The 45,922-nt window shown below is 63.6% G+C and carries 47 protein-coding genes, 1 tRNA gene and 3 pseudogenes (1 of these 51 running past the window's edge); 28 read left to right on the top strand and 23 right to left on the bottom strand.

The window, feature by feature from the left end; all coding sequences use genetic code 11:
- Positions 1–162 precede the first annotated feature (162 nt).
- Positions 163–1,470, bottom strand: a complete 1,308-nt coding sequence (locus ABIB73_RS21100) for a T6SS phospholipase effector Tle1-like catalytic domain-containing protein (RefSeq protein ID WP_354226932.1) — start codon at positions 1,468–1,470, stop codon at positions 163–165.
- Positions 1,471–1,731: 261 nt separating this feature from the next.
- The gene (locus ABIB73_RS21095) at positions 1,732–2,013 is read right to left on the bottom strand and encodes a hypothetical protein (protein WP_354226930.1); all 282 of its coding nucleotides are present in this window, start codon (positions 2,011–2,013) and stop codon (positions 1,732–1,734) included.
- Between the two features lie 127 nt (positions 2,014–2,140).
- Between ABIB73_RS21095 and ABIB73_RS21090 the strand changes: the two genes are divergently transcribed.
- The 4 genes from ABIB73_RS21090 to ABIB73_RS21075 all read left to right on the top strand — a co-directional run bounded on the left by ABIB73_RS21090 (position 2,141) and on the right by ABIB73_RS21075 (position 3,900).
- Positions 2,141–2,422 carry a hypothetical protein gene (locus ABIB73_RS21090; protein WP_354226928.1) on the top strand — a complete coding sequence of 94 codons (282 nt, stop codon included), beginning with the start codon at positions 2,141–2,143 and terminating at the stop codon, positions 2,420–2,422.
- Positions 2,415–2,711 (top strand): hypothetical protein, encoded by a 297-nt coding sequence (locus ABIB73_RS21085; RefSeq protein ID WP_354226926.1) that lies wholly within the window; start codon positions 2,415–2,417, stop codon positions 2,709–2,711. The genes ABIB73_RS21090 and ABIB73_RS21085 overlap by 8 nt, the downstream gene beginning before the upstream one ends.
- 116 nt (positions 2,712–2,827) lie before the next feature.
- Positions 2,828–3,106 carry a DUF1488 family protein gene (locus tag ABIB73_RS21080; RefSeq protein WP_354226924.1) on the top strand — a complete coding sequence of 93 codons (279 nt, stop codon included), beginning with the start codon at positions 2,828–2,830 and terminating at the stop codon, positions 3,104–3,106.
- Between the two features lie 236 nt (positions 3,107–3,342).
- Positions 3,343–3,900, top strand: a complete 558-nt coding sequence (locus ABIB73_RS21075) for a hypothetical protein (RefSeq protein WP_354226923.1) — start codon at positions 3,343–3,345, stop codon at positions 3,898–3,900.
- 506 nt (positions 3,901–4,406) lie between these two features.
- Here the strand turns inward: ABIB73_RS21075 and ftsZ are convergent.
- Positions 4,407–5,567: pseudogene (gene ftsZ, locus ABIB73_RS21070) on the bottom strand (cell division protein FtsZ); the annotation flags it as partial.
- Between the two features lie 50 nt (positions 5,568–5,617).
- Positions 5,618–6,115 carry a hypothetical protein gene (locus tag ABIB73_RS21065; protein ID WP_354226919.1) on the bottom strand — a complete coding sequence of 166 codons (498 nt, stop codon included), beginning with the start codon at positions 6,113–6,115 and terminating at the stop codon, positions 5,618–5,620.
- A 109-nt stretch (positions 6,116–6,224) separates the two neighbouring features.
- On the opposite strand from ABIB73_RS21065, the pseudogene ABIB73_RS21060 reads away from it, so the two are divergent.
- Positions 6,225–6,380, top strand: a pseudogene (locus tag ABIB73_RS21060) (DUF1488 family protein); the annotation flags it as partial.
- Positions 6,381–6,424: 44 nt separating this feature from the next.
- Here ABIB73_RS21060 and ABIB73_RS21055 read toward each other — a convergent pair.
- Both ABIB73_RS21055 and ABIB73_RS21050 read right to left on the bottom strand, forming a co-directional pair.
- A complete protein-coding gene (locus tag ABIB73_RS21055; protein WP_354226917.1) occupies positions 6,425–7,009 on the bottom strand; it encodes an ImmA/IrrE family metallo-endopeptidase in 585 nt (194 codons plus the stop codon).
- Position 7,010: 1 nt separating this feature from the next.
- On the bottom strand, positions 7,011–7,349 hold the full coding sequence (locus tag ABIB73_RS21050) for a helix-turn-helix domain-containing protein (RefSeq protein WP_354226915.1): 339 nt from the start codon (positions 7,347–7,349) through the stop codon (positions 7,011–7,013).
- Positions 7,350–7,478: 129 nt separating this feature from the next.
- Here ABIB73_RS21050 and ABIB73_RS21045 point away from each other — a divergent pair, with 129 nt between their 5' ends.
- Both ABIB73_RS21045 and ABIB73_RS21040 read left to right on the top strand, forming a co-directional pair.
- Positions 7,479–7,772, top strand: coding sequence for a hypothetical protein (locus ABIB73_RS21045; protein ID WP_354226913.1), 294 nt, complete (start codon positions 7,479–7,481; stop codon positions 7,770–7,772).
- A gap of 442 nt (positions 7,773–8,214) precedes the next feature.
- Complete coding sequence (locus ABIB73_RS21040; RefSeq protein ID WP_354226912.1) at positions 8,215–9,531, top strand: BilD N-terminal domain-containing protein; 1,317 nt, start codon at positions 8,215–8,217, stop codon at positions 9,529–9,531.
- Positions 9,532–9,648: 117 nt separating this feature from the next.
- Here ABIB73_RS21040 and rpmB read toward each other — a convergent pair whose 3' ends face one another.
- Positions 9,649–9,957: a 50S ribosomal protein L28 gene (gene rpmB, locus ABIB73_RS21035; protein ID WP_354226910.1), complete on the bottom strand. Its 309-nt coding sequence runs from the start codon at positions 9,955–9,957 to the stop codon at positions 9,649–9,651.
- Positions 9,958–10,475: 518 nt separating this feature from the next.
- Between rpmB and ABIB73_RS21030 the strand changes: the two genes are divergently transcribed.
- From ABIB73_RS21030 to ABIB73_RS21010, 5 genes and pseudogenes are all read left to right on the top strand, one after another.
- Complete coding sequence (locus ABIB73_RS21030; RefSeq protein WP_354226943.1) at positions 10,476–11,285, top strand: DUF3108 domain-containing protein; 810 nt, start codon at positions 10,476–10,478, stop codon at positions 11,283–11,285.
- A 662-nt stretch (positions 11,286–11,947) separates the two neighbouring features.
- Positions 11,948–15,364, top strand: a complete 3,417-nt coding sequence (locus tag ABIB73_RS21025; RefSeq protein WP_354226909.1) for a helicase-related protein — start codon at positions 11,948–11,950, stop codon at positions 15,362–15,364.
- Between the two features lie 9 nt (positions 15,365–15,373).
- A pseudogene (locus tag ABIB73_RS21020) lies at positions 15,374–15,643 on the top strand (RNA-binding S4 domain-containing protein); the annotation flags it as partial.
- Positions 15,644–15,775: 132 nt separating this feature from the next.
- On the top strand, positions 15,776–16,114 hold the full coding sequence (gene fdxA, locus ABIB73_RS21015) for a ferredoxin FdxA (RefSeq protein ID WP_354226907.1): 339 nt from the start codon (positions 15,776–15,778) through the stop codon (positions 16,112–16,114).
- Between the two features lie 346 nt (positions 16,115–16,460).
- Positions 16,461–17,270, top strand: a complete 810-nt coding sequence (locus ABIB73_RS21010) for a CarD family transcriptional regulator (RefSeq protein WP_354226906.1) — start codon at positions 16,461–16,463, stop codon at positions 17,268–17,270.
- A gap of 78 nt (positions 17,271–17,348) precedes the next feature.
- Here the strand turns inward: ABIB73_RS21010 and ABIB73_RS21005 are convergent, their stop codons facing one another.
- Genes ABIB73_RS21005 through cyoA form a run of 7 tightly spaced genes read right to left on the bottom strand, consistent with a single transcriptional unit; the run spans position 17,349 to position 24,238 of the window.
- Complete coding sequence (locus ABIB73_RS21005; protein WP_354226904.1) at positions 17,349–17,882, bottom strand: response regulator transcription factor; 534 nt, start codon at positions 17,880–17,882, stop codon at positions 17,349–17,351.
- Complete coding sequence (locus ABIB73_RS21000; RefSeq protein ID WP_354226903.1) at positions 17,872–19,257, bottom strand: ATP-binding protein; 1,386 nt, start codon at positions 19,255–19,257, stop codon at positions 17,872–17,874. The genes ABIB73_RS21005 and ABIB73_RS21000 overlap by 11 nt, the downstream gene beginning before the upstream one ends.
- Positions 19,229–20,071, bottom strand: a complete 843-nt coding sequence (locus ABIB73_RS20995; protein ID WP_354226901.1) for an SURF1 family protein — start codon at positions 20,069–20,071, stop codon at positions 19,229–19,231. The genes ABIB73_RS21000 and ABIB73_RS20995 overlap by 29 nt, the downstream gene beginning before the upstream one ends.
- On the bottom strand, positions 20,068–20,442 hold the full coding sequence (gene cyoD / locus ABIB73_RS20990) for a cytochrome o ubiquinol oxidase subunit IV (RefSeq protein WP_354226899.1): 375 nt from the start codon (positions 20,440–20,442) through the stop codon (positions 20,068–20,070). Before cyoD ends, ABIB73_RS20995 begins: the two co-directional genes overlap by 4 nt.
- Positions 20,439–21,068 (bottom strand): cytochrome o ubiquinol oxidase subunit III, encoded by a 630-nt coding sequence (gene cyoC / locus ABIB73_RS20985; RefSeq protein WP_354226897.1) that lies wholly within the window; start codon positions 21,066–21,068, stop codon positions 20,439–20,441. The genes cyoD and cyoC overlap by 4 nt, the downstream gene beginning before the upstream one ends.
- Positions 21,069–23,066, bottom strand: a complete 1,998-nt coding sequence (gene cyoB / locus ABIB73_RS20980) for a cytochrome o ubiquinol oxidase subunit I (protein WP_354226895.1) — start codon at positions 23,064–23,066, stop codon at positions 21,069–21,071.
- 11 nt (positions 23,067–23,077) lie between these two features.
- The gene (cyoA, locus tag ABIB73_RS20975; RefSeq protein ID WP_354226894.1) at positions 23,078–24,238 is read right to left on the bottom strand and encodes a ubiquinol oxidase subunit II; all 1,161 of its coding nucleotides are present in this window, start codon (positions 24,236–24,238) and stop codon (positions 23,078–23,080) included.
- Between the two features lie 180 nt (positions 24,239–24,418).
- Here cyoA and ABIB73_RS20970 point away from each other — a divergent pair, with 180 nt between their 5' ends.
- Positions 24,419–25,747 carry an MFS transporter gene (locus ABIB73_RS20970; RefSeq protein WP_354226892.1) on the top strand — a complete coding sequence of 443 codons (1,329 nt, stop codon included), beginning with the start codon at positions 24,419–24,421 and terminating at the stop codon, positions 25,745–25,747.
- 181 nt (positions 25,748–25,928) lie between these two features.
- On the opposite strand, the gene ABIB73_RS20965 is transcribed toward ABIB73_RS20970, so the two are convergent.
- Together ABIB73_RS20965 and ABIB73_RS20960 are read right to left on the bottom strand one after the other, a co-directional pair.
- Positions 25,929–27,320, bottom strand: coding sequence for a M48 family metalloprotease (locus ABIB73_RS20965; protein WP_354226890.1), 1,392 nt, complete (start codon positions 27,318–27,320; stop codon positions 25,929–25,931).
- A 132-nt stretch (positions 27,321–27,452) separates the two neighbouring features.
- On the bottom strand, positions 27,453–28,256 hold the full coding sequence (locus ABIB73_RS20960) for a thermonuclease family protein (protein WP_354226888.1): 804 nt from the start codon (positions 28,254–28,256) through the stop codon (positions 27,453–27,455).
- Positions 28,257–28,599: 343 nt separating this feature from the next.
- Here ABIB73_RS20960 and ABIB73_RS20955 point away from each other — a divergent pair, with 343 nt between their 5' ends.
- The 4 genes from ABIB73_RS20955 (at position 28,600) to ABIB73_RS37625 (ending at position 31,823) form a co-directional block, all read left to right on the top strand.
- A complete protein-coding gene (locus tag ABIB73_RS20955; RefSeq protein WP_354226886.1) occupies positions 28,600–29,805 on the top strand; it encodes an ABC transporter substrate-binding protein in 1,206 nt (401 codons plus the stop codon).
- A gap of 197 nt (positions 29,806–30,002) precedes the next feature.
- The gene (locus tag ABIB73_RS20950; protein WP_354226884.1) at positions 30,003–30,794 is read left to right on the top strand and encodes an enoyl-CoA hydratase; all 792 of its coding nucleotides are present in this window, start codon (positions 30,003–30,005) and stop codon (positions 30,792–30,794) included.
- Between the two features lie 2 nt (positions 30,795–30,796).
- Complete coding sequence (locus tag ABIB73_RS20945) at positions 30,797–31,552, top strand: VOC family protein (RefSeq protein WP_354226882.1); 756 nt, start codon at positions 30,797–30,799, stop codon at positions 31,550–31,552.
- A 10-nt stretch (positions 31,553–31,562) separates the two neighbouring features.
- The gene (locus ABIB73_RS37625) at positions 31,563–31,823 is read left to right on the top strand and encodes an acetate--CoA ligase family protein (protein WP_502918447.1); all 261 of its coding nucleotides are present in this window, start codon (positions 31,563–31,565) and stop codon (positions 31,821–31,823) included.
- Between the two features lie 189 nt (positions 31,824–32,012).
- On the opposite strand, the gene ABIB73_RS20935 is transcribed toward ABIB73_RS37625, so the two are convergent.
- From ABIB73_RS20935 to ABIB73_RS20925, 3 genes are read right to left on the bottom strand one after another with little or no spacing between them, the layout of a single operon-like run.
- On the bottom strand, positions 32,013–32,831 hold the full coding sequence (locus tag ABIB73_RS20935) for an enoyl-CoA hydratase/isomerase family protein (protein WP_354226878.1): 819 nt from the start codon (positions 32,829–32,831) through the stop codon (positions 32,013–32,015).
- Between the two features lie 16 nt (positions 32,832–32,847).
- A complete protein-coding gene (locus tag ABIB73_RS20930; protein ID WP_354226876.1) occupies positions 32,848–34,008 on the bottom strand; it encodes an acyl-CoA dehydrogenase family protein in 1,161 nt (386 codons plus the stop codon).
- 16 nt (positions 34,009–34,024) lie between these two features.
- Positions 34,025–35,089 carry an acyl-CoA dehydrogenase family protein gene (locus ABIB73_RS20925; protein WP_354226875.1) on the bottom strand — a complete coding sequence of 355 codons (1,065 nt, stop codon included), beginning with the start codon at positions 35,087–35,089 and terminating at the stop codon, positions 34,025–34,027.
- Between the two features lie 258 nt (positions 35,090–35,347).
- On the opposite strand from ABIB73_RS20925, the gene ABIB73_RS20920 reads away from it, so the two are divergent.
- Entirely contained in the window at positions 35,348–36,133 is a 786-nt protein-coding gene (locus ABIB73_RS20920) for an SDR family NAD(P)-dependent oxidoreductase (protein ID WP_354226873.1), read from the top strand.
- Between the two features lie 182 nt (positions 36,134–36,315).
- Here ABIB73_RS20920 and ABIB73_RS20915 read toward each other — a convergent pair whose 3' ends face one another.
- A complete protein-coding gene (locus tag ABIB73_RS20915; RefSeq protein ID WP_354226872.1) occupies positions 36,316–36,588 on the bottom strand; it encodes a GlsB/YeaQ/YmgE family stress response membrane protein in 273 nt (90 codons plus the stop codon).
- A 28-nt stretch (positions 36,589–36,616) separates the two neighbouring features.
- Positions 36,617–37,222: a YidB family protein gene (locus tag ABIB73_RS20910; protein ID WP_354226870.1), complete on the bottom strand. Its 606-nt coding sequence runs from the start codon at positions 37,220–37,222 to the stop codon at positions 36,617–36,619.
- A 145-nt stretch (positions 37,223–37,367) separates the two neighbouring features.
- Here ABIB73_RS20910 and ABIB73_RS20905 point away from each other — a divergent pair, with 145 nt between their 5' ends.
- Together ABIB73_RS20905 and ABIB73_RS20900 are read left to right on the top strand one after the other, a co-directional pair.
- Positions 37,368–38,375, top strand: coding sequence for a 2-dehydropantoate 2-reductase (locus tag ABIB73_RS20905; RefSeq protein ID WP_354226869.1), 1,008 nt, complete (start codon positions 37,368–37,370; stop codon positions 38,373–38,375).
- Positions 38,376–38,404: 29 nt separating this feature from the next.
- Positions 38,405–38,614: a hypothetical protein gene (locus tag ABIB73_RS20900; protein WP_354226867.1), complete on the top strand. Its 210-nt coding sequence runs from the start codon at positions 38,405–38,407 to the stop codon at positions 38,612–38,614.
- A gap of 191 nt (positions 38,615–38,805) precedes the next feature.
- Here ABIB73_RS20900 and ABIB73_RS20895 read toward each other — a convergent pair whose 3' ends face one another.
- Positions 38,806–39,426 carry a hypothetical protein gene (locus ABIB73_RS20895; protein WP_354226866.1) on the bottom strand — a complete coding sequence of 207 codons (621 nt, stop codon included), beginning with the start codon at positions 39,424–39,426 and terminating at the stop codon, positions 38,806–38,808.
- Between the two features lie 208 nt (positions 39,427–39,634).
- Here ABIB73_RS20895 and ABIB73_RS20890 point away from each other — a divergent pair, with 208 nt between their 5' ends.
- The 8 genes from ABIB73_RS20890 (at position 39,635) to ABIB73_RS20855 (ending at position 45,826) form a co-directional block, all read left to right on the top strand.
- The gene (locus ABIB73_RS20890) at positions 39,635–40,663 is read left to right on the top strand and encodes an alpha/beta hydrolase (RefSeq protein WP_354226864.1); all 1,029 of its coding nucleotides are present in this window, start codon (positions 39,635–39,637) and stop codon (positions 40,661–40,663) included.
- 112 nt (positions 40,664–40,775) lie between these two features.
- On the top strand, positions 40,776–42,293 hold the full coding sequence (locus ABIB73_RS20885) for an AMP-binding protein (RefSeq protein WP_354226862.1): 1,518 nt from the start codon (positions 40,776–40,778) through the stop codon (positions 42,291–42,293).
- A gap of 24 nt (positions 42,294–42,317) precedes the next feature.
- Positions 42,318–42,956, top strand: a complete 639-nt coding sequence (locus tag ABIB73_RS20880) for an RraA family protein (protein ID WP_354226860.1) — start codon at positions 42,318–42,320, stop codon at positions 42,954–42,956.
- A gap of 125 nt (positions 42,957–43,081) precedes the next feature.
- Positions 43,082–43,411, top strand: a complete 330-nt coding sequence (locus tag ABIB73_RS20875) for a hypothetical protein (protein ID WP_354226858.1) — start codon at positions 43,082–43,084, stop codon at positions 43,409–43,411.
- Between the two features lie 122 nt (positions 43,412–43,533).
- Positions 43,534–44,013 carry a hypothetical protein gene (locus ABIB73_RS20870; protein ID WP_354226857.1) on the top strand — a complete coding sequence of 160 codons (480 nt, stop codon included), beginning with the start codon at positions 43,534–43,536 and terminating at the stop codon, positions 44,011–44,013.
- A 21-nt stretch (positions 44,014–44,034) separates the two neighbouring features.
- Positions 44,035–44,406, top strand: coding sequence for a cupin domain-containing protein (locus tag ABIB73_RS20865; protein ID WP_354226855.1), 372 nt, complete (start codon positions 44,035–44,037; stop codon positions 44,404–44,406).
- 77 nt (positions 44,407–44,483) lie between these two features.
- Positions 44,484–44,560, top strand: a tRNA-Arg gene (locus tag ABIB73_RS20860).
- A gap of 126 nt (positions 44,561–44,686) precedes the next feature.
- Positions 44,687–45,826 carry an amidohydrolase/deacetylase family metallohydrolase gene (locus ABIB73_RS20855; protein WP_354226853.1) on the top strand — a complete coding sequence of 380 codons (1,140 nt, stop codon included), beginning with the start codon at positions 44,687–44,689 and terminating at the stop codon, positions 45,824–45,826.
- Between the two features lie 48 nt (positions 45,827–45,874).
- Here the strand turns inward: ABIB73_RS20855 and ABIB73_RS20850 are convergent, their stop codons facing one another.
- Positions 45,875–45,922 carry the final stretch of an ABC transporter substrate-binding protein gene (locus ABIB73_RS20850; RefSeq protein WP_354226851.1) on the bottom strand. Its footprint extends 1,563 nt past the window's final position, so 48 of the gene's 1,611 nt are visible here — the last part of the coding sequence; its start codon lies beyond the right edge, outside the window — the gene reads right to left on this strand; it ends in the stop codon at positions 45,875–45,877.

Raw genomic sequence — 45,922 nt, 5'->3', positions numbered from 1 at the left:
GTGGACGTTCATCTGGTCTCTCCCTGGAACACTGAAGCTTCGCAACCTCAGCTTCCTCGGTTCAGACCAGATGGACAACCTCCTGAGAGACCACAACTAGGCCGGGACGACGCTGGTGATGTGGCGCAAGTTTGCCTCATCCGTCACCGTAGGGCTGTCCCCTTACCCCGTCACAATCTCCCCCACCTCCACCCCCGGCGCCACCGGCATCGGCACCGTGACAAAATCCTTCGGCAAATTCACCGGCCGGTAGGCCGGCTCAACCGCCATCCGCTTCAGCACGCTCTCGTGCACATGGGCGCCGTCGGGGATCGGGCGCGGTTCGCAATCGGGGATGTAGAAGCCCAAAAACACTTTTCGCTCCGGCCATTCCTTGTACTTTGCGCTCTTCGGCAAATATTCAAGCACGCGCCAGGGCAGCGTCATCGAATTGTGCAGATCGCCCGCCTTGCCGGTGTAGGCTGGCGCGACATAGCTGAACGGGCTGTTCTTGCGCTGCACGCCCCAGGCGAGCTGGTTCACGGTGCGCGGGTGGAAGTTCAGCCCCGCCTTCGCCGCCTCGTCGATCATCCAGATCAGCGGATATTTCGATTCCGCGCTCTCGGCTTCCGGATAGCCGCCGCCGACGTCGCAATGCACGCCGGCGAACCACACCTGCAAAATGTCCTGCGGCTCCTTGTTGTGGTCGGGCACGAAGCGGTTGCTCCAGAACTCCTGCGGCTCTTTCCACACCTTGAGGCGGAACATGCAGCGCCGCTCGTCGATCGCGATCGCCTGGCGGAAGATCTGCACGCTGGGATTCCGGATCGTGAAGGCCAGCTCCTCCAGGCTCGGCCAATAGAACCGGTCGGCACGCGGCACGATCACGCTCGCCACCGTGTCCCACACCCCGATGAAATGGATGGTCGGCCAGCGCGACGAGGTGATGCGCGCGAATTGCGCGGCGAGATCGAACTTGTCCTTCGGCAGCGGCCCGTCCTCGTCGAAGCCGGCATCCCTGAGGTCTTCGATGTCGTTGCCGCGCCCGGTGCCGGAATATTGCTTGTAGGCGACGAGGCCCGAGCCGGCGAGGTTCGCCTGCTCCGGCGAGATCAGCCCGACCTTGTGGATCAGCCCCGCCAGCACCCGCACGGTATAGGCGCCGCGCGAGAAGCCGAACAGATAGATCCTGTCTCCGGCTGAGTAATGCTCGACCAGGAAGCAGTAGGCCGAGAGCACGTTGTCATCGAGCCCGTAGCCGGTGGCGAGCCCCAGCACCAGATTGATGTTGGCCTTCCAGCGGTGCCACGTCGAAGGCTCCGTCACCGTGCCGACGCCGGGATCATAAAACACCATCTGCCGCGGATGCGTCTTGGCGGCCTTGCGCAGGCAGCGATAGAGCTTGAGGACGTTGGAGATGTTCTCGCTGATCTCGTTGCCGGTGCCGTCACAGCAGATGATGAGGTTTTTCGGTTCGGTGGTGTGCTCCACGGTAAGCCCCTCCCGGTGATGCTACCCGGGCGAGCATAGCGCAAAAGCGCGACGGCGAGGAGACGATGGTGGTTCTTACCCTCCCCTTGCGGGGGAGGGTCGATCGCGCGCAGCGCGAGCGGGGTGGGGTGATCTCTCAACACGGGCAGCGTGCGATGCGGAGGCACCGTCACCCCACCCCGCTACGCATTACGCTACGCTCAACGCGTAGCGACCCTCCCCCTCCAGGGGAGGGTAAGGATCCCTGCGCCTGGCGCCGCCCTACTTCTTCTTCCCCGGACCGAAATCCGGCTGCCAGGCGGCGTCCTTGCGGCTCGGTGCCGCGGCGATCGCCTTGGCCTTGTCCTTCTTCGGCTTCTTGGTCTCGCGATTGCTGCGTTGCTGTCCCTTGGCCATGTCGCTCTCCTCCGGTGGTTCGAGTTCGCTGGGTTCGGCCGCTTGCAACACCCGTCCGCGCGGCGTGCGGACGAGCACGTCCATGCCGCCGTCGCGCCGCAATTGTCGCGCGAGGCGATGCGCCAGCGTGCGCCTGCGGCGCGACAATTGCGAGCGCTAAAGCGGAATCCGCACAGGATGCCGCAGCAGAAAGCGTTGGCTATTGCGGCGGAATGGGCGCATGCTCGCCACTAGCGGCGTCGGTTGGGGCTCCACTTGCAAAAGGCAGGCCTGCATGTCCATCCGCTCGCGACGCGAAACCATCACATTCAGGCATCCGTTCTGCATCCGCGGCATCGCGCGCGAGCTGCCCGCGGGCGCCTATGAGGTCGTCACCGACGAGGAGATGATCGAGGGCCTGTCGTTCGCGTGCTGGCGCCGAATCGCCACGCTGATCACCGTGCCGGCCGAACGCGCGCGCGGCACAATGGAGATGCTGTCGATCGGCTCGGTCGACCTCGCGGACGCGCAGGCCGCAGATGCGCAAGCTCAGGATGCGAGCGTCGGCCATGACTGAAGTCCCGGTCGATCTCGACAAGCACCGCGGCATGGCTGCCCAGAAGGCGACCGATCTGCGCCGCGCGCTGGCCGAGGTCGAGGCCCATGTCAGGGAGCTGCGCGATCGCGAGGCCGATCTCGAAAACCGCATGATGACGGTGCCCGCGATGTCGTGGCCGGAGGCCGCGGTGAAGGCGCGCCACCTGCTCAACCTCTATGCCGCGAGCCTGCCCACCGAAGACACCCGCCACCGCGCGCTGGTGGCGGCGCTGCTCGACGATTTCGTGAGGCTCAGCGGCGAAACCTGAAGGCGGCCGGCCGTGTCCTCCATCGCGCGACGCCCACGGACAACAGCCGTCGTCCTGGCGAAGGCCAGCAATTGCGTACCAGGCCAGGACGACGCTAGCCGTAAAGGAGTAACCCCATGAAACTCACCACCGGCCGCTTTATCGGCCACGAACAGGACCGCGGCATCGTCCAGTTCTCGATGCAGGACGGCCCGCACGAGATCGCCTGCGCGATCTCGACCTCCGCGATGGACGACCTCGAGCGCGGCCCGCGCGCCAGGCCCAACGAGCGCGAAGCCCAGTTCATCCGCCTGCGCGATCGCATCGAAGCCTGCGCCGGTCGCAAATATCAGGCGACCGAGTTCGAAGGGACGCCGCCGGGGATCGTGCTGCGGAGCATTGATTTTCGCGGGTAGGGGCGACGGTTCGCACCGCGAGCCTGCGCAAGCTTTGCGCATTGTCCATTGTATCCCGCATCAGCGTTGAAATTAACCACTTGTTAACCATGCGGTCGCCTAATGGGGACGATTGGGGGATCACCATGTCGGCCCATGCGACGCGACTGAAGTTGATGCCTGTTTCGGCCGATCCGGCTATTCGTTCGGTCGCCAGGTTGACGGTTCGCGTTACGGCCGTCCTACGGAGCAAAGCAATGTTCGGAAAGGACGACTTAGTGGATAATCTCGGTCGCGATCTCGATCGCGCGCGCGGACGACGCGATGCTCTTGCATCCGAAGCCGCGACCCTGACGGCTCAGATCGCCGAAATCGAAGCCCGCCTTTTGGAAGAGAAAAACAGGCGGGAGCGTGATCGCGCCTTGCGCGAAATCGAAGCGATCAAAACCCGAATCAAGCAGGCCGGGAGCGCGTTTGCACCTGTTGTCGATGGTCTCTGCAAGGCGATCGAGCAGGCTGCGGCCGTTGTGCCCGAGGCCCGCGAGCTCAATAGTTTTCTGGTATCGGTGGCGACCGAAATCGACAGTGTCATCGATCCCCTGTTGCGCGAACTGGATCAGCGCGCGGATGCGGTGCGAGTCGGCCACGCTGCACTCGACCTCCCGAGTTCGGCCAATGAGGGGTCCATCGTACCGCCCATCGAACCGCCAAAAGACACCAACGATCGCCTGCTTCGTTTCCCGGCATGGCTGTCTCGCGACAAGGAGACGGAAAAAGCCGAAGCAGCGGAGAACCCGCGCAGCACGGCAGCGTGAGCGATCGGCGCACTGCGCAGCTCGGAAGCTCGCCTGCAGGTCCGACGTTCGGAACTCCCCGATGAGATTCTCCTCGTCAACGCCAGCGTGCCGACCGGCGCGCGGTGAGCACGCGGGCTCCTGGAGTATGATGAAATTTGGTTCGGTCGGCTGTCCGCGGTTCACCTCTCCCCAGCGGGGAGAGGTCGGATTGCGCAGCAATCCGGGTGAGGGGCCGCAGCGCTCAGTGAGACCGTAACCCCTCACCCGGATCGCATCTTTCGATGCGATCCGACCTCTCCCTACAGGAGAGGTGGACCTCCGACAGCAGATCGAACTTGATTTCATCGCGCCATTTCATCGCGCCTTGGAGCCGCGTCGCAGCGGTCCATGTGCTGGTGGCCCATGTGCTGGTGCTTGCGACCGGATCAGTTGGCCGCGCGGCGCAGGAAGGCCGGGATATCGAGAAGGTCTTCGTCGGTCGCATTGCGTGCAGAGGAGCGGCCGTAAGGATCGTGCGGCTGGGGAGCCGCGCGCCGCGCATATTCCGGATCTGGCCTTGCCGGTTGCCCCGCGGGGTGGCGGGCCTCCGGGGGGAGCGGCGGGCTCTCCACTTGCGGAAGGGGTGCACCGCGCTCGATGCGATCGGCAATGCGGCGGCTGTCGTTGCGCAGCCTGCCGGCGAGCTGCGTGAGTGGGCTTTCCGCCGGTTGCGTCTGCTGCGCCGGGTCAACATTATCGATTCCGGTCGCCACCACTGAGACGCGGACGATACCTTCAAGGCTCTCATCAAAGGACGCGCCGACGATGATGTTGGCGTCCGGGTCGGCCTCGTCGCGAATGCGGGTCGCAGCTTCGTCGACCTCGAACAGCATGAGATCACGGCCGCCGGTGATGGAGATGATGAGGCCGCTGGCGCGCTTGATCGAGGGATTCTCGATCAATGGATTGGAGATTGCAGCCACGGCGGCGGCGAGCACGCGTTTCTCGCCGGAGGCTTCGCCCCTTCCCATCATGGCCTTGCCCTTCTCTCGCATCACGGAGAGAACGTCGGCAAAATCGAGATTGATCAGGCCTTCCTTGACGATGAGATCGCTGATGCAGGCCACACCCGAATAAAGCACCTGATCGGCAAGGGCAAAGGCATCGGCGAACGTGGTCTTCGCGCTGGCCACCCGGAACAGGTTCTGGTTCGGGATGATCAGCAGGGTGTCGACTGTCTTCAGCAATTCCTCGATGCCGGCTTCGGCAAAGCGCATGCGGCGCTGGCCCTCGAAGTAGAATGGCTTGGTGACCACGCCGATCGTGAGGATGCCGAGCTCGCGCGCAGTCCTGGCGATGATGGGTGCAGCCCCGGTGCCGGTACCGCCGCCCATGCCGGCAGTCACGAACACCATGTGCGCGCCGGTCAAACGATCGCGGATCGCATCGATTGCCTCCTCGGCTGCGGCGCGTCCCAATTCGGGCTGCGAGCCGGCGCCAAGGCCTGCCGTCACATTTGCGCCCAGCTGGATGAGGCACGTCGCCTTCGACATGGCAAGCGCCTGCGCGTCGGTATTGGCGACGACGAAGTCGACCCCTTGCAGCCCGGCCGTGATCATGTTGTTGACGGCATTGCCGCCGGCGCCGCCGACCCCGAACACGACAATGCGCGCCTTCATCTCGTGAATATCGGTCATGCCAGTCATTCTTTCCTCGCGGTTGCTCCGGCAGGCCGGGATGGAGAAAGGTTCGCGTGCTACCTGCAAGCCGCGCGGTCTGCGTCCACGATGGAAGCGGCCAGATGTCCCAATCGACGCGCGGCTTGTCCCGCGATCGCGCCGCGAGCCCGGCGACCGGTCCGCAGCGCCGCTACTTCGTCTTCCAGTCGTGCCGCCCCCGCATTGGCTGCCATCGTCTCGGCAGCCGCCTCCAGCAGCTCGACGGCCAGGCGATCGGCGCGCTCGCGCTCGCGCTCGAAAACTGCCCTGTAGGCGGTTGCGACTGCTTCGAGCCGCGCGACCTCCGCCTTGAATGCCTCGATCTTCGCCATGGACGCGGCGACGTGGTCTGCGTGGCGGCCAATTCGTGGGCGGGGCATGTACCGGAGTTCGGAGAAATCAACGCTCACCAGGGCTTTGCCATCATCCGACCGCGAGCGCGGCAAACGGCGTCGTCTGGCAAGCGCACGAGCGGCCTCGCGAGAGATATTGAGGCGGGCACTGAGATCGGCATAGGTCAGCAACGCAACGGACATCGACGCTTCTCCTGGAGCGAACCGGGAAGGCATTTCGGGCTGATGATGACTGGGCGATGACTTGAGGCTAGGCTGCGTTGGTTAATGGACCGTTAACGCGCGCGCGGCGCTGGCGCCGGGCCCCCGCGCCAGACCCGCCGAGCGCGAAGCCCAGTTCGCCCGCCTGCGCGAGCGCATCGAGGCCTGCGCGGGACGCAAATATCAGGCGACGGAGTTCGAAGGCACCCCGCCGGGGACCGTGCTGCGGAGCATTGATTTTCGGGGGGTAGGGGATTTCATCAAGCGTCGCTTCCGGCAACTCAGGGCGACTCACATACTTGAGGATCGCTTTCGGCTTGCGAGTTGCTTCCCAACGCCGGTGAGATTGAACCTCATGAGAAGGACGTCTCTGCTGACCGCAAAATGCCTGGCAATGCGCGCGTGATCATACTCAAGTGTGAGAAAGTGCAGCAACGCCTCTCTCGGGACTAGAAGAGTGCCCGAAAGGCAGTTCGCCTCCTCCTCCTGCACTCGATCGTATTCACTCAGCAACATCTGGCCGGCCGGAGAGACGAAGACTTGTGCAGCTTTGTGTTCAAGCACGAGGTGCGAGATCTCGTGAGCGAGGCTGTTATTCTGCCTCTCCTCAGAGTCCTGATCATTGACAATGATGAGCGATTTATCTTCGACGCAGATCGTGACGGCCGACCATCCTGAAGGATCCGTCTTTGTCAGCTGACGCAGGGCCGATCGTGGCAGACCTGGTACATCGCTGGGAGTCCAGATTTTTACGTCCAGTTTTGAGGCAAGAAGCCGGGGATCTAGGCGGTCGAATGGCTCAAGCCCAAGCTCGCGACGGTAGCCACGAGAGGCATTTTCGCACCACGTTTTAAATCCCCGGCGTAAGAGCGTCACGTTAGGTGTCCTGCCTACCTTCAGATAGTAAAGCTCTTTGGGCAGCCAAGATTAGCTCAGCAAGAGCCTGGGCCGTGTCCGGAGACGATGTGGGCTTCTTTCGAAAGTGGACCTGGGCGACTCCGGCGGCCTGAGATTTCTTTTTGGGCTGAGATTGGACTTCGAGATCTAACCCGAGCCATTTGCAGATCTTCTTATAATTTTCGAGATCGGGAAGAAATCCGCGCTCAACGCGCGAGAGAGTAGCGTGGCTTAAGCCAATTTCTTTGGCAGCTGCTCGGATACCCTGCGCGCCCCTTTTTTCTTTTACCCGGCGCCCCAGGTTTTCCAGAATTTCCATGCGGTTAGCTCCTCCTCTGGATTACAAGTAAGACAGCGGTTGACATGCGACCCAGAATCGAGTGTCTTACTTGTGAACCGCTGGTCCCATATTCGCGGATCTCGGTCAACAACCCGAAAGGAACATCAAATGGAAAATGTCATCGAAGCGGCGTCCTCCGAGGCGCCGAAGCCCGGTCATCCCTTCAAAGTGACGGTCCTCTATAACGGCTTGACGAAGGAGTTCGAAGTCCGGGACCAACAGCTGGTCCAGCAGTTGCTCGAAGAGGCGCGGCAAAAGTTCGGGCCGATCAACAACGCTCATCTTCTCGGCTTGTTCACACAGGCGGGAGTTGAGTTGAACGACGGTCAGACGGTTGGGGCAGCAGACGTCAAGCCTGGCGACGTCTTGTTGATGCGCCCGAGTACTGTCAGAGGTGGGTAATGGGCGAGACATATCGTCTGCCGTCTCGCATCTTAGAAGAGACATTCGCGCACTTTCGGACGTGCGGTCGCGGTAGGCGCGAATGTCAGGCTCTCTGGGTTAGCCCGTGGAAAGCGCCGAGCATCATCACTGAGGTAGTTCATCCAAGCCACAAAGCTCACTTCGGAGGCTTTGTTCTTGATGACGCTTGGCTCAACCAATTCTGGCTGGACCTTGCCAGAGAAGGGTTAGGCGTTCGCGTGCAGGTTCACACTCATCCACGCGAGGCCTTTCACTCCGCAACCGATGACGCGTTTCCTCTGATCCATACAAGCGGGTTTCTCTCCCTTGTCATTCCCAATTTCGCACTCGGTCCGGTGGGCTTCGCAAACACGTTTTTGACGGAGATCCAAGCCGACGGAAGCTGGAGACAAGTACGAGTTCCGGAGAGGCTTGTGCTGACATGACTACCCTCGCGCACTGTCTCGACCGCACGTTGCTGCTCATGCGAGACGAATTTGGTGATGCGGTCGAAGACGACATATTGCTGGCCGCGTTGACGAGCACATCCGTGGCGCTCATCGCTGACGCAACGAATCTGGCCTCGCATTCTGCTCAGACGGCGCTTATCACAGCCGCTTTGCTGATGGCTCGATCGGGCCACGAGATCTATCTGGTAGCGCCCGGTGTGCAGATACTCTACCCGCAACCGCCACTCCAGCCCGGTACGATCGTCGACGAACTCGTCAAAGTCGGAAAAGATATTCTTCCTGGTATTGAATTCAAAGTCGGAGAACCGGAACGCGAGGTCGATCTCGCGATAGCTTTCGGCAGCACCCGCCTTGATGTCGACGCGAGACGCAAGTTACGCGTGAACGCGGATGCCTGGGCGGGGTTACTCTTACCGGAAGATCAATCCATCCGCTGGCATGAAGTACTGTGGCCATTTGGAGGGCTAGTGGCCGGCGGCCTTGCCGCTGGGGAGGCGTTCAAGCTCGCGATGATGGAGTTGCTGCCTCGGGCTCTGAATCCGGAAAGCACCGCGCTTCTGTTTGCTCCGACAACCGAACGCGAATTTCGACTGGCCCCCGTCGATAGCCCGCGCTGCACCGACTTGGGGCAGCTTGATTTCGTGAGTGGGGGCGCGATTGCAAATTCGACCCTCTACTGCCTGGCACGAATCCCGGAGGTTAGAGGCGTAGGAAAGATCATCGAGCCAGATTTCTCCGATCATACGAATCTCAACCGCAACATGTTTCTCTTGCGAACGCGCTGCGGAGCCTCAAAGTCGCAAGACCTCTCAGACCTAATGCCCGACCGCCTACGCTTCGAGTCGGTGGTTCAGCGTTACGATCTCGATTTCGCTGTGAATTCTGCTCCATTGGCTCGAACGGTTGTTATTGGCGTAGACGACATTCCTACGCGTTGGGTTGTGCAGCGAGCCAATCCGGAGTTGCTTGTCGTTGGCGCAACGACACATTGGTCGGCGATGGCATCGTTTCATTCTGTGGGATTGGGCTGTGCAGAGTGTTTGCACAACAGGAACGATATCGTGGAAGGTCCGATACGCACTACGGCGTGCGTCTCATTCTGGGCCGGCCTTCTAAGTGCGGCTTACGTTGCGCGCCGAGCCGCGGGAGAGATTATCACTGCTCAGGAGCAACAAGTTTTCTTGACGCCGTTCCGACCAGAGACGCCCTTTATTGCTGCCGTTGCCAAGCGAAAAGATTGCTTGAGTTGCCGGCAAATGCCCCATTACAGGCCTATCGTCGCAGCTTAGCTCTCCACCGCAAACAAAAACGGCCGGATCTTTCGATCCGGCCGCTACACAAAACTCTACTTGGCTAAGCCTACGCCACCCGACGCAACTTAGCCCCCGCCCAATTCGAAAATTCGCTTAGCTCGCCTGCTTCACCGGTGCGGTCTCGCCGACCTTCTTCTGGATCGCGCGCTTCAGCTCGAGGGCGCGCGGCGACAGGGCGTCGGCCTTGGCCTTGAGCAGATAGGGGTCGAGGCCGCCATTGTGGTCGACACTCTTGACCGCGTTGGTGGAGACGCGCAGGCGCACGTTGCGCCCCAAGGCTTCGCTGATGAAGGTCACGTTGACCAGGTTCGGCAGGAAGCGGCGCTTGGTCTTGATGTTGGAGTGGCTGACCTTGTGGCCGACGAGGGGGCCCTTGGCCGTCAGTTCGCAGCGGCGAGACATGTCACAAATCCTTATCCTGTCCCCCAACGAGTTGCGGCCGCCATTCGGGGCGCCACGGGGGCAAATTCTCTGTCCTTGCAGGGAGCGGCGGACGTATAGGGGGGAAGCGGCGGGACGTCAAGGTTTTGAGCGGGGATTTGGAGGGCCGGGCGGTGTCCCACCTCTCCCATAGGGAGAGATCGGCGCGTAGTGCCGGGTGAGGGGCTTTGCGCCATCGTGGGACTTGAGCCCCTCACCCGCGCCCCCGGCGCGACCTCTCCCTATGGGAGAGGTGTTCGAGCCCGGGGAAAGAGTCACACTCCAATCACCAAAACGGCAATGTTTAAAACGCCTTACCATCACATAAAGGGCGTATTCGCACCCGAAGAGTCCGTCGAGTTCCGGTGGCTTTCACACTCGGACACATTGTTTGCCGCGCGTTTTGGCTTAACTAACAGGGCCTGACGTCCCCATTGGAAGGCTTCGTGCATACCCTCACCCCTCATCTGCCCCGGCTGCATTCCGCTGGCCGGCTGGCTCTGGCGGCCCTTTGCGGGCTCGCTTTGGCGTGGGGGGCGAAGCCTGCGGCGGCGCAAGGCAAGCTCGAGGCGCAGTATGAGGCCACGCTGGCCGGCATTCCCGTCGGCAAGGGCGCCTGGAACATCGACATCCAGGAGGACGTGTTCTCGGCCGCGGCCTCGGGCGGCACCTCGGGCCTGCTGAAATCGATCGCCAACGGGTCCGGCACCGGCGCCAGCCAGGGGCGCGTCGTCAACGGCGCGCTGGTTGCGACCGCCTACCAGGCCTCCACCACCACCTCGAAGAAGACCGAAGAGATCCACATCACCCTCGACAAGGGCAATGTGAAGGAGTTCGGCATCATCCCGGAGCCGCCGGTCGATGCCGACCGCATCATCGTCACCGACGCGCATCGCCGCGGCGTCTGGGATCCGATGACGGCCTCGCTGCTGCGCGTGCCCGGCACCGGCGATCCGGTGTCGCCGGAAGCCTGCCGCAGCGCCGCGCCGGTGTTCGACGGCCGCATGCGCTATGACCTCAAGCTCGATTTCAAGCGCATGGAGAATGTGAAGGCGGAGAAGGGCTATCACGGCCCGGTCGTGGTCTGCTCGCTGTATTTCGTGCCGGTCGCCGGCTACATCCCCGACCGCCCCGTGATCAAATACCTCGCCGCCCAGCGCAACATCGAGATCGCGTTCGCCCCGGTGGCCGGCACGCGGGTCCTAGTCCCGTTCCGGCTCAAAGTACCGACGCCCCTGGGCCCGGCGATGCTGGAAGCAACCAGCTTCATCACCACCGCCCAGCCGCCGCGGGTTGCGAAGACGCAGTAGCGCGCCACCCTCCCCCTCCAGGGGAGGGTAAGAAAGCGCGCCAGTTCAACGCGCTAGCCGTCGTCACCTCGCCAACGACCGCCCAATCGTTTCTACTGTGCATGGGGTTGTTTTCGACATTTTTGCTTTGGCGCGCCCCGACCGTGAATCCATTTGACTCTTCCCCGATTCTGATTCGACTCCGCGCCGTCCCCAGCTTTAAGGAACGCGTCATCAAATCGTCGCTTGTGCGGCAGGCCAAAACTCCATCTAGTGCGACGAAAGAGAGAGTGCCGCGACATGTTGCGTGAACGTAACAGGACTCTCAGGGGAGTCAGCGATTCGGCCGCGATTCGTTCTAGACTCGTTCCGAAGCTTAACAGCATGCGGGAAAAGCGTCGCAAAGTGAGACAGTTGCGCGGGAATTGGGTAAGCCGCTCCCTCACATTCGGTGTCGCGTCCCGTCACCCTGAGGTGGCCGCTCCTTCAGCGGCCCTCGAAGGGCGACGGGCCCAGCAGGCGCCGCCAGAGACCGCAGCTCGGCCGCTCATCCTTCGAGGCTTTCCGCCCGGCGCGCCGCGCCGCGCGGCTCGCACTTCAGGATGACGGATCCGGCGCAAGCCCCTGACACGCCCCAAACAGCACTGACATTCGCCCCAATCGCCACTACCTAATCATTCAGAATGGCCTTTTCTCCCTCCCCCTTCGCTTCCGAGCGCGCGCCCGGCGCTGGCGTCACCGCGGTGCTCGGGCCGACCAACACCGGCAAGACCCATCTCGCCATCGAACGGATGCTCGCGCATTCGTCCGGCGTGATCGGGCTGCCGCTGCGGCTGCTCGCGCGCGAGGTCTACAACAAGATCGCCGCGCGCGTCGGCCCCGAGGCCGTCGCGTTGATCACGGGCGAGGAGAAGATCAAGCCGAAATCGCCGCGCTACTGGGTCTCGACGGTCGAAGCGATGCCGCGCGACCTCGATGTCTCCTTCCTCGCCGTCGACGAGGTCCAGATCGCCTCTGATCTGGAACGCGGCCACGTCTTCACCGACCGCATCCTCAACCGCCGTGGCCGCGACGAGACGCTGCTGTTGGGCGCTGCGACCATGCGGCCGATCATCGAGCGGCTGCTCCCCGGCGTCTCCATGATCACGCGGCCGCGGCTGTCGCAGCTCGAATTCGCCGGCGACCGCAAGATCACGCGCCAGCCGCGGCGCACCGCGATCGTGGCGTTCTCGGCCGACGAGGTCTACGCCATCGCCGAGTTGATCCGCCGCCAGCATGGCGGCGCCGCCGTCGTGCTCGGATCGCTCAGCCCGCGCACGCGCAATGCGCAGGTGTCGATGTTCCAGAACGGCGACGTCGACTATCTCGTCGCCACCGACGCCGTCGGCATGGGCCTCAATCTCGACGTCGACCACGTCGCCTTTGCCTCCGACCGCAAGTTCGACGGCTACCAGTTCCGCCGCCTGACGCCGTCCGAATTCGCCCAGATCGCCGGCCGCGCCGGCCGCGCCACGCGGAACGGGACATTCGGGACCACCGGCCGCTGCGCGCCGTTCGAGCCCGAGCTCGTCAACGCGCTCCAGAACCACACTTTCGACAGCGTGAAGATGTTGCAATGGCGCAATTCGAAGCTGGATTTCTCCTCGCTCGGTGCGCTCCAGGTGTCCCTGAACCTGGCCCCCGGCCATGAGGCGCTGACGCGCGCCCTGATCGCCGAGGACATGCGCGTGCTCGACCACGCCGCCCGCGACGCCGAGGTGCGCGATACCGCACATGGCAAGGTGGCCGTGGAACGGCTGTGGGAGGCCTGCCAGGTCCCCGATTACCGCAAACTGTCGCCGGCCGCCCATGCCGAGCTCGTCACCACGCTGTACGGCTTCCTGATGCAGAAGGGCCGCATTCCCGATGCATGGATCGCGACCCAGATCGACCAGGCCAACCGCGTCGACGGCGACATCGACACGTTGTCGGGCCGGATCGCGCAGGTCCGCACCTGGACCTTCGTCGCCAACCGGCCGGATTGGCTCGCCGACCCCGAACACTGGCAGGGGATCGCGCGGGAGGTCGAAAATAAATTATCGGATGCGCTCCATGAACGCTTGACTGAGCGTTTCGTTGATCGCCGGACCAGTGTATTGATGCGCCGCCTGCGGGAGAACACGAGCTTGAATACGGAAATCGGCAAGACCGGCGAAGTCATCGTCGAAGGCCATGTCATCGGCCGCCTCGATGGCTTCACCTTTGCACCGGATGCGGCGGAAGCCGGCTCCGATGCGAAAGCCTTGCAGGCTGCCGCGCAAGCGGTGCTCGCCGGCGAGATCAACACGCGTGCCGAAAGGCTGGGCAACGCGCCGGACGAGCAGTTCGTGCTGACCTCGGACGGCACCATCCGCTGGACCGGCGACGCAGTGGCGCGACTGACCGCCGCTGAGGAGGCGCTGCATCCGCGCATCCGCATCATCTCCGACGAGCGCCTGACCGGCGCCCCGCGCGAAAAGGTGCAGGCGCGGCTCGACCTCTGGCTCAAGACGCATATCGAAAAGCTGCTCGGGCCGATGTTCGAGCTCAGCAAGGCCGAGGACGTCACCGGCATAGCCCGCGGCATCGCCTATCAGCTGGTCGAGGCGCTTGGTGTGCTGGAGCGGCCGAAGATTGCCAACGAGCTGAAGGATCTCGACCAGCCCTCGCGCGCGACCTTACGCAAATACGGCGTCCGCTTCGGCGCCTATCACATCTATTTCCCCGGCATTTTGAAGCCTGCCGCGCGTGCGCTGGCCGCACTTCTCTGGGCGCTGAAGCAGGACAATGTCGATCTCTCGGCACTGTCCGGCGCGCAGCATCTGGCAAGCTCGGGCCGCACCTCGTTCCCGGTCGACAAGCAGCTGCCGCGCGATGCCTATCGCGTGCTCGGCTACAAGCAGGCCGGCGAGCGGGCCGTGCGCGTCGACATTCTGGAGCGTCTTGCCGATCTGATCCGCCCGGCGCTGGCCTGGCGCGACAACGCGCCCGGCGAAAAGCCCGCCGGTGCATTCGACGGCCGCGGCTTCATCGTGACGCAGGCGATGACCTCGCTCACCGGCTCCGCCGGCGAGGACTTCGCCTCGGTGCTGCGCGCGCTCGGCTATCGCATGGAGAAACGTCCGCCGCTGCCGGTGAAGCCGGTGGTCGCGGAAGCAGCCGCTGTGGAGACGCCGGCCACTGAGGCCGGTACGGAGGCTCCGACCGAAGCGACTGCGACCGAAGTGCCGGTAGATGTTGCGCCGGTGGAGTCCGCGATTGAAGCCGCCGCCGAGCCGGTCACCGTCGAAGACGCGCCCGGCATGGAGCAGCACGACGAGCCCGCGCACGATGAGCCGGCGCTCGAAGCATTGGCTGAGGCGCCCGTCACGCCGGAAGATGCTCCCGGCATCGCGCCGCCGGCGGAAGAAGCCTCTGCCCCCACCGAGGTTGCTGAGGCCGCTCCCGCCGAGACCGCGGCCACGGAAGCCGCTGCATCACCCGATGCCGCCGCGCCTGCAGAGGCTGCGGCCACGCCCGCCGAGCCTGAGCTTATTGAAGTCTGGCGTCCCGGCGGCCGTCACGAGGACCGCAAGCCGCGCCACGAGCGCCATCGCCACCAGCGTCATCACAACCAGCCGCGCCCACAGGCGGGCGCTGAGGTGGGTGCCGCGCCCGCGGAAGGCGAGGCGGCGCAGGCCGCCGACGGCGAGAAGCGCGGCGAGCGCCATCGTCATGGCGGCGGTCATCGCCGAGATTCTGGCAGAGATGGCGGCAGAGATTTCCGCAAGCCGCGCGAAGGTGGCGCCGAAGGCGCGCCGCGTCCCGAGGGACGCGACGACAAGAACCGCCGCTTCGAAGGCAAGGATCGCGACAACAAGGATCGCGATCGCAACAAGGGCAAGTTCGGCGGTGATCGCGACAAGGGCCGCGATAATCGTGGCCGCGACCGCGACAAGGGTCGCGATCGTCAGGGCGGTCCGTCACTGCGCCCCTACGCTTCGAGCGCGAACCCGCGCGAGCGCGATCGTCCGGTCGATCCGAACTCGCCGTTCGCAAAACTCGCCGCGCTGAAAGAGCAACTGGCCGGTCGCAAGGAGTAACCCACGACCGAGCGGCAGCGCCTCGACAAATGGCTGTGGCATGCGCGGGTGGTGAAGGCGCGCACCTCCGCGGCTGAGCTCGTCGAGTCCGGCCATGTCCGCGTCAACGGCGTTCGTGAGAAATCGCCGGGGCATGCGATCAAGATCGGCGATGTGTTGACGGTCGCACTCGATCGCACCGTGCGCGTGCTGAAAGTCGTAGCCTTCAACGAGCGCCGCGGCGATGCGGCCTCGGCACGCGTGCTCTACGAAGAGCCCGATGGTGTGAAGCGCAATTAATTGCGCTTTGTATTCATTTCTTGGCTGCTCAAACGCGGAAAGCAGTCATGATCAGCCGTTCCCGACCTTGCAGCGCCGGGCCATCCGCGCTACGCAAGCCGCGACTTTTAAAAGAGCTTTTCGGAGCGTTCGATGACTTACGTCGTCACTGAAGCGTGCATCAAGTGCAAGTACACCGACTGCGTCGAGGTCTGCCCGGTCGACTGTTTCTACGAGGGCGACAACATGCTCGTCATCCATCCTGACGAGTGCATCGACTGCGGCGTGTGCGAGCCGGAATGCCCCGCCGACGCCATCAAGCCGGACACGGAACCGGGCCTGGAAAAGTGGCTCCAGGTCAACGCCGACTACGCCAAGAGCTGGCCGAACATCACCCAGAAGAAAGAATCACCCGCCGACGCCAAGGAATTCGACGGGATGGAAGGCAAGTTCGAGAAATATTTTTCTCCGAACCCCGGCTCCGGAGACTAAATTCCGGCGCAAACTTAACCCTAATACCTTCGTCAGTGCCGAAAACCAGCCCTCAAGACCCCTAAATCATTGATTTTTGCGGGAAATGTGCTATATTGAGCACATTAAGCTGAACCCCCGTCAGCCCAGTTGGCCCCGTTGGGTTCCCGTGAAACCAAATGTCGAACAGGGGCGTGGCAGTTTCCGCGCGCAGGCTGTGTCACAGAAAACGCGTAAAAAGAGTACTTCTGCGAGGGCTTCCCATAAGGAGGCCAAGAAAGTCGCCACGGCCAGCCGTAGCGCATCCAAGGGCCGTGCCGCGACGAAGGCTCCGGCTGCAAAGTCCTCCAAGAACAAAAGAAGCGCAATGCCTAACAAGACTGCCAAACCGGCCGCGAAAGCGACCGTTTCCAAGCCTGCTGCTGCCAAGCCTGCTTCGGTCAAGGCTCCCGCTGCCAAGCCTGTTGCTCCGAAGGCGCCCGTTGCCGCCACCCCTGCCAAGGCCTCCGTTGCTGCTGCCAAGCCGGCCGTGAAGCCCGCGGCTGCTGCGCCGAAGGTCGAGGAAAAGAAGGTCGTGACCCAGCGCCAGGGCTTCAAGGCCAATGAATTCGTCGTTTATCCCGCTCACGGCGTCGGCCAGATCCTGGCCATCGAGGAGCAGGAGATCGCCGGTGCGAAGCTCGAGCTGTTCGTCATCAACTTCATCAAGGACAAGATGACGCTGCGCGTTCCGACCGCGAAGGTCGCCAATGTCGGCATGCGCAAGCTGTCCGAGCCGGCGCTGGTCAAGAAGGCGCTCGAGACGCTCAAGGGCCGCGCCCGCGTCAAGCGCACCATGTGGTCGCGCCGCGCCCAGGAATACGAAGCGAAGATCAACTCGGGTGATATCGTCGCGATCGCGGAAGTCGTGCGCGACCTCTATCGCTCCGAGTCGCAGCCCGAGCAATCGTACAGCGAACGCCAGCTCTATGAAGCGGCGCTCGATCGTCTCTCCCGCGAGATCGCGGTGGTGCAGCACTCGACCGAGACCGAAGCGGTCAAGGAGATCGAGGCTCAGCTCGCCAAGAGCCCGCGCCGCAACGCCAAGGCGGAAGCCGCTGAGGGCGAGGCGGATGCCGAGGGTGAGACCGACGAGACCGATGGCGACGACACCACGGTCGCCGACGAGGCCGCGTAAGCGTCTCGTCGCGTCGATCGCAACAGATCAAAAGCCCGGCCGTTTGGCCGGGCTTTTTTGTTGGCGCTTCGTGTCGCTTTACTTCACAGGCCGCTTCTCGAGCTTCCTGGCCAGCGTGCGCCGGTGCATCCCCAACCTTCTCGCCGCCTCCGATATATTAAAATCCGTCTCGATCAGCGTCTGGTGGATGCGCTCCCACTCCAGCGTCTTGATCGATGTCGGCCGCACGTCCAGTGCGACTTCGGCGTTGCCTTCGGCCTTGTTGAAGGCGGCCTCGATGTCGTCGGTGTTCGACGGTTTTGCCAGATAGTGGCAGGCGCCCAGCTTGATGGCTTCGACGGCGGTCGAGATGCTGGCAAAGCCTGTCAGCACCACGATCAGCATTTCCGGATCATGTGTGTGCAGCAGCTCGACGCAGGCGAGGCCGGAGGCGCCGCCGAGCTTGAGATCGACCACGGCATAGCCGAAGGATCGCTCCTCCAGGACTTTCCGGACTTCTTCGATCGAGGCCGCCAGCACGACCTCGTAGCCGCGGCGCTCGAATGAGCGTTTCAGCGTGCGCGCGAAGCCCGAATCGTCCTCGACGACGATGAGCGAACGGTCAGGCGTCAAAGCTGCCTCCGATCGCAAGCGTGGAGAGCGGCAGCGTGAGGCGAACGGTGGCGCCGCGCTTCCTGTGGTTCTCGGCGGTCACTGCGCCGCCGAGCTTGCGTACCACGTTCACCACCAGGAACAGGCCGAGGCCGCCGCCGGCGCGGCCCTTGCTCGACTGGTAGGGCTTTCCGAGCTGCGCCAGCATTTCCGGCGCGAAGCCCGGGCCGCGGTCGCTGATCGACAGCACGAGATTGTCGCCCTCGCGCTCAGCCAGAAGCTCGACCCAGTCGCGCGAGACCTCATAGGCGTTGTCGAGCACGTTGAAGATCACCTGCTTCAGCGCGACGTCCGAAACGATGGCGACGTCCTCGCCGAAGGTGTTGACGAAATAGAGCGTCCGCGCCGAGCGCGCGTTGCGCCATTCCTCGACCAGCGCGGTGACGAAGGCCGTCACCGTCGTCGGCGACGATCCCTCGCCGCGCGCTTCGCCCGCCGACACCAGGATGCCCGTCACGATGGTCTTGCAGCGCTGAAGCGAGGTTTCCATCTCCGACAGATCCTCGGCGAGCTCCTGATCGGCGGCGAGATCCGGCATGCGGCGCCAGTCGCTGAGAATGACGGAGAGCGAGGCCAGCGGCGTGCCGAGCTCATGCGCTGCGCCGGAGGCCAAGAGGCCCATGCGGACGATGTGATCCTGCTCGGCCGCATGCTGACGCAGCGCCGCCAGATGGGCGTCGCGCTCGCGCAGGTTCCTGTTGATGCGGGTGACGAACACCACCAGCAGCACGGCGTTGAGGACAAAGCCGAGCAGCATGCCGGTGACGGTGAGCGTATAGGTTTCGCTCAGCGGATTCGGCGGCAGGTCGAGCGGCCGGTAGGCGATCGTCAGCCACACAAAACTCGCGCAGGTCAGCGCCACCAGCGACCAAGTCGAACGGGCATTGAGCAGCACCGCACCGAGCGTCACCTGAAGCAGGAACAGCGAGGTGAAGGGATTGGTAGCGCCGCCGCTGAGGTAGAGCTGCGCGGTCAGAGCTGCGACATCCAGCATCAGCGCGACCAGCAACTCATTGTTGGTGATCGCGGCGCGATGGCGCACCCAGACCAGGCTGGAGACGTTGAGGAAGACCAGCGCGCCGATCACCGCACCCATGCGCGTCAGCGGCAGGGGAATGCCGAGCCAGAAATGCACGCCGCCAATGGTCACGATCTGGCCGACCACGGCGGTCCAGCGCAGCTGGATCAGCAGCGCCATGTTCTTGCGGTTGGTCTCGTCGTCTGTGGGGGCGGCGCCGATCAGCTCGCTGCGCGCGTCCGCCTGCGATTGCAGCGTGACGGCCAGCTCACCGAAGGTGTTCCCGTCGTCAGGTCGGTTCGACGATCGTTCCAGCATCTGATCCCGTCCTGCGGGCGGCTGCATCGCCAGCCGGTTCATGGACGAAGCGCTTGCGGCGGAACAGCCCGCCCCAGAATGTGACGAAAAGCTTACCGGCCAGCATGAAAGCCAGGGCAAACCACGTCAGCGCGTAGATCAGGTGGTTATTGGGAAAGCGGACCACGGTCAATCCGCCGATTGGGCCGCTGCCGGATTGTGATCCGGCGTCGGCATCGATGAAGAAGGGCGCGATGTCGTGCAGGCCGCGTGCCGCCGCAATCGCGGCGACATCCCGCGAGTACCAACGGTTGTGTTGGGGAACGTTGTTCCTGAGGAAACCGCCCTTCGGCTCCGTCACGCGTAACAGGCCGGTGATCTCGACCTGGCCGTCCGGATTGCCGTCCTGACGCGTCGATGCGTCGCGCCGCTCGGACGGCACGAAGCCGCGGTTGACCAGGACCAGCGTGCCGTCGCCGCGCTGAAGCGGCGTCAGCACCCAATAGCCGGGGCCTTCCTCGGTGACAGCCTGAACCAGCGTCTCGCGGTCGTGCAGGAAGCGACCGGAGACGGTGACGTGCCTGTACTCGTCATTCGCGGCGGAGATCGTGGGCCACGATGCGGGCGAGGGGATCGGCTGGGCCGCGGCATGGACGCGCTGCTCGACCCGGTCGATCAGCGCCAGCTTCCAGGCGCGGCGTTCGACCTGCCAGACGCCCAGCGCGATCAGAACTACGAAGGTCGTGACCGAGAGGACCGTGAGCCACAAGGACGGGCGCGCGGCTTTGCCACGCGTCCTGATTGCCTTTCCTGTCACGATCCCGGTCTCGCTCAATTCATCCCGGTCATCTTGTGAATCGGCATCATGTTGCTGTTGAGGTGGTTCATCACCCACAGCGAACCGGACAGCGCGATCACCACCATGACGATGGTGAAGATCAGCGCCATCATGCTCCAGCCGTTCTCGGACTTGGTGTTCATGTGCAGGAAGTAGATCATGTGCACGACGATCTGCACGACCGCGAACGCCATGATCACGAGCGCGGTGATCTGCTTGCTCGGCAGCGCGCCGCCCATCACCAGCCAGAACGGAATCGCGGTGAGCACCACCGAGAGCACGAAGCCGAGGAGATAGGTCGAGAGCGAGCCGTGCGAATGGTCGTCGTGATGATGGTCGGCTGCCGCGGTGTGGGTGTCGGTGTTCATCGCAGAACTCCCAGGAGATAGACGAAGGTGAAGACGCCGATCCAGACCACGTCGAGGAAGTGCCAGAACATCGACAGGCACATCAGGCGACGGCGGTTGGCCTCGATCAGGCCGAAACGCCAGACCTGCGTCATCAGGGTCACCAGCCAGATCAGGCCGCAGGTGACGTGCAGGCCGTGGGTGCCGACCAGGGTGAAGAAGGCGGACAGGAAGGCGCTGCGCTGCGGCGTGGCGCCTTCATGGATCATGTGGGCGAACTCGGTGAGCTCGATGCCGATGAAGGCGGCGCCGAACAGACCGGTGATCGCGAGCCACATCTGGGTCTGGCCGATCTTGTTCTGCTGCATCGTCAGCATCGCAAAACCATATGTGATCGACGACAGCAGCAGCATCGAGGTGTTCACTGCGACCAGGTCCAGGTCGAACAGGTCCTTCGGCGCGGGCCCGGCGGCGTAGTTGGCGCCGAGCACGCCGAAGGTGGCGAACAGCATCGCGAAGATGAGACAGTCGCTCATCAGATAGATCCAGAAGCCGAGCGAGGTGCTGTAGCCTTCCGGATGCGGGTGTTCGTCAGCGAGGTAGAAGAGCGGCTCGCCGGTTTGCGAAGGATTGACAGCGACCGTCATTTACTTGGCTCCGGCGAGCAGTTGAGTACGCGCTTCCTCGGTCTCGACCACTTTGTTGGCCGGGATGTCGAAGTCGCGGTGATAGTTGAAGGTGTGGCCGATACCGACGACGAGCATCGCGATGAAGCTCGCAGCCGCCAGCCACCAGATGTACCAGATCAGGCCAAATCCCATCGCGGTGGCGAAGCCGGCGAGGATGATGCCGGTGCCGGTGTTGCGCGGCATGTGGATCGGCTTGAACCCGGTGAGCGGGCGCAGGTAGCCGCGCTTCTTCATGTCCCACCACGCGTCATTGTCGTGAACGACGGGGGTGAAGGCGAAGTTGTAGTCCGGTGGCGGCGAGGAGGTCGCCCATTCCAGCGTGCGCGCGTCCCAGGGATCGCCGGTGACGTCCTTGAGCTGCTCGCGCTTGAGGAAGCTGACCGCGAACTGCATCAGCATGCACATGATGCCGATGAAGACGAAGACTGCGCCAATCGCTGCGATGATGAACCAGATCTGCAAGCTGGGATCGTCAAACACGCGCAGGCGGCGGGTCACGCCCATCAGGCCGAGCACGTAGAGCGGCATGAAGGCGAGGTAGAAGCCCGAAACCCAGAACCAGAACGACAGCTTGCCCCAGAATGGATCGAGCTTGAAGCCAAACGCCTTCGGGAACCAGTAGTTGATGCCGGCGAACGCGCCGAACACCACGCCGCCGATGATCACGTTGTGGAAATGCGCGATCAGGAACAGGCTGTTGTGCAGCACGAAGTCGGCCGGTGGCACCGCGAGCAGCACGCCGGTCATGCCGCCGAGCACGAAGGTCAGCATGAACGCAATGGTCCACATCATCGGCAGCTCGAAGCGGATACGGCCGCGATACATCGTGAACAGCCAGTTGAACATCTTCGCGCCCGTCGGGATCGATATGATCATCGTGGTGATGCCGAAGAACGAGTTGACGCTGGCGCCCGAACCCATCGTGAAGAAATGGTGCAGCCAGACCAGGTAGGACAGGATGGTGATGACCACCGTGGCGTAGACCATCGAGGTGTAGCCGAACAGCCGCTTGCCGGAGAAGGTCGAGGTCACTTCCGAGAAGATGCCGAAGGCGGGAAGAACCAGGATGTAGACCTCGGGATGGCCCCAGATCCAGATCAGGTTCACGTACATCATCGGGCTGCCGCCGAAATCGTTCGTGAAGAAATTGGTGCCGACGTAGCGGTCGAGCGAGAGCAGCGCGAGCACCACGGTCAGGACGGGGAAGGAAGCGACGATCAGGATGTTGGTGCAGAGCGAGGTCCAGGTGAAAACCGGCATCTTCATCATGGTCATGCCAGGGCACCGCAGCTTGACGATGGTACAAATCAGGTTGATGCCGGATAAGGTCGTTCCGACGCCGGCGACCTGCAGCGCCCAGATGTAATAGTCGACGCCGACATCAGGACTGTAGCCGATGTTCGACAGCGGCGGGTAAGCCAGCCAGCCGGTGCGGGCGAATTCGCCGATGAACAGCGAGGCCATCACCAGCACCGCGCCGCCGACCGTCATCCAGAAGCTGAAATTGTTCAGGAATGGGAACGACACGTCGCGCGCGCCGATCTGGAGCGGCACGACGTAGTTCATCAGGCCCGTGACCAGCGGCATCGCCACGAAGAAGATCATGATCACGCCGTGGGCGGTGAAGACCTGGTCGTAGTGATGGGAGGGCAGGAAACCCTCGGAGCCACCGAATGCGAGCGCCTGTTGCGCGCGCATCATCAGTGCGTCTGCGAAGCCGCGCAGCAACATCACGATGCCGAGGATCATGTACATGATGCCGATGCGCTTGTGGTCGACAGTGGTGAACCACTCGCGCCACAGATAGCCCCAGAGGCGGAAATAGGTCACGCCGGCGAACAGCGTGATGCCGCCGAGTGCGACCATCACGAAGGTACCGACGAGGATCGGCTCGTGCAGTGGCAGCGAATCGATGCCGAGACGGCCGAAGATGAGCTTGAGAAGATCAGGAGACATGCGAGCTCTCTTTAGGAGTCTGACTTCGGACGTTGTCCGAGGAAGAAGGACGAAGACTTGAGCGGCGTGAAGGTCGGCCGCTTCAGGCCGGCGCCGAGCAGTGGCGAGGTGTCGACGGGCGCCGCGATGGAAGCGGTGGTCTTGCCCTGCGGCGCATCCGGCGTGCAGGTGCCGGCCACGAAGGTCGGCTCCGGCCCAAGCGCCGTGCCGCGGCGGGCATACTTGTCGTAGGCGAGCGGCAGCGTGTTGTTCAGGCCCTCATGGCCAAGACCGCCCTTGGCGTCGATCGCCATCATCTCGCTCTGGCACATCTTGCCGGTCTCGACGCACATGTTGAGGATCAGGCGGTAAAGATCGGAATCGATGGTGCCGTAGCGGCGCACCGGCTCGTTCTGGCTTGGCTTTTCAAGCTGGAGATATTCGGCGCGGCCGAGCGAGCCGCCGGCGGATTTGGCGCTGGCGATCCAGGCGTCAAAACCCTTGTCGTCAAGGCCGTGGAAGGCGAAGTGCATGCCGGAGAAGCCGGCGCCGCTATAGTTCGCCGAGAAGCCCTTGTAGATGCCAGCGTGGTTGATCACGGCGTGGAGCGACGTCTCCATGCCCGGCATCGCATAGATCTGGCCGGCGAGTGCGGGGATGTAGAACGAGTTCATCACCGAAGACGCGGTGATATGGAAATAGATTGGGCGATCGACCGGCGCGGCGAGCTCGTTGACGGTGGCGATGCCGTAGTCAGGGTAGATAAAGAGCCACTTCCAGTCGAGCGCGACGACCTCGACTTCGAGCGGAGCCTGGGACTGGTCCACCGCACGCTCCGCATTGATGCGGCCGATGTTGCGGTAGGGGTCGAGCAGATGGGTGCCCATCCAGGTCAGCGCGCCCAGGCAGACGATGATCAAAAGCGGCGCCGACCAGATCACGAGCTCGAGGCTGGTCGAGTGGTCCCAATCCGGCTCGTAGCGGGCCGACGCATTGGACTGACGGTAACGCCAGGCGAACAGCACCGTCAGCGCCATCACCGGCACGACGATCAGGAGCATCAGGACGGTGGAGATGATGACGAGGTCGCGCTGTTGCGCTGCGACGTCGCCGGCCGGCGCCAGCACGACGTAGTTGCAGCCGCTGAGCGCCACTGCCAAGGGTAGTAGCGCCAGGATCTTGAGACGAGACACGGGCTGAGCCTTTGAGAATGAGTTTCCGTTGCGGGGCCAAGGGGTAGCTGCGGCGCAGCAATCCGGACATTGGACAATTTGTCCAATGTTGCAGTGCGGAATGTTGCGCCAGACAAGACGAGATTGCCGGGCCCCTGCCGGGCGGTCGGCATTGGTTTTCAGGACGTTAAGGGCGCACGCATGGCGACGGCACAGACCCCCGCAATGGCAGACCTCCACTCGGGCGAGCATGGCCACGACCAGGCCAGTGCCGGAGAGATCGCCATCGGCGTCATCATCGGCCGCACCTCGGAATTCTTCGACTTCTTCGTCTACGCGATCGCCTCGGTGATCGTGTTCCCGCGCTTGGTGTTTCCGTTCGCGAGCGAACTGACCGGCACGCTTTATTCCTTCACGATCTTCGCGCTGGCCTTCATCGCGCGCCCGCTCGGCACCGTCATTTTCATGACGGTCGACCGGGAATACGGCAAGACGGCCAAGCTGGTCGCCGCGCTGTTCCTGCTCGGCACCGCCACGGTCGCGATCGCGTTCCTGCCCGGCTATCACGACATCGGTGCCTCTGCGATCTGGCTGCTGGCGCTGGCGCGCCTCGCGCAGGGTCTGGCCTGGGGCGGCGCCTGGGACGGTCTCGCCTCGCTGCTCGCGCTGAACGCGCCGCCCTCGAAGCGCGGCTGGTACGCGATGGTGCCGCAGCTCGGCGCCCCGCTCGGGCTGATCGTGGCGAGCGCGCTGTTCGCTTATTTCGCCGGCAACCTCTCGGCTGAAGATTTCTTCGATTGGGGCTGGCGCTATCCGTTCTTCGTCGCCTTCGCCATCAACGTCGTGGCGCTGTTCGCGCGTCTGCGCATGGTGACGACGGAGGAATATGCCTCGCTGTTCGAGACCCGCGAATTGCAGCCCTCGCGCATCTCCGATACCGTCGCCCGCGAAGGCCACAACATCATGCTCGGCGCGTTTGCGCCACTGGCGAGCTTCGCGCTGTTCCACATGGTCACGGTGTTTCCGCTGTCCTGGGTATTCCTGTTCACCCGCGAAAGCCCGGTGCGCTTCTTGATCATCGAGATCGTTGCCGCCGTGTTCGGCGTCGCTGCGATCGTGCTGTCAGGCATCATCGCCGACCGCGTCGGCCGCAAGTCGCTGCTGATGGGATCGGCGATCGCGATCGCGATCTATAGCGGTTTTGCTCCGCAACTGCTCGATGCCGGCGCGTTCGGCGAGACCATCTACATGGTGGTCGGCTTCATCCTGCTCGGTCTCTCGTTCGGCCAGTCCTCGGGCGCGATCGCCTCGAACTTCAAGCAGGCGTATCGCTACACGGCCTCGGCGCTGACCTCGGACATGGCCTGGCTGTTCGGCGCCGGTTTCGCCCCGCTCGCCGCACTTCTGCTCGCGACCAATCTCGGCGTCATCGCTTCGGGCGCCTACCTGCTCTCGGGCGCGTTCTGGACCCTGCTGGCGCTCTGGCTCAGCGGCCAGCGCGAGGCGGGGGATATGGACGCGGGCGGCTAAATTCACCAGCACGTCGTCCTGGCGAAAGCAGGACCCATTGCCCTCCACTGAGAGTTGTTGAAGCACGCTGGAGCTACCAGCGTGCCCATTCCGGTATCCTGTGGTTGTGGGTCCCGGATCTGCGCTTACGCTTGTCCGGGACGACGGCGGAGTTTGCGGTCGCGATTGCGCTAAGCGCGCCTCAATCCGTCACGATCTTCACGCGGTCGCGGACCTTCACTTGGGCGTTGCGATCGAGCCCATTCAGCACGCGAAAACGCTCGGCGGGGTGATCGACGCCGGCCATGCGGTGGGAAAGCGATTCCGCGGTGTCGCCGGGCTGCACGGTGATGACCTTGATGCGCAGGGGACGGGCGGCCTGGATTTCTTCGAGCGTCAGGCGGCGGAATGAGTTGACGGTCTCGCGCGCGTTGCGCTCGCTCTCGGTCGACTTTTGTCGTGTCGCGAAGATGAAGCGGTAGACGTCGCTACCGAAGCGCAGCGCATAGACCTTGAACTGCCACTGATCGCCCTTGGCGGTGGCGGAAGCGGCCGGAAAGCCGTTGATGGTGACGTCTTCGGTGGAGGGTTTCTCGACGCCCTCCATCCAGCCCGAATTGAGGTAGTCGCCGAGCGACTGCTCGGCCGGCACCCGCACCACATCGAAGCGCATTGCCTGCGAGCCGCCCTCGCGGACGCCGATCACCGCCTGTGCGGTGTTGTCGAGCGTAAAATTGTCCGGCGCCTGGAAGGTGAAGCCGAGCTTTGGATGCAGGAAACGCCGGCCGCGGACAAAGCCTTCGCTGGGATCTTCGCCATAGACGAGGTTGTCGATCGCGGCGAGATAGCTCTCGCGGTCGCGCTCGCCACCTTCCGGAGCAACGTATTGCCGCGCGATCGTCTGCGCGTTCTGCACGCGCTCGGGCGTTGCCGGATGCGACGAGGTGAAATCCTGGGCGCGCGGATCGAGCGAGGTCTTGCCGGCCTTGAGTTCGGCATTGCGCTCCATCGCCGAGAGGAAGCGGGCCGCACCATAGGGGTCGAAATGCGCGCGGGCGGAAATGCCGACACCGATGCCGTCAGCCTCGAACTCCTGATTGCGCGAAAAGCTCGCCATGGTCAGCTTGGTCTTGGCGAGCGCGAGCGCGGTGAGATCGGGATCGGTGCTCATGTCGGTGACGACGCGGGTAACGATCGCGGCCTGGCGCGCCTGGTCCTCGCGCATCGCGGCATGCTTGGACAGCACATGCGCCATCTCGTGGCTCAGCACCGAGGACAATTCCGAGGTGTCGCTGGCCAGCGCGAGCAAGCCGCGCGTGACATAGAGCTGGCCGTTCGGCAGCGCGAAGGCGTTCACGGCGCCGGAATTGAGGATGGTGACCCTGTAGCCTTGGTCGGGACGATCGGAGGCGGCAACCAGCCGGTCGACGGTCTTGCTGACCAGTGATTCGAGCCTGGGGTCGTCATAGGCGCCGCCATAGCTCGCCAGGATGCGCTCGTGCTCCTTTTCTGTGGCCGGCGTCTGGGCGACGGCCGGCTTCGGCTTGGGCATCGCGACCATCGGTGGCGTTGCTGCGGCCTGGAACCGGTTCATGTCGCCGCAGCCGGCGAGGGCTGTGCCCAGGACAAGGCATAGCACGGCCGGCGCAGCCCGCAGGCGGCGGCCATCACCTCGTCCGTGCCGTTCTAGCACCCCATTCACGTCGCTTAACCCGTGCCTGGCCCCTTAGGGCCTTACCCCGTTCGGCTCGTTTGCGCCCAGCAACTCGACCTGTCCCACCCGGAGCACGTCAATACGCGGCCCCGTCGTCCCCTCAACCCAGCCCCGGACTCGAATACGCCGATTTTCCAGGGACTTAAGGGCAATCCCGGCGCTTTCAAACGCCGGTAGCGTGCGCCTTGAAATAGTCGCGGCAAAGCCACGTGTCCAGTTCCGTCCGAAGTTGAGGTAGGTCACTGCCCCAGCTTGCCGGACCGACAGGACTTTGCCCTCGACCACCATAAAGCGCCCGATCCCGGCCAAAATATCGTCCGGACTTTCCGCGTTTTTTATGGCCGACGGGTCAGCCCAATTGCCCTTTTTTTGGCGCCGCGCCTCGGCCTCGGACGACATCAGGGCCGCCGCGCAGTCCTTGTCCGCGATCTCGGCCGAGACGAGTGCGTCGCCCTGGGCGAGCAGCATCTCTTGCACCGAGGTGTCAGCCTCGCCGATGAACACGAGCGCCGCCTGGCGGCCATAGCGGTCGGGTGTGTCGTCAGTGCCGCGCAGCGCCACGTCGCGGCCGACAAGCTGCGATGTCAGCGCCTGCCTCGTCGATGTCGTCGCCTCGATGCCGGTGAGACGGATGTCGCGGCCATCGTCGAGACGCACGTTGCGCGCGTCGACAATTGCGGCGACGCGGCCTTCGCCCTGGGACTCGAATTGGCAGGGGCTCGCGAATGCAGTGATGCACGAGCCGAGAAGGAATGCTGCGGCAATGAGGATGGATCGTCGCGTCACGTTGCCCGGAGAGGTTGCGTCAAGCGTCAATCTTAACTCAAGCGTAGTCGGTCGCGAAGAGGCTTCGACTCGATCCGCCCGCGAGGTACGGGTGTGACGTTGCCGCGTGACCTCACACTCCGCCAGTGCGAACGTAGCGAAGCAATCCAGAATCCCATCTCGGAAGGACTCTGGATTGCTTCGCTTCGCTCGCAGTGACGATGTGGAAGCATTTCGCCCCACGCCACCATTCCGCTTTGCGGAAAACATGCATGTCAATCGCATCTGCGTAACGCACCTGCGCTTGCTGCGCTCTCGCGCATGCGGCATGATTGTGGCAACAGCAATAACCAAGCCGCCATCAGAGGCAGGCGATCAAGGGAGGTCTTTTTCAATGAAGAGAATTTTGTCGGGCATTTTTGCCGCGTCGTTTGCGCTGAGCGTAAGCGCCGCGCAGGCCCAGGACAAGCCGCCACTGAAGATCGGCGGCATCCTCGACATGTCGAGCCTTTACGCCGACATCACCGGTCCGGGCAGCGAGACCGCGGCCAAGATGGCGGTCGAGGATTTCGGCGGCGAGGTGCTGGGCCGCAAGATCCAGGTGCTGGCGGCCGACCATCTCAACAAGGCCGATCTCTCGGCGAACATTGCCCGCGACATGATCGACAACCAGGGCGTCGAGATGATCTACGACGTTGCGGCCTCCGCAACTGCACTTGCCGCTGCCGAGATCGCCAAGGCGCGCAACAAGATCATCATCTTCAACGGGCCCGGCTCGATCCGCCTCTCCAACGAGGCCTGCGGTCCCTACACCGTACACTATGTGTTCGATACCTTCGGCCAGGCCAATGTCACCGGCCTCGCCGCCGTGAAGTCGGGCCTCGACACCTGGTTCTTCCTCACCGCCGACTATGCCTTCGGCCAGGATCTGGAGAAGGACACCAGCGCCGTCGTCACCAAGACCGGCGGCAAGGTGCTCGGCAGCGTGCGCCACCCGCTCAATACGTCAGATTTCTCGTCGTTCCTGCTTCAGGCCCAGGCCTCCAAGGCCAAGGTGATCGGGCTTGCCAATGCCGGCGGCGACACCGTCAACGCCATCAAGCAGTCGGCCGAGTTCGGCATCATGAAAGGCGGTCAGAAAATCTCGCCGCTGCTCGCTTTCGTCACCGATATCGACTCGATCGGACTGGAGACGGCACAGGGTCTGCTGCTGGCGGAAGCCTTCTACTGGGACCTCAACGACGACACGCGCGCATTCTCGAAGCGCTTCACCGAGCGCATGAAGAGGCCGCCGACTTCGGCGCAGGCCGGCGTCTATTCCTCCGTCATGCACTATTTGAAGGCGGTGAAGGCAGCCGGCACGACGGACTCCGCCGCTGTTATGAAAGTGATGAAGGAGACACCGATCAACGACTTCTTTGCCAAGAACGGCAAGATCCGCGAGGACGGCCGCATGGTGCACGATATGTACTTGTTCGAGGTGAAGAAGCCGTCGGAGTCCAAGGGCCGCTGGGACGACTACAAGCTGCTCGCCACGGTGCCCGGCAACGAGGCGTTCCAGTCGTTGGAGCAGTCGCGCTGTCCACTGGTGAAGAAATGACGGCGCGAGCCGTCGTCACGACAAGCGCGCCCAGCAATAAATCGTCATCCCGGGGCTCGCGAAGCGAGAACTATGATGCGCAATTGCGCATCTGAGGATCCATCGGGCCGCATTGACTGTTGAGACATGGATTCCGGGCTCGCGCTAAGCGGCGCGCTCCTGAATGACGGAGCAAAACAACAACAAGGGAGACACCCATGAGCAACGACATGGTCCTGCAAACGCTCGAAGGCGGGCTGCTCACCATCACCATGAACCGCCCCGAGCGCAAGAATGCGCTCAATCCGGATATGGTGCGCGGGCTGGTCGAGGCGGCGCGGCGCGCGGCCGATGATCCGGAGGTGCGCGCGGTGCTGTTCAAGGGCGCCGGCGGTTTGTTCTGCGTCGGTGGCGACGTCAAGTCGATGGCGGAGGGCCGCGCGCCGCTGCCGTTCGAGCAGAAGCTCGCAAACCTGCGCCGCGGCATGGAGGTCTCGCGCATTCTGCACCAGATGCCAAAACCCGTGGTGGCGCAGCTCGACGGTGCCGCCGCCGGCGCGGGCCTGTCGATGGCGCTGTCCTGCGATCTCCGGGTCGCCTCGGAGTCCTGCAAGATCACCACTGCTTTCGCCAAGGTCGGCTTTTCCGGCGATTACGGTGGCACCTATTTCCTGACCCAGCTGCTCGGCAGCGCGCGGGCGCGGGAGCTATATCTGACCTCGCCGGTGCTCACCGCCAAGGAAGCGCATGCGATCGGCATGGTGACGAAGGTCGTCCCCGACGCCGAGGTCGATGCCGCCGCGCATGAGCTCGCGCTGTTACTGGCGCAGGGACCATCTATCGCGCTTGGCTTCATCAAGCGCAACATCAACAATGCCGAGCATCTGGCGCTGGAAGATTGCTTCGACGGCGAGGCGATCCATCACACCCGCTGCGGCGACACCGAGGACCACAAGGAGGCCGCAAAGGCCTTCGTCGAGAAGCGCAAGCCGACCTTCAAGGGCGCATGACGATGGCGCCCTATATGCGGCTGCGCCAGATTTGCCTGGTCGCGCCGCAGCTCGCGCCCGTGATCTCCGACATCGCGCAGATCATGGGCCTCGCGGTCTGCTATCGCGACGGCAACGTCGCAAAATACGGCCTGGAAAACGCGCTGCTTCCGGTCGATACGATCCTGCTGGAAGTCGTTGCGCCGTTCAAGGGCGGCACCACGGCCGGCCGCTTCATCGAAAAGACCGGCGGCCGCGGCGGCTATATGGCGATCTTCTGCTGCAACGATCCGGACGAACGTGGTCGCAACGCAAACGCGATCGGTGTGCGCACGGCCAACGTCATTGATCACGCGCCTTATCGCGGTGTGCAGCTCCACCCCCGCGACTGCCGCGCCGCCTTCATCGAGTTCAACCACACCGAAGGCAGCGATGACATCCTGGGACCGTATCCGCCGGCGGGTCCGAACTGGCAAAAATTCATCCGCAAGGATGTGACGCAGGCGCTGACGGGTGTCGAGATGCAGAGCCCGGACCCGATAGGGTTGGCGGCGCACTGGAGCAAGATCATCGGTGTTGTGCCGAGTGGCGACGGCGCTGCCGAACTGAAATTGCCAAATGCCAACTTCCGTTTCGTCAGGGGTGCGGGCGAGATCATGAGCGCGCTGGAGTTTCGGGTGGCCGATGTGGCGGGTGTGCTGCATGCTGCCAGGGCGAAAGGGCTTGCGGTTGCGGGCAATGAGTTCCTGCTGGGCGGGGTGACGTTCCGCGTCGGTTGATTGCTTGGTAGTGATCCGTCACCCTGAGGTGCTCGCCTCTTCGGCGAGCCTCGAAGGGGCGACGGCCACCGGCGGGGCCGTTCATCCTTCGAGGCTTCCTGGAGCGGCGAAGGCGGATGTTTTGGCGCTGTCGCAGCTGATTGCGGATATCTCCGTTCTTGCCGCGCGGCATGCGGCGGAGATTGCGGGGATCGAGCTCAACCCGGTGCTGGTGCATCCGGAGGGACAAGGTGTGACGATCGTCGATGCGCTGGTGGCGGGGCGGAAGTAGTTAGCCACATACGCCCGTGTCGTCCCGGCGAAGGCCGGGACCCATAACCACAGGCAGTGGTTTGGCGAAGGCTCGTGGTTAGCAGCCGCGCGCTGCAACTTCTCCCTGGGGTTATGGATCCCGGCCTTCGCCGGGACGACGGCGGAGAATGTGGCGGCGGCGAACCAGTGCGGCGGGACGTAGCTGCGATCACCGCCCCCTAAAATTCGCCGCGCGCCGCTCTTCGGTGGCCTTCACGCCTTCCTTGAAATCCTCCGTCGCGCGCAGCCTGGTCTGTTCGACCAGCTCGTGGTTGGTCGCGGCCATGACGCGGTCGGCGAGGCCGGCGCGCATCGTGGCGCGGGTGGAGACGAGGCCGAGCGGGGAGCATTCGGCGATCTCGCCGGCGAGCTTCATGGCGGCGGCCTTGACCTGGTCCTGCGGCACCAGCTGGTTGGCGAGGCCCCATTTGACTGCCTCTTCGCCGGTGACGCGGCGGCTGGTGTAGAACATCAGCTCGGCGTTGTTCTTGCCGATCAGCTCGGGAAGCGTCAGGGTCAGGCCGAAGCCGGGATGGAAGCCGAGTTTTGTAAAATTCGCGGAGAAGCGTGCCTCGGGGCAGGTGACGCGGAAATCCGCCGACACTGCGAGGCCCAATCCGCCGCCGATGGCGGCGCCTTGCACGGCCGCAACGATCGGCTTCTTGGCGCGGAAGATGCGCACCGCCTGGATGTAGAGATGATTGATCGGGCCGAGGTTGTCGGCGGGATCACCCTTTGCGTTCTTCTCGGCCTCGCGCGCTTCCTGCGCCTGCCGTGCCGGGTCACCAAAATTGGCGCCGGCGCAGAACGCCTTGCCCTGTGCCGACAGCACCGAGCTGCGGATCTCGATGTCGCGGTCGAATTCGTCGAGTGCGTCTGCGATCTGGTTGATCAGCGAGATGTCGAAGAAGTTGAGCGGCGGGCGGCGGATTTCGATGGTGCCGACATGCCCGACCTTCTCGACGCCGATATCTTTATAGGTGCTCATGATGATCCTCGAAGGTTTAGCGGAGGCCAAGCCCGCGGGCGATGATGCCGCGCAGAACTTCAGTTGTGCCGCCCTGGATGGTGAGTTTCGGTGCGGTCTTGATGGCGAAATCGAGCTGTCGCTCCAGCGTCTCGCGGTTGGTCGCGGTCTCCTCGACGAAGGCGGCGAGATCGCGCACGCGATGCGGAAGCTGCTGCTCCCAGACGGTGCCGATGTCCTTGACGATGGAGGCCTCCACCACCGGCTCCTTGCCGGCCTGCAGCATGCCGGCAACCGAGACCGACATGCGCCGCATGGTGTGGAGTTGGGCAACCAGCCTTCCGATGCCTTCGGCGCTGCGCGTGTCCGGATTGGGACCGACCGCGCGGACAAGCTCGGTCAGCACGTAGTAGGTTTCGAGAAAGCGCTCGGGGCCCGAGCGCTCATAGGCGAGTTCGCTGGTCGCCTGCTTCCAGGCGCCGTCGACTTCGCCGAGCAAGTGATCATCGGGCACGAAGAAGTCGGTGAAGACGACCTCGTTGAACTCATACTGGCCGGTGATCTGGCCGATCGGATTCACCTGGATGCCCGGCTGCTTCATCTTGACCAAAAACTGCGTCAGGCCGTGACGGCGGTTTTCCTTGGTCGGCGGGGAGGTGCGAAAGATCGCGATCATGTAGTCGGCGATGTGCGCCGATGACGTCCATATTTTTGTGCCGTTGATGAGGTAGCCGCCGTCGGTCTTGGTCGCGCGCGTCTTTGCGGCGAACAGGTCCGAGCCGGAGTTCGGCTCGCTCATGCCGATCGCAAAGCAGATCTCGCCGCGGCAGATGCGCGGCAGGATCTCCATCTTGATGTGCTCAGGCGCGTATTTCAGCAGCACCGGCCCGCTCTGCCGATCGGCGACGAAGAAGCGCCGCGTCGGCGCGTTGGCCACGCGCATCTCTTCCGTCACCACATAGCGTTCGAGGAAGGAGCGCTCCTGGCCGCCATATTTCTTCGGCCAGGTCATGCCGAGCCAGCCTTTGGCGCCGACCCGGCGGGAAAATTCCGGCGCGTCGGTGTCTTCGCGGTTGGGCTTGTGCGGATCGAAGGTGCCTGCGGCGATCTCTTCGGCGAGGAAGGCGCGCACTTCCTTGCGCAGCTGTTCGCATTCTTCGGGCAGGCGGATCGGATCGAAACGGAGAGCGGCGGTCATGTGTTTCTCCCCCTGATCAACGCGCAGCCACGAGCGGCCACAATTCGTCGGCGCCGCGATTGGCAACCAGCTTGCCGAGCTCGACGGCCCAGTGGCTTTCCGAACCGAAATCGTCGCGCCAGGCCAGCGCGCGCAGCGAATAGCGGTGCAAAATATGCTCGATGGTGAAGCCGATCGCGCCGTGGACTTGATGCGCGATGGCGCCACCCTTTTCCGCGGCTTCCGCGCAGCGGATCTTTGCGGAGGCGGCTTCGAGGTAGACCTCGTCGTCGAACGATTTTGCGTTCGCGATGGCGTCGGCGGCCGAGGTCGCAGCCGCAAGCGCAGCAGCCGACTCGCCGGCCAAGCGTGCAAGATTGTGCTGTACCGCCTGGAATTTCGAGATCTTCTTCTCGAAGGCGACGCGCTCGTTGGAATAGCGCACGGAGATGTCGAGCATCGCTTCCAGTGCGCCTGCGATCTGAAGGCTGCGCGCGACGCCGCCCATCAGCATCATTGTGGTCTGGTCAAAGCCCTTCGGCGCGGGCTTGATGGTGACGGGCTGGACCTTGTCGAGCGTCACGGTATCGCTGTGGTCGTAGCCAACATTGAGCCCGGCTTCGATCCGGCCCACACTTGCGTCGACCAGCGCGATCGAGGCGCCATCCTTGCCGTGCGCAAGCACCGCAAAATACCTGGCGGCCTTCGCAAACGGCACGCCGCGGGCGCGGCCGGAGAGCGTGCCGTCGGCATCGCGCGTGATACGATCCTTTGGCGACGCCGGCAGCACCGTCATCTCGCCCTCGGGCGAGGCGATCTTCGCCTGCGTCAGCAGCCAGCCTGCCAGCATGGTCTCGGCCAGGGGAACCGAGACCGCAAATCGTCCGGCGGCGTTCAGAAGCGCAAAGCCGTCGGCAAGGCTCGCGCCGGAGCCGCCGAGATCGTCCGGCACCCAGGACAACGGCAGGCCGGCCTCGCTCAGCGCCTGCCACAGCGGCGCCTTCCAGGCGTCTTTCCTGTCGTTGTTGATGGTCTGCGGATCGGCGAGATCGGCGAAGATTTTCTCCGCGGTCTCGACGACGATGTTGTCACTCTCCGCCACAGCGTTCCCCGTGTTTTGCCATTGGCACGCCCTTGTCCGGTGGGCTGGCGCGCGGGCTCTTCTTGCGCCCGATGATCGGAAAAAGCCATGGCCCTGACAAGCGTTGATCGCAGGTCCATCTGCGGTGCCGGCATGGGCAAAGGGATCAATCTCGATTAATTCCGCTTAGCGGAGTTTGCTCGATTTGCAGCGCGCAACAAACTCGCTAAACAAGGCCAGTTCTAAAAGCTTGCATTCAAAACAGGGAAGGAAAACCGGATGGCAAAGGACGGCTTGTGCGCAATCGTGACGGGGTCCGCATCCGGCCTCGGCGCGGCGACCGCGGAAATTCTCGCCCGCAGCGGGGCGCGGCTCGTCATCAACTATTCCTCGAGCCAGAAGGAAGCCGAGGCGACCGCGGAAGTTTGTCGCAAGGCGGGCGCGGCTGAAGTTCTGGTGGCGCAGGGCGACGTCTCGCGCGACGAGGATTGCCGCAAGATCGTGGCGGCCGCCGCCGGTTGGGGCCGGCTCGACATCCTCGTCAACAATGCCGCCACGACCAAGCACGTTGCCCATGCCGACCTCGACGGATTGTCGGCGGAAGACTTCCAGCGCTTGTACGGAGTGAACACGATCGGCCCGTTCCAGATGGTGCGCGCGGCACGCAGCCTGCTCGAGGCTGGCGCGAAGATGTCGGGGCGGCCGTCCGCCGTGGTGAACGTCTCTTCAGTGGCCGGCATCAGCGGCGTCGGCTCATCGATCGCGTATGCGGCGAGCAAGGGCGCGCTGAACACGATGACGCTGTCGTTGTCACGTGCGCTGGCGCCGCTGATCCGCGTCAACACGGTGTGTCCCGGCTATATCGATACACCCTGGTTCACCAAGGGCCGCGGCGAGGCGGGCGCCAAGCAGGTGCGCGACAGCGTGGTGGCGAAGGTGCCGCTGAAGGTCGCCTCAACCGCGGAAGACATCGCGCAGCTCGTCTGCTTCCTGGCGATGCCGGCGTCGAGCAACATGACCGGCGAGGTCGTGCGCATGGATGCTGGTATGCATTTAATTGCGTGATGCGTTCGTCGAGCGCGGCAAACACAAGCGTCGTCCCGGCGAAGGCCGGGACCCGTAACCACGGGGAGTCGTTTGGCGAAGGCTCGGAGTTGTCAGTCTTCGCCAAACTACTCCCTGTGGCTATGGATCCCGGATCTGCGCGCGCTTGAGGCGCGCTTGTCCGGGCCGACGAAGACTGAAACCTACCCCTTGATCACGCCACTGGCCACCAGCCGGTGCCAGATGAACAGCACCACCACCGCGCCGATCGTGGCCATGATGAAGCCGGCACCCTGGTCCGGACCGTAGTGGCCGATGGCCTGGCCGATGAAAGTCGCCAGAAACGCGCCGACGATGCCGAGGATGGTGGTGAGGATGAAGCCGCTCGGGTTGTTCGGCCCCGGCGCGAGCCAGCGTGCGATGAGGCCGGCGATGAAGCCGACGACGATGATCCACAAGATGCCGCCCAAGCTCATGTTCGTGCTCCCCTCGTTTTGATTTAAATCAGACTCGGTCCGAAAGCTCGTTTTCGGTCGGCAGCCGTCCATCCGGCGTCAAATGGTCGATCACCTGCGGCAGATATTGGCTGAGGCCGGAGAGCAGCTCGTCGCGCGACAGGCCGCTCTGGGCGGAGAGGCTCTGGATCTGGTCGGCGCCGAGCGCGTTGGCGAGATCGCCGGGTGCGATCGCCTTGTTCTCGCCCTTGCCGACCCAGCTGTTCGCGGTCTCGCCATGGCCGCCCTGTTGGAGCTGGTTGAGGAGATCGCCGAGCCCGCCGCTGAGCACGCTGCCGGCTGCACCGCCCGCGAGCAGGCCCCCGAGGCCGCCCTTCATAAGGTCACCAAGGCCGCCACCACCGCCAAGCGCGCCTCCGAGGCCGCCACCTGCACCAGCATTCACCGGCGGGGGGAGGTGCGTCGGCGCCGGGGACGGCTGTGGCGTGCTGCCGGATTGGTTGCCCGTCAAATGCTTGAATGTCTTCCAGGCGAGCAGGCCGAGGATCGCCATGGTCATGGGCGACATGCCGCCGCTGGAAGAAGATTGTGAGCTTGGCGCGCTCGGGCCACGCGGGCCGTTCTGCATGCCGTTGAGGACGTCGAGTAAACCCATGGCGTTCTCCTGCCGGTAACAAGCCCCTTTCGGAAACATATGAGGCTCTCATGACGGTTACAAGGCGAATGCGCCGCAACCGCGCGATGGGCAGCAGACACAGCCTCTGCTATCGAGGGCGAGTCGTTAAGGGGAGCAAGCTCAGGTGGTTACGGATCGATCGATCGTGGTGGCCGGTGCGGGCGCCATCGGCTGTTTCGTCGGCGGCATGCTGGCGGCCTCCGGCCGCCGCGTCGCACTTTTGGCGCGACCGCGGGTCAAGGCCGAGATCGAGCGGTTTGGCCTGCGGCTCACCGATTTCGACGGCTCCGAGAAAAAGCTAGGTACCGGCCAGTTAGCGCTGTCGGAGGATCCTTCGATCTTCCACAGCGCCGGCATCGTGCTGGTCACGGTGAAGAGTGCCGACACCGCAGATATCGCGGATCAGATCGCGCAGCTCGCGCCGCAGGATGCCGTCATCGTGTCCTTGCAGAACGGCGTGGGCAACGTTGCCCTGCTGAACGAGCGCCTCGGCGGCCGGCGGGTGCTCGCCGGCATGGTGCCGTTCAACGTGATCGCGATGGGCGAGGGGCGCTTCCACCGCTCGACCTCCGGCGACATCCATGTCGGCGAAGATGCGGACAACACCGCCGCGGCACTCTCGGTGCCGGGTCTTGCGATGCGCGCGAGCCGCGACATCACCGGCGTCCAATGGGGCAAGCTGATCATCAATTTGAACAACGCGCTCAGCGCATTGTCCGACATGCCGCTTGCGGCGCAATTGGCAAACCGCGAATGGCGAAAGCTGTTCGCCGACCAGATGGCGGAGGGCTTGCTTGCGATGAAGGCCGCCGGCATCACGCCGGTGTCGGCGACGCCGATCCCGGCGAACTGGATGCCGACGCTGCTGAAATTGCCGGATACTATCTTCAACCTGATCCTGGGAAAGACCATGAAGATCGATCCGGAGGCGCGCTCCTCGATGTGGCAGGATCTGAAGCAGGGCCGCAAGACCGAGATCGACTACCTCCAGGGTGCGGTCATCGCACTTGCCGAGCAAAACAAGATCGAGGTGCCGCTGATGCGCCGCATTGTTACGCTGATCAAGGAGGCCGAGACGGCAGGCCAAGGGCCGCCCGGGCTGACGCCGCAACAGATCCGCGGTGCAGCTTGAGTGCGTATGGGGCGACGGGGGGATTCGCGATGAAACATCTGCTGATATTGGGACTCGCGTTGGCCGCGCTCGGCGGTGCCGTCACCTTTGCTCACGCCCGGCCGCCGACCGTCACGAACTCTCCCGGCTACGAGGCGCGCTTGAAGGAGAGCCGTTCGGCGCTTGGCAATTCACCGTCGGCGCCGGCGACTGCGCCGGTGGCCGCGCCCAAGCGCAGCAAGAAGAAGCATCCGAACTGAGGTGTGGCCTCCGCTGTCGTCCCGGACAAGCGCGCCCAAAGCGCGCGCCGATCCGGGACCCCATAACCACAGGAAGAAATTGCGGAGCAAAGCTGGTAACTCCGAGTCTTCGCCAAACTCAATTTCGTGGCTATCGTCCCGGATCTGCGCTTACGCTTGTCCGGGACGACGGCGGAGTTTATGGCCGCAACTCAGCCCTTCTTTGCTGGCTTGCTCGGCGTCGGATTGAACAGCTTCTTCAGCTCGTTCAATCCGTCTGACAGCCGCGGCCATTCGCAGGAGAACGAGCCTTTGGTGCAGTTCGGTCCCTTCGGTCGCGGTTGTGTATCGCCGGCTACGGCCTGCTGCCGAAATTTCGGCCGCTCGACCGGGACGGGCACGCGCGCGACCTCGCTGCGCAGGGTGACCCGCTGGACCTGTTCCTGCTCTTGCTGTTGTCGCGCCATGGCTTCGGCTGCGGCATTACTGCGGCGCTGATTGGCGAGGTAGGCGGTGTAGGATTCGTCGATCTTCTTCTGCTCTTCCGGCGTCGGATTGGGGCCGGCGATGTCGAAGGTGCGGTCTTGCAGGAAGTCGTAATAGGTGTAGCCGCCACCGGCCTTGCGGCGGCCGGCGAACTTGGCGTTGCAGTCGGCAAGCGCTGATGTCTTCTCGGCCTTGGTCGCGGCCTTTTCGGCGGCGTCGGCGCATTCCTCGAAGTCGACCGGCGCGCGCTTCCACCATTGGGCGTGGGCATGCGGAGGCGTCAGCAGAAAAAATCCTGCTGCGGCAACAAGGGGCGCCGCATGACGCGATGCGAACACGAACGACATTCTACGAGAGCATTCCCTGCAAAACTCAACCCGAACTGAGTCGAAGCAGATTTTTGCCCCTTTATCGCCTGCTTGTCACCCATGGAACCCGTCAATTTCGTGTCCGTGCTGCTGACATTTTTTGCTTGACGTGGCGCGGGAGTCACAGCCGCGCGGCATGCGATGCGCGTAGAGTTTTATGGATTTGAATGGAAGGGGACTATTGGACATGAAAGCGCTGGCTGGTCTTGCCGCAATCGCGTTGATGCTGATGTGCGGCCATGCGCGCGCAGCGGACGAGGATGCGCCCAACCGCAAACCGGTGAAGGCGATTGCCGACGCGAGGCTCTCGGTCGGCGGTCAGGGAATTTTGCCGCTCTATCTCTCCAGCGACTGGTCGCTGCCGATGCCGTCGATCTCGCGCGCCATCATCGTGCTGCACGGACGGCTGCGCAATGCCGACGAATATTATATGTCAGCCCACACCGCGCAGCTCGCAGCGGGCGACGACGGCAGGAGCGCGCTCATGATCGTGCCGCAGTTTTTGGCGGAGATCGATATCGACGCGCACAAGCTGTCCGCGGACACGCTGCGCTGGTCGCTGGAGGGATGGGAGGGCGGCGATGCCGCGCTTGCACCGAACCCGGTCTCCTCATTCGAGGCGCTCGACGCGATCCTTGGCAAATTGTCTGACCGACGCATCTTTCCAAACCTGAAGCAGGTTGTGGTTGCCGGCCATTCCGGCGGCGGCCAGGTGGCGCAGCGCTACGCCATCGCCGGCAAGGGCGAGGCCATGCTGTCGCGCCAGCACATCGACGTCCGCTATGTCGTCGCCAACCCGTCGTCCTATGCGTATTTCAGTGCGGAGCGGCCCGTACCTGAAATCGCCGCATCCTGCGCGGGCTACAACAACTGGAAATACGGCATGGACGAGCGTCCGCCTTATCTTGCGGATGCGACGCCGGCCGCGCTCGAGCGGCGTTATGTCGAGCGCGACGTGATCTACCTGCTCGGCACCCTCGACACCAATCCGGAGCATCCCGCGCTCGACAAGAGCTGCATGGCCAAGGCGCAAGGCCCTTATCGCTACGCCCGTGGCCATGCCTATGTGGACGCGATGGCGAAGCGGGATCATGGCACTCCCAATCATAGGGTCTGGGACGTCGCCGGCGTCGGCCATGACGGCGACAAGATGCTGACCTCGAAATGCGGCCTTGCGGCGCTGTTCGATCTTCCCGGCTGCGGAGCGGAACGGTAAAGCTGATCCCTTGAAGGCGGGCACCTTGAAGGGTTGGCTCCGGCTGTTACACTTCGTGCTGCGACGCGCCTTATCGTGAGGCGACGCCAAGAACACGAATTGGAAACGCCTGATGCTGCTGCCCCTGTCCGACGTGCCGCGCTGGTACGCGCAACGCAAGCCGCAAGGCACGATCGCCGTCCGCCATGGGCAGGACACGCTGACATGGGATGAGCTCGAACGCGGCGCCAACCACCGGGCGCGGGCATTCGCTGCCAAGGGCGTCAAGCCCGGCGATTTCGTCGCGATTGGGCTGCCCAACGGCAACGCCTTTTTCGAGACCAGCTTTGCGGTGTGGAAGTGCGGGGCGACGCCGACCTCGCTGTCGTGGCGGCTGCCGCGCGGCGAGGCCGCAGCCGTGCTCGATATCCTGAAGCCGGCGCTCGTGGTCGGCGGCGAGGCCGACTGGAACGCGCCGAACCGTCTGCCTGCGGATTTCGTACCGCAGGGTTTTTCGGACGAACCGCTCGATCCGCCGGTCGCGCGCTATTGGAAGGCCATGACCAGCGGCGGCTCGACCGGCCGTCCAAAGGTGATCCTCGACCACCACCCCGCGGTCGTCGACACGGTCACGGCGCTGCCGCTCAACATTCCCTTTGCGGCTTCGCTGCTCAATCCGGGCCCGCTCTACCACAATGCGCCATTCATCCTGTCGCACTACGCGCTGTTCGGCGGTGGCCAGCTCACCGGCCTCGTCAAGTTCGACGCCGAGGAGACGCTGCGGCTGATCGAACGCGAGCGCGTGCAATGGGTCAATTTCGTTCCGACCATGATGCACCGGATCTGGGCGCTGCCCGAGAACGTGCGCAATTCCTACGACGTGTCGAGCTTGCAGACCGTGTTCCACATGGCGGCCCCGATGCCGCCCTGGCTCAAGGAGAACTGGATTGCCTGGCTCGGGCCGGAGCGGGTCTGGGAGCTCTATGGCGGCACCGAACGGCAGGGCTCCTGCATCATCTCCGGCACCGAGTGGCTGACGCACAAGGGCTCGGTCGGCAAGATCGGCGAGATGGCGAAACTGCGCATCCTCAGTGAGGGCGGCAACGACGTTGCGCCGGGCGAAACCGGCGAGATCTATTTCCTCAACAATGATGGTACCGACGCCACCTATCACTATCTCGGCGCCGAGCCGAAGCGCCGAACGGACGGCTGGGAATCGCTCGGCGATATCGGCAGGCTGGACGCCGAAGGCTATCTCTATCTCGGCGACCGTCTCGCCGACATGGTGCTGCGCGGCGGCGCCAACATCTATCCGGCCGAAGTCGAGGCTGCAGTCTCCGCCTGTCCCGGCGTCCGATCCTGCGTGGTGGTGGGATTGCCCGATCCGGAATTCGGCCAGCATGTGCACGCCATCATCGAGGCTGATCCGGGCGCGGACGGCCAGGCGATTGCCGACGCCATGGCGGACTTTTTGAGCGACAAGCTCAGCCGCTACAAGCAACCGGAGAGCTTTGAAATCGTCAGCGCACCGCCGCGTGATGATTCCGGAAAAGTTCGTCGCACACTGTTGCGCGACGAGCGCGCGGCGTGGATGAAGGAGGGGCGCGCGTTCCGGATCATTCCGTCGAAGGCCCGGGCGCACGTCGACTGAGACATCAAGGAAGGACCGAACTGCATGACGATTACCATTGCTGCCAACAGCGTGCCGAAGCCGCCGGCCGATATCATCGAGGGATTCAGGGTCGCGCCGACCTCGATCATTTCAGACAATCTTGGCCGGCTGCCCGGCGCGGTGGGGCTAAAGCCCTATCACCGCGGCGGCAAGCTGGTGGGAACGGCTTTCACGGTGCGAACTCGGCCGGGCGACAATCTCGCCATCCACCGCGCGCTCGAGCTGGTCGGACCGGGTGATGTCATCGTGGTCGATGGCGGCGGCGATGAGACCCGCGCGCTGGTCGGCGAGATCATGAAGAACATCGCCCAGTGGCGCAAAGCGGAAGGCTATGTGATCGATGGCGCAATCCGCGATGTCGCGGCCTTCACGGCGGACGACTTTCCCTGCTTCGCCCGGGCAGTGATCCACCGCGGGCCTTACAAGAATGGCCCCGGCGAGATCAACGTGCCGGTCTCGATCGGCGGCAGCGTGATCTCGCCCGGCGATATCGTGGTGGGTGACGAGGACGGCGTGGTGTCGTTTCCGGCCGCCGGCGCAGCAGCGCTGCTGGAGGCGGTACGGGCCCAGATCACGCGCGAGGAGGAGACGCTGAAGGCCATCCGCGAGGGCCGCTACCAGGGCTCCTACGGCAAATCCTGATCGCCGCAAGGCTTGAGTCTGGCAACGGACAAGTGGATGCGAACCGACGTCGGCCGCTGCAGCTTTCGAAAGTAATTTCAAAACATTTGTTTCGGCCAAAGCTCTTTATGCGGAGGTTACCTCAAGTGACGAGGAATTACGCGTTCGTCCTGCCTGGCTTTCTCCTTCTGTTGGTCTCTGGAAGCAACGAAGTTGGTTCATGGGAGATGTCGCGTCTTGGTCCCGACCGCGCGCCAACGCCCATTGTTGATGGCCGTGGAGCCATCAACATTCATCCCATGCCGCCGATCGTCACTGTCGGGTCGGCGGATACAGACCGGCGAATGACGGAAGAGGCCTACGCAAAAGCCAACGGTCTCTCCCCAGACGAGGTCAAAAATCGTTTTCGGCAAGTGGAATCATACGATGCCCCGGTGGATCCGGTAGCGCTCAAGTCACCGGCGCGCGCGACGTGATCACGACGGCGGCTCACGCGTTTCGGGACGTTTGCAAGCCCCCAACGTCGCCTGACAAGTGTACATTCGAATACTATTTGGGGGCGGAGAGGCGGACCGTTCCTTTGTCGGCGAGCTTATGGATGGGTACATGCTTTGATAGTGGGTCGAGAGCGGTTGTCGGCGATTGGGCAGTCGCAAAGCTCCAATTTCCCGCAGAGGTGACACCTTACGAAATCTATGAACCGCCTGAAATTTTGGTTGAGCTGGAGCGTGTCCTGGCGATTGTCGGTTACGACATTGAAGCCACAGGAAAGACAGACAGATACGGGCCCTTCAACAAGACGATGCAGGAATGCCAAGTGCGCGACGTAAGGGACTGGTCGATATTTGAAACGAACTGCGAGTTCACAGTTGGGGCATCAGGTAGCGCCCTGTTTCGTCTGTTGGGCAGTCGGATGACCTTGTTCGGCGTTCTTAGTGGAGACTATCACGACAAGGAATATTGCCCACGAGGTAGCTGCGAGTTCAAGAGTCGGAAATGGTCGAGCGTGTACGTGACCTTGAAAGGTGAGTTCAAAGACCGGCTCTTGGCCACCGTGCGTCTGTCTACAGCAAAATAGAATGCAGAAGGGGAGATTGGCGTGAGCCAGAAGGACGAATTCCACAATATCGACGATGCCAGCGACGGGCTGTTTCGCGAGCTTGCGCCGGGGCTGACCACGCGCATCTTCTCCGGCGAGCAGGCGATGCTGTCGGTGGTGACGCTGGCGCCGCATGCACAGGGCACGCTGCACCACCATCCCGAGGAGCAGTGGGGCGTGCTGCTCGACGGCTCCGCCATCCGCGTCCAGGGCGACGAGGAAATTCCGGTGAAGAAGGGCGATTTCTGGCGCACACCCGGCAATGTGCCGCACACCATGCGCGCCGGACCCGACGGCGCCCGCGTGCTGGACATTTTTAGTCCACCTCGGCCCGAATACAAAAAACCGGGGTCGGGGTTCGGGACGACATGAAACGAGCGAAGGGCTTCCGGTCCCGCCCCCGCTTTGATATGAACGGCGCCGGCAACCCGCCGATCGGCGGGTTCCGCGGTCCCGTAGCTCAGCCGGATAGAGCGGCGGTTTCCTAAACCGTAGGTCGGATGTTCGAGTCATCCCGGGATCGCCATTTTGTCATGCGCAATCGTCGCTGTTTGCTACGCTCGTCGGCGTAGAAATTGCTAGAAGCAATGCGCTTCCCTTCCTGGCCTCGCTGACATGCCGGCGCGCCGCACTACCCCATCCGGAGACGACAATGCCTTTCGACTTGATCCTGCGCGGCGGCCGTGTGGTCGACCCGTCCCAGAAGCTCGATGCCGTGACCGATGTGGCCTTTGCCGGCGGCAAGGTCGCGGCGGTGGGCAGCGCTTTGAAGGCGGATCCGGGCACGGAGGTGCGCGACGTTTCGCGCTTCATCGTGACGCCGGGGCTGATCGATCTCCACACCCATGTCTATTGGGGCGGCACCTCGCTCGGCATCGATGCCGAGGAATTCTGCCGCACCTCCGGCGTCACCACCTCTGTCGACACCGGCAGCGCTGGCCCCGGCAATTTCGCCGGCTTCCGCAAGCATGTGATCGAGCCGAGCCAGGTCCGCATCCTCGCTTATCTGCACGTCTCGCATGCCGGCATCTTCGGCTTCTCGCACCGGATCATGGTCGGCGAGAGCGAGGAATTGCGGCTGATGAATCCGATCGAAGCGGCCAAGGTGGCGGATGCCAATCGCGACCTCATCGTTGGCATCAAGGTTCGCGTCGGACTGCATTCTTCGGGCACGTCGGGGACCGTGCCGCTTGATATCGCGCTCCAGGTCGCCGACGAGGTGGGCATGCCCTTGATGGCGCATATCGACCACCCGCCGCCGAGCTATGAGGAGGTGCTGGCCCGCCTGCGCCCCGGCGACGTGCTGACCCACGCGTTCCGGCCGTTCCCGAACACGCCGGCGACCGCGCAGGGCACGGTGAAGAAGGCGGTGCTGGATGCGCGTGAGCGCGGTGTGCTGTTCGACATCGGCCACGGCAAGGGCTCGTTCGCGTTCAAGACTGCGCGCGCGATGCTCGCCAACGGCTTCTATCCGGACACGATCTCCTCCGACATCCATCAGCTCTGCATCGACGGCCCGGCCTTCGATCAGGTCACGACCCTGTCGAAATTTTTGTGCATGGGCATGCCGCTGTCCGACGTCATCGCAACCTCGACGGTCAACGCCGCAATGGCGTTGCGGCGGCCCGAGCTCGGCACCCTCAAGCCAGGCAGCGTCGGCGACGCCACGCTGATCTCGGTGAGGGAAGGCCAGTTCGACTATGAGGACGTCGTCGGCGAGCACCTCATCGGTGACCGCAAGATCGTCTCCGAAGGCGTCGTCGTCAGCGGCCGCTGGTGGCATCCGAACTAGGGCTTCGCCTCTTCCCGTGAGAACGAGTAAGAACGGGGAGAACGGAGCTCACTCGTTCTTGTCCACATTCCAGAACATCGGCGTCGCCGGGCCGTC

The sequence above is a fragment of the Bradyrhizobium sp. F1.4.3 genome, assembly GCF_040548375.1.
Taxonomy (GTDB): domain Bacteria; phylum Pseudomonadota; class Alphaproteobacteria; order Rhizobiales; family Xanthobacteraceae; genus Bradyrhizobium.
This window is presented reverse-complemented; position numbering and strand designations above follow the sequence as displayed.

Coding starts and splice junctions, on each gene's coding strand:
- ABIB73_RS20955 (WP_354226886.1), top strand. CDS start 28,600: ATGAAGAGAATTTTGTCGGGCATTTTTGCCGCGTCGTTTGCGCTGAGC.
- ABIB73_RS21080 (WP_354226924.1), top strand. CDS start 2,828: ATGAAACTCACCACCGGCCGCTTTATCGGCCACGAACAGGACCGCGGC.
- ABIB73_RS21085 (WP_354226926.1), top strand. CDS start 2,415: ATGACTGAAGTCCCGGTCGATCTCGACAAGCACCGCGGCATGGCTGCC.
- ABIB73_RS20970 (WP_354226892.1), top strand. CDS start 24,419: ATGGCGACGGCACAGACCCCCGCAATGGCAGACCTCCACTCGGGCGAG.
- ABIB73_RS20935 (WP_354226878.1), bottom strand. CDS start 32,831: ATGAGCACCTATAAAGATATCGGCGTCGAGAAGGTCGGGCATGTCGGC.
- cyoD (WP_354226899.1), bottom strand. CDS start 20,442: ATGAACACCGACACCCACACCGCGGCAGCCGACCATCATCACGACGAC.
- ABIB73_RS20920 (WP_354226873.1), top strand. CDS start 35,348: ATGGCAAAGGACGGCTTGTGCGCAATCGTGACGGGGTCCGCATCCGGC.
- ABIB73_RS20950 (WP_354226884.1), top strand. CDS start 30,003: ATGAGCAACGACATGGTCCTGCAAACGCTCGAAGGCGGGCTGCTCACC.
- ABIB73_RS21065 (WP_354226919.1), bottom strand. CDS start 6,115: ATGTCCGTTGCGTTGCTGACCTATGCCGATCTCAGTGCCCGCCTCAAT.
- cyoC (WP_354226897.1), bottom strand. CDS start 21,068: ATGACGGTCGCTGTCAATCCTTCGCAAACCGGCGAGCCGCTCTTCTAC.
- ABIB73_RS21075 (WP_354226923.1), top strand. CDS start 3,343: ATGTTCGGAAAGGACGACTTAGTGGATAATCTCGGTCGCGATCTCGAT.
- ABIB73_RS20910 (WP_354226870.1), bottom strand. CDS start 37,222: ATGGGTTTACTCGACGTCCTCAACGGCATGCAGAACGGCCCGCGTGGC.
- rpmB (WP_354226910.1), bottom strand. CDS start 9,957: ATGTCTCGCCGCTGCGAACTGACGGCCAAGGGCCCCCTCGTCGGCCAC.
- ABIB73_RS20915 (WP_354226872.1), bottom strand. CDS start 36,588: ATGAGCTTGGGCGGCATCTTGTGGATCATCGTCGTCGGCTTCATCGCC.
- cyoB (WP_354226895.1), bottom strand. CDS start 23,066: ATGTCTCCTGATCTTCTCAAGCTCATCTTCGGCCGTCTCGGCATCGAT.
- ABIB73_RS20870 (WP_354226857.1), top strand. CDS start 43,534: ATGGGTACATGCTTTGATAGTGGGTCGAGAGCGGTTGTCGGCGATTGG.
- ABIB73_RS20880 (WP_354226860.1), top strand. CDS start 42,318: ATGACGATTACCATTGCTGCCAACAGCGTGCCGAAGCCGCCGGCCGAT.
- ABIB73_RS20885 (WP_354226862.1), top strand. CDS start 40,776: ATGCTGCTGCCCCTGTCCGACGTGCCGCGCTGGTACGCGCAACGCAAG.
- ABIB73_RS21010 (WP_354226906.1), top strand. CDS start 16,461: ATGCCTAACAAGACTGCCAAACCGGCCGCGAAAGCGACCGTTTCCAAG.
- ABIB73_RS21090 (WP_354226928.1), top strand. CDS start 2,141: ATGTCCATCCGCTCGCGACGCGAAACCATCACATTCAGGCATCCGTTC.
- ABIB73_RS21025 (WP_354226909.1), top strand. CDS start 11,948: ATGGCCTTTTCTCCCTCCCCCTTCGCTTCCGAGCGCGCGCCCGGCGCT.
- ABIB73_RS20900 (WP_354226867.1), top strand. CDS start 38,405: ATGAAACATCTGCTGATATTGGGACTCGCGTTGGCCGCGCTCGGCGGT.
- fdxA (WP_354226907.1), top strand. CDS start 15,776: ATGACTTACGTCGTCACTGAAGCGTGCATCAAGTGCAAGTACACCGAC.
- ABIB73_RS20855 (WP_354226853.1), top strand. CDS start 44,687: ATGCCTTTCGACTTGATCCTGCGCGGCGGCCGTGTGGTCGACCCGTCC.
- ABIB73_RS20930 (WP_354226876.1), bottom strand. CDS start 34,008: ATGACCGCCGCTCTCCGTTTCGATCCGATCCGCCTGCCCGAAGAATGC.
- ABIB73_RS20965 (WP_354226890.1), bottom strand. CDS start 27,320: ATGAACCGGTTCCAGGCCGCAGCAACGCCACCGATGGTCGCGATGCCC.
- ABIB73_RS21040 (WP_354226912.1), top strand. CDS start 8,215: ATGACTACCCTCGCGCACTGTCTCGACCGCACGTTGCTGCTCATGCGA.
- ABIB73_RS21050 (WP_354226915.1), bottom strand. CDS start 7,349: ATGGAAATTCTGGAAAACCTGGGGCGCCGGGTAAAAGAAAAAAGGGGC.
- ABIB73_RS20895 (WP_354226866.1), bottom strand. CDS start 39,426: ATGTCGTTCGTGTTCGCATCGCGTCATGCGGCGCCCCTTGTTGCCGCA.
- ABIB73_RS20945 (WP_354226882.1), top strand. CDS start 30,797: ATGGCGCCCTATATGCGGCTGCGCCAGATTTGCCTGGTCGCGCCGCAG.
- ABIB73_RS20890 (WP_354226864.1), top strand. CDS start 39,635: ATGAAAGCGCTGGCTGGTCTTGCCGCAATCGCGTTGATGCTGATGTGC.
- ABIB73_RS21045 (WP_354226913.1), top strand. CDS start 7,479: ATGGAAAATGTCATCGAAGCGGCGTCCTCCGAGGCGCCGAAGCCCGGT.
- ABIB73_RS21000 (WP_354226903.1), bottom strand. CDS start 19,257: ATGCTGGAACGATCGTCGAACCGACCTGACGACGGGAACACCTTCGGT.